Origin of the sequence: Streptomyces gilvus (assembly GCF_022513565.1) — a bacterium.
Lineage (GTDB): Bacteria > Actinomycetota > Actinomycetes > Streptomycetales > Streptomycetaceae > Streptomyces > Streptomyces gilvus.
In genome coordinates this window covers 1-56,936 of record NZ_JAKWBE010000012.1, presented here as the reverse complement: position 1 = coordinate 56,936, position 56,936 = coordinate 1, and the positions used below count along the sequence as shown (strand labels likewise).

The 56,936-nt window shown below is 72.2% G+C and carries 52 protein-coding genes, 1 rRNA gene and 2 pseudogenes; 17 read left to right on the top strand and 38 right to left on the bottom strand.

The genetic code is table 11. The features are described from left to right. Positions 1–254: 254 nt before the first annotated feature. On the top strand, positions 255–1,532 hold the full coding sequence (locus tag MKW14_RS19840) for a mannosyltransferase family protein (RefSeq protein WP_240864071.1): 1,278 nt from the start codon (positions 255–257) through the stop codon (positions 1,530–1,532). Between the two features lie 237 nt (positions 1,533–1,769). Continuing rightward, a complete protein-coding gene (locus MKW14_RS19835) occupies positions 1,770–2,789 on the top strand; it encodes a phosphatase PAP2 family protein (protein ID WP_240864070.1) in 1,020 nt (339 codons plus the stop codon). 97 nt (positions 2,790–2,886) lie between these two features. On the opposite strand, the gene MKW14_RS19830 is transcribed toward MKW14_RS19835, so the two are convergent. After that, complete coding sequence (locus tag MKW14_RS19830) at positions 2,887–3,102, bottom strand: I78 family peptidase inhibitor (RefSeq protein WP_240864068.1); 216 nt, start codon at positions 3,100–3,102, stop codon at positions 2,887–2,889. Positions 3,103–3,540: 438 nt separating this feature from the next. On the opposite strand from MKW14_RS19830, the gene ctaD reads away from it, so the two are divergent. Then, positions 3,541–5,235: an aa3-type cytochrome oxidase subunit I gene (gene ctaD / locus MKW14_RS19825; protein ID WP_240864066.1), complete on the top strand. Its 1,695-nt coding sequence runs from the start codon at positions 3,541–3,543 to the stop codon at positions 5,233–5,235. Here the strand turns inward: ctaD and MKW14_RS41285 are convergent. The 3 genes and pseudogenes from MKW14_RS41285 to MKW14_RS19815 all read right to left on the bottom strand — a co-directional run. Beyond that, positions 5,117–5,417 (bottom strand): annotated as a pseudogene (locus tag MKW14_RS41285) (WCX domain-containing protein); the annotation flags it as partial. The gene ctaD and the pseudogene MKW14_RS41285 sit on opposite strands and share 119 nt — an antisense overlap. A gap of 59 nt (positions 5,418–5,476) precedes the next feature. Beyond that, on the bottom strand, positions 5,477–6,778 hold the full coding sequence (locus MKW14_RS19820) for an ABC transporter substrate-binding protein (protein WP_240864064.1): 1,302 nt from the start codon (positions 6,776–6,778) through the stop codon (positions 5,477–5,479). Then, a complete protein-coding gene (locus tag MKW14_RS19815; protein ID WP_240864062.1) occupies positions 6,747–7,325 on the bottom strand; it encodes an MTB12 C-terminal domain-containing protein in 579 nt (192 codons plus the stop codon). The genes MKW14_RS19820 and MKW14_RS19815 overlap by 32 nt, the downstream gene beginning before the upstream one ends. A 131-nt stretch (positions 7,326–7,456) precedes the next feature. Here MKW14_RS19815 and MKW14_RS19810 point away from each other — a divergent pair, with 131 nt between their 5' ends. From MKW14_RS19810 to MKW14_RS19800, 3 genes are read left to right on the top strand one after another with little or no spacing between them, the layout of a single operon-like run. Further along, positions 7,457–7,936 (top strand): hypothetical protein, encoded by a 480-nt coding sequence (locus MKW14_RS19810; RefSeq protein WP_240864060.1) that lies wholly within the window; start codon positions 7,457–7,459, stop codon positions 7,934–7,936. Continuing rightward, entirely contained in the window at positions 7,936–10,893 is a 2,958-nt protein-coding gene (locus MKW14_RS19805) for an ABC transporter permease subunit (RefSeq protein ID WP_240864058.1), read from the top strand. The genes MKW14_RS19810 and MKW14_RS19805 overlap by 1 nt, the downstream gene beginning before the upstream one ends. Continuing rightward, entirely contained in the window at positions 10,890–11,537 is a 648-nt protein-coding gene (locus MKW14_RS19800) for an ABC transporter ATP-binding protein (RefSeq protein ID WP_240864055.1), read from the top strand. The genes MKW14_RS19805 and MKW14_RS19800 overlap by 4 nt, the downstream gene beginning before the upstream one ends. A 91-nt stretch (positions 11,538–11,628) precedes the next feature. Here the strand turns inward: MKW14_RS19800 and MKW14_RS19795 are convergent, their stop codons facing one another. Then, entirely contained in the window at positions 11,629–12,294 is a 666-nt protein-coding gene (locus MKW14_RS19795; protein ID WP_240864053.1) for a transglycosylase family protein, read from the bottom strand. A 510-nt stretch (positions 12,295–12,804) separates the two neighbouring features. Between MKW14_RS19795 and MKW14_RS19790 the strand changes: the two genes are divergently transcribed. Together MKW14_RS19790 and MKW14_RS19785 are read left to right on the top strand one after the other, a co-directional pair. Continuing rightward, the gene (locus MKW14_RS19790; RefSeq protein WP_240864051.1) at positions 12,805–13,587 is read left to right on the top strand and encodes a DUF8842 C-terminal domain-containing protein; all 783 of its coding nucleotides are present in this window, start codon (positions 12,805–12,807) and stop codon (positions 13,585–13,587) included. Positions 13,588–13,641: 54 nt separating this feature from the next. Continuing rightward, a complete protein-coding gene (locus MKW14_RS19785; protein ID WP_240864050.1) occupies positions 13,642–14,031 on the top strand; it encodes a hypothetical protein in 390 nt (129 codons plus the stop codon). Positions 14,032–14,098: 67 nt separating this feature from the next. Here MKW14_RS19785 and der read toward each other — a convergent pair whose 3' ends face one another. From der to aroH, 5 genes are all read right to left on the bottom strand, one after another. After that, positions 14,099–15,577, bottom strand: coding sequence for a ribosome biogenesis GTPase Der (der, locus tag MKW14_RS19780; RefSeq protein WP_208782878.1), 1,479 nt, complete (start codon positions 15,575–15,577; stop codon positions 14,099–14,101). 77 nt (positions 15,578–15,654) lie between these two features. After that, positions 15,655–16,308 (bottom strand): lysophospholipid acyltransferase family protein, encoded by a 654-nt coding sequence (locus MKW14_RS19775; protein WP_240864049.1) that lies wholly within the window; start codon positions 16,306–16,308, stop codon positions 15,655–15,657. Continuing rightward, positions 16,305–16,991, bottom strand: coding sequence for a (d)CMP kinase (gene cmk, locus MKW14_RS19770; protein WP_240864047.1), 687 nt, complete (start codon positions 16,989–16,991; stop codon positions 16,305–16,307). Before cmk ends, MKW14_RS19775 begins: the two co-directional genes overlap by 4 nt. 111 nt (positions 16,992–17,102) lie before the next feature. Further along, positions 17,103–18,188, bottom strand: coding sequence for a prephenate dehydrogenase (locus MKW14_RS19765; protein WP_240864045.1), 1,086 nt, complete (start codon positions 18,186–18,188; stop codon positions 17,103–17,105). Next, a complete protein-coding gene (gene aroH / locus MKW14_RS19760; protein ID WP_240864043.1) occupies positions 18,185–18,547 on the bottom strand; it encodes a chorismate mutase in 363 nt (120 codons plus the stop codon). The genes MKW14_RS19765 and aroH overlap by 4 nt, the downstream gene beginning before the upstream one ends. Positions 18,548–18,772: 225 nt before the next feature. Here aroH and MKW14_RS19755 point away from each other — a divergent pair, with 225 nt between their 5' ends. The 4 genes from MKW14_RS19755 to MKW14_RS19740 are packed head-to-tail and all read left to right on the top strand — an operon-like array spanning position 18,773 to position 21,216. After that, the gene (locus tag MKW14_RS19755; protein ID WP_240864041.1) at positions 18,773–19,432 is read left to right on the top strand and encodes a hypothetical protein; all 660 of its coding nucleotides are present in this window, start codon (positions 18,773–18,775) and stop codon (positions 19,430–19,432) included. A gap of 23 nt (positions 19,433–19,455) precedes the next feature. After that, positions 19,456–20,040, top strand: a complete 585-nt coding sequence (locus MKW14_RS19750; protein WP_240864039.1) for a DUF6529 family protein — start codon at positions 19,456–19,458, stop codon at positions 20,038–20,040. Then, positions 20,037–20,450 carry a Rieske (2Fe-2S) protein gene (locus MKW14_RS19745; RefSeq protein ID WP_240864037.1) on the top strand — a complete coding sequence of 138 codons (414 nt, stop codon included), beginning with the start codon at positions 20,037–20,039 and terminating at the stop codon, positions 20,448–20,450. The genes MKW14_RS19750 and MKW14_RS19745 overlap by 4 nt, the downstream gene beginning before the upstream one ends. A 22-nt stretch (positions 20,451–20,472) precedes the next feature. Next, a complete protein-coding gene (locus MKW14_RS19740; protein WP_240864035.1) occupies positions 20,473–21,216 on the top strand; it encodes a nucleotidyltransferase domain-containing protein in 744 nt (247 codons plus the stop codon). On the opposite strand, the gene MKW14_RS19735 is transcribed toward MKW14_RS19740, so the two are convergent. Genes MKW14_RS19735 through MKW14_RS19725 form a run of 3 tightly spaced genes read right to left on the bottom strand, consistent with a single transcriptional unit; the run spans position 21,142 to position 23,648 of the window. Further along, positions 21,142–21,894 carry a nucleotidyltransferase domain-containing protein gene (locus MKW14_RS19735; protein WP_240864033.1) on the bottom strand — a complete coding sequence of 251 codons (753 nt, stop codon included), beginning with the start codon at positions 21,892–21,894 and terminating at the stop codon, positions 21,142–21,144. The two genes, MKW14_RS19740 and MKW14_RS19735, sit on opposite strands and share 75 nt — an antisense overlap. A gap of 3 nt (positions 21,895–21,897) precedes the next feature. Continuing rightward, a complete protein-coding gene (locus MKW14_RS19730) occupies positions 21,898–22,920 on the bottom strand; it encodes an ADP-ribosylglycohydrolase family protein (RefSeq protein WP_240864031.1) in 1,023 nt (340 codons plus the stop codon). Beyond that, the gene (locus tag MKW14_RS19725; protein ID WP_240864379.1) at positions 22,917–23,648 is read right to left on the bottom strand and encodes an NUDIX hydrolase; all 732 of its coding nucleotides are present in this window, start codon (positions 23,646–23,648) and stop codon (positions 22,917–22,919) included. The genes MKW14_RS19730 and MKW14_RS19725 overlap by 4 nt, the downstream gene beginning before the upstream one ends. Before the next feature lie 110 nt (positions 23,649–23,758). Here MKW14_RS19725 and MKW14_RS19720 point away from each other — a divergent pair, with 110 nt between their 5' ends. Continuing rightward, positions 23,759–24,730, top strand: a complete 972-nt coding sequence (locus tag MKW14_RS19720) for a DUF72 domain-containing protein (protein ID WP_240864029.1) — start codon at positions 23,759–23,761, stop codon at positions 24,728–24,730. Here MKW14_RS19720 and MKW14_RS19715 read toward each other — a convergent pair. The 13 genes and pseudogenes from MKW14_RS19715 to pyrG form a co-directional block, all read right to left on the bottom strand. Next, a complete protein-coding gene (locus tag MKW14_RS19715) occupies positions 24,613–26,064 on the bottom strand; it encodes an MFS transporter (RefSeq protein ID WP_240864026.1) in 1,452 nt (483 codons plus the stop codon). The genes MKW14_RS19720 and MKW14_RS19715 overlap by 118 nt on opposite strands. A 54-nt stretch (positions 26,065–26,118) precedes the next feature. Further along, positions 26,119–26,667, bottom strand: coding sequence for a TIGR03086 family metal-binding protein (locus MKW14_RS19710; RefSeq protein ID WP_240864016.1), 549 nt, complete (start codon positions 26,665–26,667; stop codon positions 26,119–26,121). Beyond that, positions 26,664–27,146 (bottom strand): nuclear transport factor 2 family protein, encoded by a 483-nt coding sequence (locus MKW14_RS41565; RefSeq protein WP_374116577.1) that lies wholly within the window; start codon positions 27,144–27,146, stop codon positions 26,664–26,666. The genes MKW14_RS19710 and MKW14_RS41565 overlap by 4 nt, the downstream gene beginning before the upstream one ends. An 85-nt stretch (positions 27,147–27,231) precedes the next feature. Next, positions 27,232–27,660 (bottom strand): annotated as a pseudogene (locus tag MKW14_RS41560) (sigma-70 family RNA polymerase sigma factor); the annotation flags it as partial. A 72-nt stretch (positions 27,661–27,732) separates the two neighbouring features. Further along, positions 27,733–28,854, bottom strand: coding sequence for a pseudouridine synthase (locus MKW14_RS19700; protein ID WP_240864014.1), 1,122 nt, complete (start codon positions 28,852–28,854; stop codon positions 27,733–27,735). Beyond that, entirely contained in the window at positions 28,854–29,507 is a 654-nt protein-coding gene (gene scpB, locus MKW14_RS19695) for an SMC-Scp complex subunit ScpB (protein ID WP_240864012.1), read from the bottom strand. Before scpB ends, MKW14_RS19700 begins: the two co-directional genes overlap by 1 nt. Further along, complete coding sequence (locus tag MKW14_RS19690) at positions 29,504–30,553, bottom strand: segregation and condensation protein A (RefSeq protein ID WP_441349311.1); 1,050 nt, start codon at positions 30,551–30,553, stop codon at positions 29,504–29,506. The genes scpB and MKW14_RS19690 overlap by 4 nt, the downstream gene beginning before the upstream one ends. Before the next feature lie 592 nt (positions 30,554–31,145). Further along, on the bottom strand, positions 31,146–31,709 hold the full coding sequence (locus MKW14_RS19685) for a hypothetical protein (RefSeq protein ID WP_240864010.1): 564 nt from the start codon (positions 31,707–31,709) through the stop codon (positions 31,146–31,148). Next, positions 31,694–32,830, bottom strand: coding sequence for a ParA family protein (locus tag MKW14_RS19680; protein WP_240864008.1), 1,137 nt, complete (start codon positions 32,828–32,830; stop codon positions 31,694–31,696). Before MKW14_RS19680 ends, MKW14_RS19685 begins: the two co-directional genes overlap by 16 nt. Before the next feature lie 411 nt (positions 32,831–33,241). Next, entirely contained in the window at positions 33,242–34,357 is a 1,116-nt protein-coding gene (gene ald / locus MKW14_RS19675) for an alanine dehydrogenase (protein ID WP_240864006.1), read from the bottom strand. Positions 34,358–34,501: 144 nt separating this feature from the next. Further along, the gene (locus MKW14_RS19670) at positions 34,502–36,544 is read right to left on the bottom strand and encodes a tetratricopeptide repeat protein (protein ID WP_240864003.1); all 2,043 of its coding nucleotides are present in this window, start codon (positions 36,542–36,544) and stop codon (positions 34,502–34,504) included. Between the two features lie 160 nt (positions 36,545–36,704). Continuing rightward, positions 36,705–37,331: an NUDIX domain-containing protein gene (locus tag MKW14_RS19665; protein ID WP_240864002.1), complete on the bottom strand. Its 627-nt coding sequence runs from the start codon at positions 37,329–37,331 to the stop codon at positions 36,705–36,707. 88 nt (positions 37,332–37,419) lie between these two features. Next, the gene (pyrG, locus tag MKW14_RS19660; protein ID WP_240864376.1) at positions 37,420–39,087 is read right to left on the bottom strand and encodes a CTP synthase; all 1,668 of its coding nucleotides are present in this window, start codon (positions 39,085–39,087) and stop codon (positions 37,420–37,422) included. 463 nt (positions 39,088–39,550) lie between these two features. Between pyrG and MKW14_RS19655 the strand changes: the two genes are divergently transcribed. Both MKW14_RS19655 and MKW14_RS19650 read left to right on the top strand, forming a co-directional pair. Further along, positions 39,551–41,353 carry a glycoside hydrolase family 15 protein gene (locus MKW14_RS19655; RefSeq protein ID WP_240864374.1) on the top strand — a complete coding sequence of 601 codons (1,803 nt, stop codon included), beginning with the start codon at positions 39,551–39,553 and terminating at the stop codon, positions 41,351–41,353. A gap of 641 nt (positions 41,354–41,994) precedes the next feature. Next, positions 41,995–43,635, top strand: coding sequence for a PucR family transcriptional regulator (locus MKW14_RS19650; protein ID WP_240864000.1), 1,641 nt, complete (start codon positions 41,995–41,997; stop codon positions 43,633–43,635). Here the strand turns inward: MKW14_RS19650 and MKW14_RS19645 are convergent. The 5 genes from MKW14_RS19645 to MKW14_RS19625 form a co-directional block, all read right to left on the bottom strand. Next, the gene (locus MKW14_RS19645) at positions 43,632–44,768 is read right to left on the bottom strand and encodes a glycosyltransferase family 4 protein (RefSeq protein WP_240863998.1); all 1,137 of its coding nucleotides are present in this window, start codon (positions 44,766–44,768) and stop codon (positions 43,632–43,634) included. The two genes, MKW14_RS19650 and MKW14_RS19645, sit on opposite strands and share 4 nt — an antisense overlap. Positions 44,769–45,092: 324 nt before the next feature. Beyond that, positions 45,093–46,811 (bottom strand): DNA repair protein RecN, encoded by a 1,719-nt coding sequence (recN, locus tag MKW14_RS19640; protein ID WP_240864372.1) that lies wholly within the window; start codon positions 46,809–46,811, stop codon positions 45,093–45,095. 87 nt (positions 46,812–46,898) lie between these two features. Next, the gene (locus tag MKW14_RS19635) at positions 46,899–47,804 is read right to left on the bottom strand and encodes an NAD kinase (protein WP_133047303.1); all 906 of its coding nucleotides are present in this window, start codon (positions 47,802–47,804) and stop codon (positions 46,899–46,901) included. After that, positions 47,801–48,616 carry a TlyA family RNA methyltransferase gene (locus tag MKW14_RS19630; protein ID WP_240863996.1) on the bottom strand — a complete coding sequence of 272 codons (816 nt, stop codon included), beginning with the start codon at positions 48,614–48,616 and terminating at the stop codon, positions 47,801–47,803. The genes MKW14_RS19635 and MKW14_RS19630 overlap by 4 nt, the downstream gene beginning before the upstream one ends. Positions 48,617–48,623: 7 nt before the next feature. Then, positions 48,624–48,941 (bottom strand): hypothetical protein, encoded by a 318-nt coding sequence (locus MKW14_RS19625; RefSeq protein WP_240863994.1) that lies wholly within the window; start codon positions 48,939–48,941, stop codon positions 48,624–48,626. Between the two features lie 42 nt (positions 48,942–48,983). On the opposite strand from MKW14_RS19625, the gene MKW14_RS19620 reads away from it, so the two are divergent. After that, positions 48,984–49,331: an SCP2 sterol-binding domain-containing protein gene (locus tag MKW14_RS19620; protein ID WP_240863992.1), complete on the top strand. Its 348-nt coding sequence runs from the start codon at positions 48,984–48,986 to the stop codon at positions 49,329–49,331. Here the strand turns inward: MKW14_RS19620 and MKW14_RS19615 are convergent. The 4 genes from MKW14_RS19615 to MKW14_RS19600 all read right to left on the bottom strand — a co-directional run bounded on the left by MKW14_RS19615 (position 49,315) and on the right by MKW14_RS19600 (position 53,359). After that, on the bottom strand, positions 49,315–50,169 hold the full coding sequence (locus tag MKW14_RS19615; RefSeq protein WP_240863990.1) for an ABC transporter ATP-binding protein: 855 nt from the start codon (positions 50,167–50,169) through the stop codon (positions 49,315–49,317). The genes MKW14_RS19620 and MKW14_RS19615 overlap by 17 nt on opposite strands. Next, on the bottom strand, positions 50,166–51,203 hold the full coding sequence (locus tag MKW14_RS19610) for a FecCD family ABC transporter permease (RefSeq protein ID WP_240863988.1): 1,038 nt from the start codon (positions 51,201–51,203) through the stop codon (positions 50,166–50,168). Before MKW14_RS19610 ends, MKW14_RS19615 begins: the two co-directional genes overlap by 4 nt. After that, positions 51,200–52,243: a FecCD family ABC transporter permease gene (locus MKW14_RS19605; protein ID WP_240863986.1), complete on the bottom strand. Its 1,044-nt coding sequence runs from the start codon at positions 52,241–52,243 to the stop codon at positions 51,200–51,202. The genes MKW14_RS19610 and MKW14_RS19605 overlap by 4 nt, the downstream gene beginning before the upstream one ends. A gap of 87 nt (positions 52,244–52,330) precedes the next feature. Next, the gene (locus tag MKW14_RS19600) at positions 52,331–53,359 is read right to left on the bottom strand and encodes an HAD hydrolase-like protein (RefSeq protein WP_240863983.1); all 1,029 of its coding nucleotides are present in this window, start codon (positions 53,357–53,359) and stop codon (positions 52,331–52,333) included. Positions 53,360–53,431: 72 nt separating this feature from the next. Here MKW14_RS19600 and MKW14_RS19595 point away from each other — a divergent pair, with 72 nt between their 5' ends. Continuing rightward, complete coding sequence (locus tag MKW14_RS19595) at positions 53,432–54,724, top strand: DUF1015 domain-containing protein (protein ID WP_240863982.1); 1,293 nt, start codon at positions 53,432–53,434, stop codon at positions 54,722–54,724. A gap of 67 nt (positions 54,725–54,791) precedes the next feature. Here MKW14_RS19595 and MKW14_RS19590 read toward each other — a convergent pair whose 3' ends face one another. The 3 genes from MKW14_RS19590 to rrf all read right to left on the bottom strand — a co-directional run bounded on the left by MKW14_RS19590 (position 54,792) and on the right by rrf (position 56,855). After that, on the bottom strand, positions 54,792–55,586 hold the full coding sequence (locus MKW14_RS19590; protein WP_240864370.1) for a tetratricopeptide repeat protein: 795 nt from the start codon (positions 55,584–55,586) through the stop codon (positions 54,792–54,794). Beyond that, positions 55,478–56,587, bottom strand: coding sequence for a hypothetical protein (locus MKW14_RS19585; RefSeq protein WP_240864368.1), 1,110 nt, complete (start codon positions 56,585–56,587; stop codon positions 55,478–55,480). Before MKW14_RS19585 ends, MKW14_RS19590 begins: the two co-directional genes overlap by 109 nt. Before the next feature lie 151 nt (positions 56,588–56,738). Further along, positions 56,739–56,855: ribosomal RNA gene (gene rrf, locus MKW14_RS19580) — 5S ribosomal RNA — on the bottom strand. Between the last annotated feature and the right edge of the window lie 81 nt (positions 56,856–56,936).

Genomic DNA, 56,936 nt, shown 5'->3' with positions numbered 1-56,936 from the left:
ACCTCCCAGATGCTTCCTCGCTTCCGGCGGGCATCACGGGGTGGGGACTCCCCGTGATCTCGGCCGGGGAGGAGCGGCTGTCCCCGGCCCGCGCAACGAAGGCGAGTGACTCGTCAGCGTACGCGAGTTCCCGCCACGTTCACGTGGCGGACCTCTCAGAGGCGTGCGGAACTGGTGTGGCGTACGCCACTCCCCTCCCCTGGGAGCACGCGGCGCCGGGTCCGCCGGTTCCGGCCGCGTCGATAATCGAGCCCGTGACGGATCTTGCGACGCGCCCCGCGCCACCCGCCGGCCGGGTCCTGCGCCGCGCGGCCCCGGCCCTCCTCGGGTACGCGGCCGTGCGCGCGCTGGGCCTGCTCGTGCTGACCGTGTGGAGCGGGGCGCGCGGCAAGAGCGCGTACACACTGCTGACGGCCCGCTGGGACTCGCTGTGGTACACGCGGGTCGCCGAGCTCGGTTACGGCTACGAGGTGCGGCTGCCGAACGGCGACGTGCACTCCAACCTGGCCTTCTTCCCGCTGCTGCCCTGGCTGGAGCGGCTGCTGCACGCGTTCACGCCCCTGTCGTACGCCGGCGCGGGTTTCGCCGTCAGCCTGCTCGCCTCTCTCGCGGCGGCCTGGGGGATCTTCGAGATCGCGGAGCTGGTGCACGGCCGCAGGGCCGCGGTGTGCGCCGTGCTGCTGTGGGCCGTGCTGCCCGTGGGGATCGTGCAGTCGATGGCGTACAGCGAGTCGCTGTTCACGGCGCTCGCCGCGTGGGCGCTGTACGCGGTGCTGACCGGCCGCTGGCTGACGGCGGGCGCGCTGGCCGCGCTGGCGGGGCTGACCCGGCCGGTCGGGCTGGCCGTCGTGGCGGCGGTGTGGGTCGCCGGCATTGCCTCTGTCGCGGGCATTACCTCTTTCAGGCGAGACCGGAGCGCGCCGGACGCGGACGGCGCCCGCGCGGACGCTCATGCCCCTGTGCCGCCCGCAGAGGGGTCCAGGGAGCGCGTCCCGCCCCTGGGGGGCGCCGGAACGCTTCCGCGCGCCCCTACGGCCGTACGGCGCGTCCTGGCGCTTCTCCTCGCCCCGCTGGGCGCCGCCGGCTACGTCCTGTGGGTCGGCCACCGCACCGGCAGGGGTCCGCTGGGCTATCTGGACGTCCAGGCGGGCTGGCGCAACGGCTTCGACGGGGGCGTCGCCTTCGCCCGCTTCGTCGCCGGCAGGTTCACGTCGTTCCCGTCGGCCCTCGCGGGCATCGGGATCGTCGTCGGGGTCGGGCTCGTGGTGTGGCTGTACGTCGTCTGCGTGCGGCAGCGCCAGCCGCTTCCGCTGCTGGTGTACGCGGGCGTGGTGACCGCGCTCGCGCTGTGCGCCTCGAGCTACTTCGGCTCGAAGCCGCGCCTGCTGCTGCCCGCCTTCCCGCTGCTGCTGCCGCTCGCCGTCGCCCTGGCCCGGGCGCGTACGTCCAGGTCGGCGCTGGTGGTGGGCGGTGTCGCGGTGGCGTCGGCCGTGTACGGAGCGTTCTGGCTGAACGGCTCCGGTCCGCCCTGATCGACCCTGGCGGCGCGTGAGCGTCCAGGTAAATCCCGGCCAGCATTCGGTAAACGAATTCATACGCCGCAGAAAACCGGTTCGCGGCATGATCAAAGGAAATGAAGGACCCGCCGGGCAGCCATTGCGGATTCGTTGGAAATAAACCCCCCGTTGAGAGGAATCCCACATCACATCGTCATCACAAAGCCGCTGACGAGACGGAGAACTTACCTCACTCGCTGTAACGTCGATTGGGTGCGTACCGAACGAAACCTCACCCGTCGTCTGGACCGGGTGTTCGCCAGACTGGACCGGGAGCCGGAACGACCGGCGAACCTCGATGTCCCGAGGATGAGCCGGCACCGGGTGGCGCTGCTGACCGGCACCCTGGCGTTCTACCTGGCGATCGTGTGGGCCGTGGTGACCACCTCCTGGCTGGTCCGCCTGGACTGGCAGGTCATGTTCTTCCGGCCGTACCAGCAGTGGCAGGGGATCCACTGGTTCGTGGACTACTACGTGGTCCTCGGCCAGCGCGGCCCGACCGCCGTGATGGTCGCGGCCTGGCTGGGCTGGCGCTCCTGGCGGCAGCACACGCTGCGTCCGCTGCTGACGCTGGGCACCGTGCTGCTGCTGCTGAACATCTCCGTGGGCGCCGCCAAGCTCGGCATGGGCCGCCTGGGACCGCACTACGCGACCACGATCGGCTCGAACGAGATGGGTCTGGGCGGCGATATATTTCCCAGCGGTCACACCGCGAACGCCGTGGTGACCTGGGGAATCCTGGCCTACCTCGCCTCCACGCCGAGGGCCCGCCGCTGGCTGTCGGCGATCTCCGCCGTGACCTCGCTGGGCGTCGGGATGGCCACCGTCTACCTGGGTACGCACTGGCTGAGCGACGTCCTGCTGGGCTGGGCGGCCGGTCTGCTGGTCCTGCTCGCCCTGCCCTGGTGCGAACCGCTCATCGCCCGCGCCGAGGTCGAGCTGTTCGACCTGCGCGACCGCTGGCGGGCCCGCAAGGCCGCCACGGCCCCCGCACCCACCCCGGCCCCGGCGGGCTCGCCGGTGCTGCTCACGCCGCGTACGACGGCTCAGGACGAGGCCTCGCACGAGCCGGCGGCCCGCTCGCCCCGGGCGCCCGTCTATCTCGCCCCCGGCCCGCACACGGCCCGCTCCGAGCGCACTCCGGTGACCCCGGTGGGCAGCCGGCGGCCACCGCACCCCGACCGCGTCTCCCGCGGCGCACCCGCCTCGGCCCGCCCCGTGGCGGGCGGCTGAGCGGCCCCAGGACAGCGGGGTCCGGTACGCACAACCCACACCCCGCACGACGAAGGCTCCGGCCCCCTCATCGAGGGACCGGGGCCTTCGTGCCGTGTCAGCCCTTCCAGGCCCGTACCACCAGGCCGTCCTTCACCTCGAAGTTCAGCCGGCCCTGGCGGTACTCCATCGTGATGATCGCCCCCGGCGGCAGGGAGCGGACCGTGGACCAGCCGCGCTCCCGCGCGCGCCGCTCGGCGCCTGCCTGGTCGAGGCCGACATACGCGTCCGGACTGTCCTCGGGCTCCGCCTGCGGAGTGGGAATCGGTGCCATGCCGCCACGCTAGGGCCTGCCCCCGGCCCGCGGAACCCCGGACCGTCACGACGGGTCCCACGTGCCCCTCGGGTCACACTTCTGTCACAGGATCACGACGCGTGTTTCGGCGGCGCCGAGTCACCCGTACGGGCGGTTCCGTACGCCTTCCGCAGTCAATCGAACGTAATTCCCGCGTGTCGCCCGGACTGGTCCAATAGCCCGGCGGAAAGTGCCGTGAGAACGGCCCCCGGTCGCCGCCGGATTCGATTCCGGGCCGATTCCGGGGACCGGTCGCGGGAGCTGACACCGCATAGGAAATACACGGATCCGGCACACAACCCCCGCACCCCCCTGTCGTGGCGCACGCCGAGGCGCGCATCATGGCGTGAGCTCGCGAGCGAGCGCACGCGGGCTGCAGCGGACCCGGTGCGCGACGAGCGAAGGGGCGAGCGAACGATGGGGACCCAGACCGTGCAGGCGGCGGCGCGACCCGTGCCTTTCAAGCAGCGCGGCCGGCTGGTCGTCGACTGGCTGACCACCACCGACCACAAGAAGATCGGGCACCTCTACCTGATCACCTCGTTCGTGTTCTTCCTGGTCGGCGGGGTGATGGCACTCCTGATGCGGGCCGAACTCGCCCGTCCCGGGCTGCAGATCCTGAGCAACCAGGAGTACAACCAGCTGTTCACGCTGCACGGCACGATCATGCTGCTGCTGTTCGCCACCCCGTCCTTCGCGGGCTTCGCCAACGAGCTGATGCCGCTGCAGATCGGCGCCCCCGACGTGGCGTTCCCCCGGCTGAACATGTTCTCGTACTGGCTGTTCCTGTTCGGCGGTCTGATCGTGCTCGGTTCGCTGCTCACGCCCGACGGGGCCGCCGCCTTCGGCTGGTTCGCCTACGCGCCGCTCAACGACTCCGTGCACTCCCCCGGCCTCGGCCCCGACCTGTGGATCATGGGGCTGGCGCTGGCCGGCTTCGGGACGATCCTCGGCGCGGTCAACTTCATCACGACGATCATCGGGATGCGCGCGCCCGGCATGACGATGTTCCGGATGCCGATCTTCACCTGGAACACGCTGTTCACGTCGATCCTGATCCTGCTGGCGTTCCCGGTGCTCGCGGCGGCGCTGCTGGTGCTGGAGGCGGACCGGCGCTTCGGCGCACAGGTCTTCGAACCGGCCAACGGCGGGGCGCTGCTGTGGCAGCACCTGTTCTGGTTCTTCGGGCATCCCGAGGTGTACATCATCGCGCTGCCGTTCTTCGGGATCATCACGGAGATCATCCCGGTCTTCGCCCGCAAGCCGATCTTCGGCTATCTGACGCTGGTCGGCGCGACGATGTCGATCACCGGGCTCTCGGTGGTGGTGTGGGCGCACCACATGTTCGTCACCGGCGCCGTGCTGCTGCCGTTCTTCTCCTTCATGAGCTTCCTGATCGCCGTGCCCACGGGGGTGAAGTTCTTCAACTGGACCGGGACGATGATCAAGGGCTCGCTGTCCTTCGAGACCCCGATGCTGTGGGCGGCCGGGTTCCTGGTGACGTTCCTGTTCGGCGGTCTGACCGGGGTGCTGCTGGCGTCGCCGCCGCTGGACTTCCACGTCTCGGACACCTACTTCGTCGTGGCCCACTTCCACTACGTGGTGTTCGGCACGGTCGTCTTCGCGATCTTCGGCGGGCTGTACTTCTGGTGGCCGAAGTTCACCGGGAAGATGCTGGACGAGCGGCTCGGGAAGATCCACTTCTGGACGCTGTTCGTCGGCTTCCACACCACCTTCCTGGTGCAGCACTGGCTGGGCGCGGAGGGCATGCCCCGCCGGTACGCCGACTACCTGGCCGCGGACGGCTTCACCGCCCTCAACACGGTGTCGACGATCGGCGCGTTCCTGCTCGGCATGTCGACGCTGCCGTTCCTCTACAACGTCTGGAAGACCTCGAAGTACGGCGTGCGCGTCGAGACCGACGACCCCTGGGGCTACGGCCGCTCCCTGGAGTGGGCGACCTCCTGCCCGCCGCCCCGGCACAACTTCAGCAAGCTGCCGAGGATCCGCTCCGAGTCCCCGGCGTTCGACCTGCACCATCCGGAGTACGCGGCGACCGAGGACGAGCCGCTCGGAGAAGCGCGCGCGACAGCCGGTCCCGAGCCGTCCTGATCGCCTCGGTCGGCTCGGCGGGCTCCAGCACCTCGAACTCGAAGCCCGTCATCATCACGTGAATCACCATCACCTCAAGGCTCACCGCCCCCGTGCGCAGGACACAGGTCCGGCCCGTCCGCCTCCAGCGTCCCGGCGCTCGGCGAGATCCGCTCGGCGGCCTCCTCCAGCGGCACGAGCAGTCCTCGCGCTCCAGGTCCCAGGCGACGAGGTACCAGCGCCGCTCGCGTCGACGTCTCTGTCAGGGGGAGTACGGAAATTGCGGCACGTCGAAACAGGTGTGGTCCATGTCCCCTTGGGAGACCCAGCCCTTGCCGTCCCTCCAGCGCGCCACCGACAGACACGTCCGGCGGGTCCTCGGCGGCGCGGCCAGCCGCTCGAAGGACACCGGCAGCAGCAGCCCGCCCGCGGTGTAGCCGTCGCTGCGGTTCATGAAGCCGTCCACGCACGCGCGCGTGATGCCGGTCCGCGCGCAGGACCTGGCCGCGTCCGTGAACCACATCGCGGCCGCCCAGCCCTCCAGTTGCCACTGGGAGTGCGTCTTCAGGCCCTTCGTCGCGTCCCGGAACTCCCGCACGGCCGCGTTCGCGGTGTCGTCGTAGTTGCGGCTGGCCCCGGTCGCCCACAGGGCGTTGCGGCAGCGCGGCGAGTCCTTGTAGTCGTCCGGGACGGTGGAGGTCCAGTTCTGGACGTTGGTGACCTTGGCGATGACCCTGGCGCCGACCTCGTCCATCGCCTTGCACAGCTGGGCGTTGCCATGGGTGTCGATGGCGTCGAAGACCAGGTCGGCGCCCTGCTCCTTCAGGTCGGCCGCGGCGGCACGGAAGTTCGGCAGCGCGAAGTCGACCTGCTCGCTGACGACCTTGTAGCCCTCGGCCTTCAACCCCTGCTCGACGAGACGGGCGTAGGCGGCGGAGGAGGCCTGGTTGTACGACACGACGGCCGCCGTGCGGGCGCCCTGCTTCTGCTTGAAGTACCGGTAGACCTCCGTGCCGCCGTACAGCTTCCCGTCCCAGCCCGGGGTGCCGTTCCTGGGCGCGAGACTGCCGTAGATGCCGTAGAGGTGGGGCCAGGTGTCGTAGGCGGCGCCGATGGGCTGGCCGCCGATGTCGGGTACGCGCGCGTGGGAGACGCGGGGGGCGCCCGCGTACTCGAGGGCGGTGGTGGCGACCAGGGCGACGACCTTGTCCTCGTCGACCAGCTGGTGGACGCAGGTGTTGTCGCCGACGCCGCTGCCGCCGTCGTCGCACTCGCGTACCTGGACGGGGTGGCCGTCGATGCCCCCGCGCGCGTTGAGGCGGTCGAAGTAGGCCTTGGCGCCGTCGCGCGGGCCGGTGAAGGCGGCGCCGCCGACCGGGCTGGTGACGCTGGTGATGATGCCGACGGGGATCGGTGTGCCGCCGCTCGGCGCGGGCGCGGGCGTGCGGGTGTCGTGCTCGAAGTCGCTCTCCGGCAGCCGGCTGCCGCAGGCCGTGCCCAGCAGGAGCAGCAGCACGGCGGCGACCGCGCGCTCAGCAGCCCGCGGCCGGCGAACCCGACGCATCGCCGCTCAGCTGGACCAGCGAGCACAGGGTGTTGACGGACACCTTCCAGGTGCCGCCCTGCAGGACCGAGGTCCCGGAGGCGTTCGGCAGCGCGGTGGCACCTTGCAGGGTCAGCGCGTACGTCACGGTCGCCCTGGTCGGTGACGTGAACTCGATCTTCTGGACCTGAGCCTGCACCTGGCCGCCGCGCTTGTCACCGCTGAAGGCCTTCAGCACCGGCGCCATCCGGTCGCCGTTCTCCAGCACCTTCTGCTTCTCGGCCAGCGACGTCTTCGGGTCGAAGAACTTCTGCCAGTCGCGGGTGATCTCCTGCTTGGCGGCCGCGGGGTCGGCGGGCGCGGTGGCGGGCGCGCTCGTCGCCGAGGTCGCCACGGACGGAGTGGGGGGCGCGCTCTGGCTGCCGCCGCCGCTCTTGTCGCTGCACGCCGCGAGGACGGGGGCGAGGATGAGAACGAGGGCGGCGAGCGCCGCCGTACCCCGTCCCGCCGCCCGCGGGCCGCGCCCCCCTCGTGCCTTCCCCCGCCTGAGGTCGCTCCCGAGAACCATCTGGCTCACCACCGGGTGTCGTTCCGGGCAAGGTGCGCCCGGTGCTTTCAGGGTCAGCTTCCAGAAGGCATAGTGCAAGCGATCGGCAGACCTGGGAAGACAGTCAGACACGTGACGTGTGGGAGCCAGAGATGCGGACAGCCAGACTGCGGACCGTGCACCCCGTCCTGTGGGCCGGCTGGGCCGCGCTCGCCGCGGGCGCGGTGCTGTGCGTCATCGGCTGGTACGGCGTCTCGGGTGAGCGCTACGCCGAGCGGCAGCTGCCCTATCTGGCCTCCTGCTCGATCCCGGGCGCGGCCCTGATCATCGCGGGGGCGGTGCTGCTCACGCACGGCCGGGGCGCGCTCGCCGCCTCGCGCGTGGAGGAGCTGTACGGCCTCCTGGTCGCCGCCGAGCCCCCGGACGCGGACGACGAGTCGGGGCAGCCGGCCGGTGCGCCCCTCGCGGTCAGCGGGGACCTGCTGATGGTGCCCGGGGGCACGCTCTGGCACCGGGCGGACTGTCCACTGGTGGCCGGGAAGGCGGAGGCGGTCCCGGTGGACGCCAAGCTCCTGGCCGGCGGTGAACTGGGCCCGTGCCCCATCTGTGAGCCCGTCGAAGAAACCGACTGATGTCGTCACTGACGTACGACCTCACGCTCGCCGGCCTCTCGGTGGGCAGCGCGGCCGCGCTCACCGGGATCGGCCTGATCGTGACGTACCGCGCGACCGGCGTGCTGAACTTCGCGCACGGCGCGATCGCGATGGTGTGCGCGTACGTGCTGCGGCAGTGCGTGGTCGGGTGGGGGTGGCCGCTGTGGCTGGCGGCGACGGCGACCCTCGTCGTCCTCGCGCCGGCGATCGGCGTCACGCTTGAGCGGTTCGTCTTCCGCCCGCTGGCGGTGCGGGGCAGTGACCCGGCGCAGACCCTGGTCGCCTCGATCGGGGTCTTCGTGCTGCTGGTCGGCGGGGCGGCGCTGCTGTGGGGGCAGGGGGCGAGGGACGACGCACCCGAGCTGGTGTCGGCGGACCCCTGGGGACAGCTGGCGGTCGCGCTGGTGCTGGCGGCCGGGGTCGGTGCGGTGATCCGCTGGACCCGGTTCGGACGGGAGCTGCGGGCCGTGGTGGACGACCGGCAGCTCGCGGTGCTCGGCGGGATCGACGCGGACCGGGTGGCGGCGGCCGGCTGGGCGTTCGGGTCCTTCACGGCGGGACTGACGGGCGCGCTGCTCGCGCCGTACGTCCGCCTTGACCCGTACGGGCTGCCGCTGCTGGTCATGGAGGTCGTGGCGGTGGCGGTGGCCGCGCGGATGCGCAGTCTGCCGGTCGCCGTCGTGGTGGCGCTCGGCATCGGGGTGGCGCAGAGCCAGTTGACCCGGCTGCATCCGTCGGGCTGGGGCGGGCCGCTGCTGCAGGCGGCCGACGCGAACCTGTTCGTCGTCGCCCTGCTGGTCACGTCCCTGGCGATGCCCCGCGTGGGCACGCGTGACGCCCTGCCCCGCACGGCCACCGCGCGCGTGCCGACACCGCCGGGCGCGTGGATCGTGGCGGTCGTGCTGTTCCTGCTGCCGCTGGGCTTCGCGGGCTCGGACCTGCACACGTCGGTCCAGGTGCCGGCGCTGGGCGTGGTCCTGCTCTCCCTGGTCGTCGTCACGGGCCGCGGCGGGCAGATCTCCCTCGGCCAGGCGGCGTACGCGGGCCTGGGCGCCCTCTTCACGGCCCTTCTCTCCGCCGGCCGCTTCCCGGGCCTGCCCCGCCTCCCGGAACTGGCCGCCCTCGCGGTCGCGGTCGCCCTGGTGGCTCCCCTGGGCCTGCTGACGGGCTGGCCCGCGATCAGCCGCCGGGGCCTCGCGCTCGCCCTGGCGACCTTCGCCGTGGGCGTCGGGGTGAGCCGCTTCGTCTTCGCCCAGCCGTACGCGACCTCCGACCTGTCCCTGGACCGCCCGGCGGGCTTCGACGGCGACCGCGCGTACTACGTCCTCGAACTGCTGCTGCTGGCGGCCGCGTTGCTGGCGACCCACGCCCTGCGCAGGGGCCGTACGGGCCGGGCACTGGCGGCGATGCGGGACGACGAGTCGGGGGCGTCGGCGACCGGCGTGCAGGTGCCCTCGCTCAAGCTGCTGGCCTTCGTCTCGGGCGCCGCGCTGGCCGCCCTCGGCGGCGGCATGCTGGGCATGGGGGTGCGCGCCTTCGATCCCGCCGCCTACGACCCCGTGCGCGGTCTGCTCTGGTTCGCCGCGGTGGTGGTCCTGGGCGCCGACAGCACCCTGGGCGCCCTGGCCGCGGCGGCCCTCCTGGTCGGCCTCGACGCGGGCGCCCGGGGCGGGGTGGCGGCGGCCCTGATCGGCGTCCTGGCAGCCCTGGTGGGCCGCTTCCCGGGCGGCCCGTACGAGGCCCTGCGCACCGCGTCGAGTCGCCTGCGGGGCCACCGGACGGCGAAACTCACGCCGCTGGGGACACGCGTACGAGCACAAGTACACCCCGCAGCCCAACCTGCCACCGGGCGACGGGCGCTGGAGGGGGTGACGGGAGCCGGCACGCCGGAGGGGGCAGGGGTGACGGGAGCCGGCACGCCGGAGGGGGCGGGCGTTACGGGTGTCGGCACGACGCAGCGGGCGAGCGAGTCAGACGTCGAGCCGCCCCCACATCGAGGTGTCTCAGGAAGCACCGACAAGGAGCCTCCGCGAGAGCCCACACCCCGGCCCTCGACCGCAGCCCCACCACGGCCCCCTTCCCGGCCCCCGACCGCGGCCCCACCACGGCCGCCTTCCCGGCCGCGAGCCGCAGCCGCCGACGGCGCTCAGCCCCCACCAGGGCCACCCCCTCCCGACCACGAGAGCCGCACGGGCGGTGCGGGTGGGAACACAGACCCGGCCGGAGGCCGGGTGCACGGCCCACACCCACCCGCACCGACCCTCAAGGCCCGCTCCCTCCACGCCCGCTACGGCCGCTTCACCGCCCTCGACGAAGTCGACATCGACGTACCCCCCGGCCGGATCACCGCCGTGGTCGGCCCCAACGGCGCCGGCAAGAGCACCCTGTTCCACTGCCTCGCCGGCACCCTCCGCCCCACCCACGGCCAGGTCCACCTCGGCGACCGCGACATCACCGGGCTCCCGCCCCACACCCGCACCCGCCTCGGCATCGCCCGCACCTTCCAGCAGCTCTCCGTCTTCCCCTCCCTCACCGTCGCCGAGAACGTCCGCATCGGCGCGGAACAAGGGCGTCCCACCGCCCCGGAAGCGGTCGAACGCGCCCTCAGACTCTTCGGCCTGGACGGCCCGGCGCGAGCCCTCCCCGCCGCCGCCCTCCCCACCGGCACCCTCCGCCGCGTGGAACTGGCCAGAGCCTTCGCCGGCAACCCCCGCGTCCTGCTCCTGGACGAACCCGCGGCCGGCCTGGACAGCGCCGAGGTCGCCGCCATGACCCGCGTGCTGAAGGCCCTCGCGGCCGACGGCGCCGCCCTCCTCGTCGTGGAGCACGATCTCGACCTGGTCGCGGACCTCGCCGATGTCGTGCACGTCATGACGGCCGGTCACATCGTCGCCTCCGGCCCCCCGGACCACGTACTGGACGAGGTCGTCCCATGACCGGCATCTCCCTCCGCGACGCCCGGGTGCGCTACGGCCCCCTGGAGGCCCTGCACGGCGTCACCCTCGCCGCCCCCTCCCCCGGCCTCACGGTCCTGCTCGGCCGCAATGGCTCCGGCCGTACGACCGCCCTGCGCGCGCTGGCCGGTACCGTGCCGCTGTCCGCCGGAACGGTGGTCTGGGACGGGACCGACGTGACCCGGCTGCCGGCGTACGAGCGTGCGCGGCGCGGACTGTGCCTGGTCCCGGAGCGCCAGGCCGTGTTCGGCTCCCTCACCGTCCACGAGAACCTCGAACTCGCCGGCCGGCGGTACGACTTCGCCCTCGACGCCTACCCGCAGCTCAGGCCCCTGCTCCAGCACCGGGCCGGCACGCTCTCCGGCGGCGAGCAGCGCATGCTCGCCCTCTGCCGCGCCCTGCTGGCACGCGCGCGCGTGGTCCTCGTCGACGAGCCGGCGCAGGGCATGTCACCGCCGGTCGCGGCCCGGACGTACGAACTGCTCGCCGGTCTGGACGCGTGTGTGATCGTCGCCGAGCAGCGGCTGCCGCCCGGTCTTCGCCACCGAACCCCGGTCCTGGTGTACGAACTGCGGCGCGGGACGGTCGTGTTCGGCGGCGAGGCGGACGAGCGGGCGCGGCGCTGACAGGGCGCGGCCTCGGTGACCGTACGGACGCCGAAGGGCCTCGTCCGTCTCGGCGGACGAGGCCCCGCGGTACCCGGTGAGGGGGTGTGCCTCAGAGGTCGAGCTGCTGCCCGGGCACGATGAGGTTCGGATCCCCGCCGATGACGGCCTTGTTGGCGGCGTACAGGCGCTGCCAGGTGGTCCCGTGCCGCGCGGCGATCATGCTGAGCGTGTCGCCCTCGCGGACCGTGTAGTCGCCGCGGGAGGAGCTGCGGTTGGTGTGCCCGGTCGAGCGGGCCGGCGCCTTCGACGGCTGCTTCGAAACGTTCTTCGGCACCTTCTTGGAGGCGACCTCCTCGGGGGCCGCCTTCGTGGTGGCCGCGCCGGACGAGGCGGGCGCGCTGCCGTACGCCCCGGCCCGGGCCGAACAGACCGGCCAGGCGCCCCAGCCCTGGGCGTGCTGGACCTTGGTGGCGACGGCGATCTGCGCTTCCCTGGAGGCCTTGTCGGCGGTGGAGGCGTAGGCCGAGCCGCCGTACGCGCGCCAGGTGCCGGCGGAGAACTGGAGTCCGCCGTAGTAGCCGTTGCCGGTGTTGATGTGCCAGTTGCCGCCGCTCTCGCACTGGGCGATGCGGTCCCACACTCCGCCGTCCGCCGCGACCGCGTTGCCGGTGGCGGCCAGCAGTCCGAGGGGGGCGAGCAGTGCGGCCCCGGCGAGGACCGCCGTCGTACGCGTCTTACGAACGTTGTCGCGGGTGGTATCGGCACACTCGGACATGTAATTCCCTCTCGAAACACCCGGGCTCCCCCAAGGCGGGGCGCGCTCGCGGCACTTGGGCCGGTCGCGACGCTCCGCCCCGTCCGCCGCGGCCGCGCCGGCCGGTGGTGCGGGCCGGGTGCGGTGGACGGACGTTTCCCGAGCGGTGCTCGTTGCACACGGCCGAGGAATCTAAGGAGCGGCGGGGCGGGACGACAACCATCGAGGCGTCATGCCAGGTCAGCCGGGTGTTACCAGGGGTAGTGCGATTTTCCGGAGACCTGCTTCGCTCCGTGATTTCCTGATATGTCGACCACCCGCACCATCTAACTGTGACTCACTTCACGCAACCAACTCCCTTGACCTTACAAGGACTTGACCGGGAGTGACTGATTCCGAACTCGTCGTGACCATCCGCGTTGGATGGATTGATTCCGTTCGCCCAGGAGCGTGACTCTCGCCACAGGTCCCCCGTTGTCTTCTTCATGAGTCCGGGACCCGCCCGGTTCACACTTCCCGAGGGGAGCCACCGTGCCGCGCATGCTCGACGTCAGCGACGAGGTACGCGCCGAGATCGGCGACGAAGAAGCCGACCGGCTGCTCGCCGGACAGAACGCCCCCGGCAGCTACGACTGCACGTCCTGCCGCACCCCGGGCGACTCCGAACAGGAGCGCACCAGCACCGTCCTGTTCATCGGCGACGAGACCGCCGTCCTCGCCTTCGCCCACGCCACCTGCCTGCCCTCGCAGGTCGTTCAGGTGACCGAGGAGCAGCTGAGGGGGGCCGTGCGGTCCATCTCCGGCGACACGGTGGACCTGGACCCGGACAAGGTCGTACCGGAGCAGGCCGTGCTCGGGGTGACCAGCGGACTCGTGCTGATCGCCGGGGAGTTGCACCCGGCGCTGGTCGTCGAGCCGACGGGACCCATCGTACGGCCGGGCGCCACGGGTCTCGGCGACGACTTCCTGCCGCTGCTCATCGAGCAGGGGTTCATGCCGCTGACGGCGATCAACGAGGTGCCGCCGGTGCTGCACGGCTGGTCGGTGCTGCTCGCGGTCGGCCAGCTGCACGCGGTGCTGCAGCCGAACGCGTCCGGCGGTCAGCCGGTGGCCTGGTGGCAGGCGCACCAGCCGCTGCAGGTGACGGAGGGCTGGCGGGCCGCCGCGAACAAGCGCCGGCAGGTCCTGATGTTCGCCGCGCCGGTCGGCTCGATCGGCCGCCAGCCGCGTGAGGACCTGCTGCGGGACGCGCTCGACAAGGCCGCCGCCAACGGCAAGCTGGTCGCCGCGGCCATGCCCCTCGCCGGCACCTGAGGGCCCCGTCGTGTGAACCCGCATCCCAAGCGAGGCCAGGTCGTTTGGACATACGTGCACGCATACGACGTTCCGCGCCGCCAGTCGTTCCAGTCGATCCCTTCGTCGAGGTCGGCTCCGGACCTTCTGGGCGGCCCATCGGCCACGCCGATCTACGACGCGCTCTACGCCGAGTACGTCAAGTCCTTCCGCGCGCTGCCGGGGGACCGCAGCGGCGAGGAGGATCTGGGCTTCATCGCCTTCGGGGACATCTCGTACAGCACGGGGTCGTACGGCGGGCACCGCCCGGGGTCGTTCAGCAGCTCCTACGGCGCCTACAGCGCGGGGGCGTCCGTCGCGCGTCAGCAGTCGCAGTGGCAGCGGGTCGGGCACATCGGGCCCCAGGCCTCGGCGATGCGGCACGTACCGGCGGCCCTGCCGCCGGGTTCGCGCGGAGGCGGCTGAGCGGACACGAGAAGGAGGGCGGTCCCGACGGGGGCCGCCCTCCTTGTCGTTGGCGTGTTGTTCGCGCCTACTTCTTCTTCCCACGCTTCTCGCGCACCCGCACCGAGATATGGATCGGCGTCCCCTCGAAGCCGAACTCCTCCCGCAGCCGGCGCTCGATGAAGCGCCGGTAGCCCGCCTCGATGAAGCCGGAGGCGAAGAAGACGAACCGCGGCGGCTTGGTGCCGGCCTGGGTGCCGAAGAGGATGCGCGGCTGCTTGCCGCCCCGGATCGGATGCGGGTGGGCGGCGACCAGCTCGCCGAGGAAGGCGTTCAGGCGGCCGGTGGGGATACGGGTCTCCCAGCCGGCGAGAGCGGTCTCGATCGCCGGGACCAGCTTCTCCATGTGCCGCCCGGTGCGCGCCGAGACGTTGACCCGGGGCGCCCACGCCACCTGGCCGAACTCGGTCTCGATCTCCCGCTCCAGGTAGTAGCGGCGCTCCTCGTCGAGGGTGTCCCACTTGTTGTAGGCGATGACCATGGCACGGCCCGCCTCGACGGCCATGGTGACGATCCGCTGGTCCTGCACCGAGATGGACTCGGACGCGTCGATCAGGATGACCGCCACCTCGGCCTTCTCGACGGCGGCCGCGGTGCGCAGCGAGGCGTAGTAGTCGGCGCCCTGCTGGAGGTGGACGCGCTTGCGGATACCGGCCGTGTCGACGAACTTCCAGGTGACTCCGCCGAGTTCGATCAGCTCGTCGACCGGGTCGCGGGTGGTGCCCGCGATTTCGTTGACGACGACGCGCTCCTCGCCCGCGACCTTGTTCAGCAGGGAGGACTTGCCGACGTTCGGGCGGCCGATGAGGGCGATCCGGCGGGGGCCGCCGATGCCGGTGCCGCCGAAGGTCTGCGCGGGCGCGTCCGGGAGCGCCTCCAGGACGGCGTCGAGCATGTCGCCGGTGCCGCGGCCGTGCAGCGCGGAGACCGGGTGCGGCTCGCCGAGGCCGAGGGACCACAGGTAGGCGGCGTCCGCCTCGCCGCTGGGGCCGTCGACCTTGTTGGCCGCCAGCACGACGGGCTTGCCGGCCTTGCGCAGCAGTCGTACGACCGCCTCGTCGGTGTCGGTCGCGCCGACCTTGGCGTCGACGACGAACACCACCGCGTCGGCGGCCTCGATCGCGTACTCGGCCTGGGCGGCCACGGAGGCGTCGATGCCGAGGACGTCCTGCTCCCAGCCGCCGGTGTCGACGACCTTGAAGCGGCGGCCCGCCCACTCGGCCTCGTAGGTCACCCGGTCGCGGGTGACACCGGGCTTGTCCTCGACGACCGCCTCACGGCGGCCGATGATGCGGTTGACGAGGGTCGACTTGCCGACGTTCGGCCGCCCGACCACCGCCAGCACCGGCAGCGGCCCGTGCCCCGCGGCCTCGATGGCCCCCTCGACGTCCTCGAGGTCGAAGCCCTCTTCCGCGGCGAGCTCCATGAACTCCGCGTACTCGGCATCGCCAAGCTCTCCGTGGTCATGCTCTTCGAAAGAGCCCTCGGAGTGGATGTCGTCGTTCATGAAGTCCGTACCTCGTTCATCGTGGTGATCGGTGGACCCCCCGGTGTCATCCGGTGTGATCCACTACTCAGTGTTGCCTAACGCCCGGTCAGGCGCCTGGCGTTTTCCAGGTGGGTGCCGAGCTGTTTCTGGATGCGTTCGGTGGCCGCGTCCAGGGCCGCTCGGGTGCGTCGTCCGGTGCCGTCGCCCGCCTCGAAGGGGTCGCCGAAGACGACGTCGACGCGGCTGCGCAGCGGAGGCAGCCCCTTTATCAACCGTCCGGGCCGGTCGGAACTTCCCAGGACGGCGACCGGGACGATCGGGGCGCCGCTGCGGACGGCGAAGTAGGCGAGCCCGGCGCGCAGGGAGGCGAAGTCGCCCTCTCCGCGGGTGCCCTCCGGGAAGATGCCCAGGACTCCCCCGGCCGCAAGGACGTCGAGCGCGCGCGTTATGGCCCCGCGGTCGGCGACCGAGCGGTCCACCTTCAGCTGGCCGATGGCCGTCAGGAACGGGTCGAGCGGGCCGACGAACGCCTCCTTCTTGATCAGGAAGTGCGTCGGCCGGGGCGCCACCCCCATGACCATCGGGCCGTCGATGTTGTGGGAGTGGTTCACCGCGAGGATCACCGGGCCGCTCGCGGGCACCCTCCAGGCGCCGAGCACCCGCGGCTTCCACAGCCCGTACATCAGGCCGACGCCGATGCGCCGCCCGACCTCGGCGCCCCGCTCGGAGGCAACGGGAGCAGCAGTCACTTCCCGGCCCGCTTCTCCTCGACGAGGGTGACGACGCACTCTATGACCTGCGCGAGGGTGAGTTCGGTGGTGTCCACCTCGACCGCGTCGTCCGCCTTGGCGAGCGGCGAGGTCTTGCGGGAGGAGTCGGCCGCGTCCCGCTTGATCAGGGCCTCGCGGGTCGCGTTGACGTCGGCGCCCTTCAGCTCACCGCTGCGGCGGGCCGCGCGGGCCTCCGCGGAGGCGGTGAGGAAGATCTTCAGATCGGCGTCGGGCAGCACCGTCGTACCGATGTCCCGGCCCTCGACGACGATGCCGCTCTCCGCGGAGGCGGCCAGCGAACGCTGCAGCTCGGTGATCCGGGCGCGCACCTCGGGCACCGCGCTGACCGCGCTGACCTGGGCGGTGACCTCATGGGTGCGGATCGGCCCGGCCACGTCGGTGCCGTCGACGCTGATCGTCGGGTTCGCCGGGTCCGTACCGGAGACGATCTCGGGCTTGCCGGCCACGGCGGCGATCGCGGAGGGGTCCTCGAGGTCGATCCCGTTGGTCACCATCCACCAGGTGATCGCCCGGTACTGGGCGCCGGTGTCCAGGTAGCTCAGGCCGAGCTGCGCGGCGACGGCCTTCGACGTGCTCGACTTGCCCGTGCCGGAGGGACCGTCGATGGCGACGATCACGGGCTTGGCGGCGCCGTTTTCCACGAGGGGACACCTTCCTGGTGCGGTGCGGTGGGTGGTGTACGGGCGCGAGCGCGCCCCGCACAAGGTTACTGGCTTCCCGGGTCCCCTCTTACAGGCGGATGATCGGGAGGATCACTGCCGGATGGACCAGCCCCGCTCCCGCAGCGCGGCACTGAGCACCGGCGCCGCCTGCGGCTCCACCATCAGCTGGATCAGACCCGCCTGCTGCCCGGTCGCGTGCTCGATGCGCACGTCCTCGATGTTGACCCCGGCCCGGCCGGCGTCGGCGAAGATACGGGCCAGCTGGCCGGGTTCGTCGCTGATCAGGACGGTGACGGCCTCGTACACCCGCGGAGCGGAGCCGTGCTTGCCGGGGACGCGGACCTGCCCCGCGTTGCCGCGGCGCAGCACGTCCTCGATGCCGGCCGTGCCCTCGCGCCGCTTGGCGTCGTCCGAGGACTGCAGGGAGCGCAGCGCCTCGACGGTCTCCTCCAGATCGGCGGCGACGTCCGAGAGCAGGTCGGCGACCGGCCCGGGGTTGGCGGAGAGGATGTCGATCCACATCCGGGGGTCGGAGGCGGCGATCCGGGTCACGTCCCGGATGCCCTGCCCGCACAGCCGTACGGCCGCCTCCTCGGCGTTCTCCAGACGCGCGGCGACCATGCTGGAGACCAGGTGGGGCATGTGAGAGACGAGCGCGACGGCGCGGTCGTGGGCGTCGGCGTCCATCACCACCGGCACGGCACGGCAGTGCGAGACCAGCTCCAGCGCGAGGTTCAGCACCTCGGTGTCGGTGTCCCGGGTCGGCGTCAGCACCCAGGGGCGGCCCTCGAAGAGGTCGCCGGTGGCGGCCAGCGGGCCGGACTTCTCCCGGCCGGACATGGGGTGCGTGCCGATGTACGACGCCAGGTCCAGGCCCAGCGCCTCCAGCTCGCGGCGCGGACCGCCCTTGACGCTGGCCACGTCGATGTAGCCACGGGCGACGCCCCGGCGCATGGCGTCGGCGAGCACGGCGGCGACATGGGCCGGCGGGGCGGCGACGATCGCGAGGTCGACGGGTCCCTCGGGAATCTCGTCCGTGCCGGCGCCCAGCGCGGCCGCGGTGCGGGCCTGCTCCGGGTCGTGGTCGGTGAGGTGGACGACGACGCCCCGCTGGGACAGGGCGAGGGCCGCGGACGTACCGATGAGGCCGGTGCCGATGACGAGTGCGGTTCTCACTGGGCGATGTCCTTGCGCAGGGCGGCCGCAGCGCCGAGGTAGACGTGGTTGATCTCGGCGCGGGGCCGGTCGGTCTCGATGTGCGCGAGGATCCGCACGACCCGGGGCATGGCGCCCTCGATGTCGAGCTCCTGCGCGCAGATCAGGGGGACGTCGACGATGCCGAGCTTGCGGGCGGCGGCCGCCGGGAAGTCGCTGTGCAGGTCGGGGGTGGCCGTGAACCAGACGCTGATCAGGTCGTCGATGGTCAGGCCGTTCCGCTCCAGGACGGCGGTGAGCAGGGCTCCGACCTGCTCGTCCATGTGTCCGGCCTCGTCCCGTTCCAGTTGGACGGCTCCCCGGACCGCTCGTACCGCCACGGCGCTGCTCCTCGCTCATGCATCGGCTCTGTGACCGTCCAGCCTAGTCAGCCCGCGCGGCGGCGGCCGTCGGCGCCCGCCCGCTGAGACGGCCCGACGATCTCCGGCGATGTCACCCGAATGTCTCTATTCCGATACTTGGGGGCGGAACACCCCGTGCGCCTCTTTACGCCGTGGCCGCCGGTCCGCTCTCATGACAGGAAACTCGCCTCGGGGGAGGCCTTCATGAAGCGTCCTGGACCGCTGCTGACCTTGCTCGCGGGACTGCTGTTCGGCCTGTTCATGCTCACGCTCAACTCGACGACGGGCACGAAGAACGCCTCGTCCACGTACAAGGAGGAGTCGCCGGCCGCGTCTCCCGCCCCCACGAGGACCAGCGCGCCGCCGAGTTCCAGTCCGACCCCGACGCGCACGGCGGCGGCCACCGGCGTCTACACCGGGCGCACCGACGACGACTCCTCCGCCGTCGCCGTCTCGCTGCGCGGCGGCAAGGCGATCGCGTACTTCTGCGACGGCCACAACATCGAGTCGTGGCTGAAGGGCGATGTGCGCGACGACGGCAGCATGGCGCTGACCGGCGAGAACGGCGCGCGGCTGAACGGCACCCTGAAGGGAGGCGCGCGGCTGAGCGGCACCGCCGACCTCGGTGGCGGCCACTACACCTTCACCCTGGCCAAGGCCAACAAGCCCTCCGGGCTGTACCGGGCCAACAGCCAGGTGCGCGGCGCCCGGATCGTCGGCGGCTGGATCGTCCTGCCCGACGGCCGCCAGGTCGGTCTCCTCACCCGTGACGGCAAGCGCACGGCCGCGCCCGCCATCGACCCGGCCACGGGCGCGGTGACGGTCGACGGGGAGCAGCTCACGGCACGTCCCGTAACTCCTTGATCCTTCTGCCCGGGGAGCCGACCATGACCGTCGATCCGAACGCCGCCACGCAGGGTTTTCCGCCTCCGGGGCCGGCCCACCGGGCGCCGAGCCCGGCCCGCTATCTGGTCCCGGCCCTGGTCGCCGCCGCGGTGGCCGTCGGCCTCGGCGTCTACGGGAAGGCCCACCACCCGGCCGGCACCGCCTTCAACCTCGCCGGGTTCAGCAGCACGGGGGCGGTGAAGTCGTGGCTCGCGACGACCGCCTTCCTCTTCGCACTCGTCCAGCTGGTGTCCGCGTTCATGGTGTACGGCAGGCTCCGGGGTCCGAGCTGGGCGCCCGCGCTGCACCGCTGGTCGGGGCGGATCGCGTTCCTGGTGGCGGTCCCGGTGGCCGTGCACTGCCTGTACGCGCTGGGCTACCAGACGTACAGCACGCGCGTCATGTGGCACTCCGTCCTGGGGTGCTTCTTCTTCGGCGCCTTCAGCGCCAAGATGCTGCTGCTCCGCTCGGAGCGGCTGCCGGGCTGGCTGCTGCCGTTCGTCGGCGGGCTGGTCTTCAGTGTTCTCACCCTCATCTGGCTGACGTCCGCCCTCTGGTTCTTCCGTACGTTCGGAGTGACGACATGACCCACCGTTCGACGCGGCGCACGGTTCTCCTCGCGACAGGCGCGGTGCCGCTGGCCGCGGGCTGCAGCAAGTACGGCGACGGCGGGGGCGGTTCGGGCTCCTCGTCCGTGAAGGCCTCGGCCGGGCAGGCGCTCGCGAAGACCTCCGAGATCCCGGTCGGCGGGGGCAAGATCTTCAAGGACGAGAAGGTCGTCGTCACCCAGCCGGCGAAGGGCGAGTTCAAGGCCTTCTCGGCGATCTGCACCCACCAGGGCTGCACGGTGAGCACGGTCGCCGACGGCACCATCGACTGCCCGTGCCACGGCAGCAGGTACCGCATCGCCGACGGTACGGTGGCGGGCGGACCGGCGCCGAAGCCGTTGCCGCCGGAGCAGATCAAGGTGGAGGGAAATTCGATCCACCTGGCGTGAGGCGCCGCGTACGCTCGCGGACATGCAGCCCGAGGCCCTGGTGCGCGACCACACGATCTACTCCTGCGTCATGGGGTCGCGCGCGTTCGGTCTGGCGACGGAGGGCAGCGACACCGACCGCCGAGGCGTGTACCTCGCCCCCACGCCCCTGTTCTGGCGTTTCGAGAAGCCGCCGACGCATGTCGAGGGCCCGGCGGACGAACAGTTCAGCTGGGAACTGGAACGCTTCTGCGAACTCGCCCTGCGCGCGAACCCGAACATCCTGGAGTGCCTGCACTCGCCCCTCGTGGAGCACGTGGACGAGACGGGCCGCGAACTCCTCTCCCTGCGCGAGGCGTTCCTCTCCCGCCGGGCCCACGAGACCTTCACCCGCTACGCGCTCGGCCAGCGCAGGAAACTGGAGGCGGACGTCCGTGTCCACGGCGCCCCGCGCTGGAAGCACGCGATGCACCTGCTGCGCCTGCTGATCAGCTCCCGCGACCTGCTCCGCACGGGCGCCCTCACCATCGACGTGGGCGACCAGCGCGAGCCCCTGCTCGCCGTGAAACGCGGCGAACTCCCCTGGCCGGAGGTCGAGTCCTGGATGAACCGCCTGGCGACGCAGGCGGACGAGGCGTCCCGGCGCACCCCCCTCCCCGAAACCCCCGACCACCGCCGTGTGGAGGACTTCCTCCTGCGCGTCCGCCGCGCGTCAGCCCTCCAGCCGGACCCGTACGACGAAGTCGTGCAAGGCGTCGTAGGCACGCGGGACGTCGGCCAGCGCTGACTCCTCCTGCGCCACGTCGAGCACCCCGTGCAGCCGCTCGACGTCGGCCTCCACGCGCGCGTGGTCGACCTCGGCGCCCCCGTGCTCCCGCTCCGCCTTCGCCGCGACGAGAGCCGGCAGGTAGGCGGGCGCCTCGGACACCTCGCCGAGCAGGGTGGGCAGATGGGCCTGCACTTCACCCGCGCGCATCAGATGTATGCCGGTGAGCAGCACCCTGAAGGTGTAGAGCAGCGGCTTCAGCTCACCGGTCTTCTCGAAGAGCCGCCACTGGGTGGTGGCGAATCCGCGGTAGTGGTGGGCGTGATGCGAGGTGAGCACACCGGGTGCGAGCCCGGACAGTTCCCGGTGCGCGTCCGTGGTGTGGACGACCAGCGGTGAGAGCAGCTGTTCCAGCACATAGCCGTTGCGGCGCAGCATCAGCCGGACGAACTTGCGTACGTCGTGGGTGACGAGGTCCATCTCGACGCCGTCCCGGTCCCACATCCGCGACCGGGTCTCCTCCGGCTCACGGAGCCCGACGAGATCGGCGGCCGGCAACAGGTGCACGCCCCGCAGGTCCACGTCCGAGTCGCGGGACGGGAAGCCGTAGAGGTGTGCGCCGGAGACGGTCGCGAACAGCACGGGGTCGGGCTGTTCGGCGATCACCGGGGTCAGGTCGAGGTCCAGGGCGTCGGTCACGGCTCAAGCGTCCCAGAGGGCGCCGAGTGTCATCAGGTCGCCCCGGTACTCGACGCGGTCCGCCCAGTCGGTCGGCCAGGCGTCCGCGCCCCGGTACGCGCCCGCGAACGCGCCGGTCAGGCAGGCGATGGAGTCCGAGTCGCCGGAGGTGCAGGCGGCGCGGCGGATGGCGGTGACCGGTTCGTCGGGGAAGTGGAGGAAGCACAACAGGCCGGTCGCCAGGGCCTCTTCGGCGATCCAGCCCGCGCCGGTGGCCACACAAGGGTCGGCCTCGGGGTCGGCGGTGCGCACGGCCTCGTCGAGACGGTCGAGCACCGCCAGACACTCGTCCCAGCCGCGGGCGACGAACTCCTCGGGCGTGGAGTCGTCGGCCCGGGTCCACAGGTCGCCCAGCCAGGTGTGGTGGTAGCGGCTGCGGTTGTCACGGGCGTACGTCCGCAGCAGCCCGACCAGGGCCGCCGGTTCGGTGCCCTGGGCGAGCAGCCGTACCGCCCTCGCCGTCAGGTCGGACGCGGCGAGCGCCGTGGGGTGGCCGTGGGTGAGCGCCGCCTGCAACTGTGCCGCCCCGGCGCGCTGTTCGTCGCTCAGCCCCGGCGCGAGCCCGACGGGCGCCACGCGCATGTTGGCGCCGCACCCCTTGGAGCCGATCTGGCTGGCGTCCTGCCAGGGCCGGTTCTCGTCCTTGAGGAGATCGCACGCCCGCAGACAGGTGTTTCCGGGAGCCCGGTTGTTGTCCGGCGACTGGTACCAGTTCACGAACTCCTCGCGCAGCGGCCGCTCCAGCCGCTTGGGCGCGAGCACCCCGCGGTCCATCGCCGTGCGCATGCCGTGCGCGACGGCCAGCGTCATCTGCGTGTCGTCGGAGACGAAGGCATGCCGGGACAGCGGCAGTTGCCGCCAGGGACCGTGCTTGGCGATGATCGTCGGAACGTCGTTGAACTCGGTCGGGAAGCCGAGCGCGTCCCCGAGGGCGAGCCCGATCAACGCCCCGGTGGCGGCGCGCTTGTCGACGATGGTTGCGGTCATACGGGGCGTCCTTCCCGGGACGGTCGGAGGAGGGGCGGGTGCAGGGCGGTGGCCTCACCCGCGCGGTAGAGGGCGGCGGGTTTGCCGCGCCCCCCGGTCAGTCGGGCGCCGCCCGGCACCGGTTCGACGAACCCGGGTGTGGCGAGCACCTTGCGGCGGAAGTTGGGCCGGTCGAGGGGCGTGCCCCAGACCGTCTCGTAGACCTGCCGCAGCTCGCCGAGGGTGAACTCGGGCGGGCAGAAGGCGGTGGCGAGGCAGCTGTACTCGAGCTGGGCGCCGACGCGTTCGTGGGCGTCGGCCAGGATCCGGTCGTGGTCGAAGGCGAGCGGCCGGTCCGCGTGGTACGGCAGCCAGCTCGCCCTGGCCGCGTCGCTCCCGGCGTGCGGTTCGGGCGCGTCGGGCAGCAGTGCGGTGAAGGCGACGGACACGACCCGCATCCGGGGGTCCCGGTCGGGCTCGCTGTAGGTGCGCAGCTGCTCCAGATGGAGTCCGGTGACGTCCGACAGGCCTGTCTCCTCGGCGAGTTCACGCCCGGCGGCCGTCTCCGCCGACTCGTCCGGCTCGACGAAGCCGCCGGGCAGCGCCCAGTGCCCGGCGTACGGCTCCTGCCCGCGCTCGACCAGCAGCACCTGGAGCACGCCGTCCCGGATGGTGAGGACGGCGAGGTCGACGGTGACGGCGAAAGGCTCGTAGGCGTACTTGTCGTAACTCGCCTTGTCGAACGCCACGTTCACCACCCTCTCGGCGAGCGTCTTTGATCGTCCTTCTTTAATAGTCACTACGACTATAAACAGCATCGGCGTGCTTCCACAACCCCCGCGCGGGTAACCGGCCCCGCATGGGCGAGATCCTGGTGGGCACGTGTTCGTGGACGGACCGCGCGCTGGTCGGCAGCGGCTGGTTTCCGGCGGGAAGCCGGGACGCCGAGGGGCGGTTGCGGTACTACGCGTCCCGGTTCCCGGTGGTCGAGGTCGACTCGGCGTACTACGCCCTGCCCAGCGCCCGCAACTCCCAGCTGTGGGCGGACCGCACGCCCGAGGGCTTCGTCTTCGACGTCAAGGCGTTCTCGCTGCTCACCGGCCACCCGACCCGCGGGTCCGTGATGCCCGACGGGCTGCCCGCCGACCCCCTGGACGCGAAGGTGCTCGACGCGGTGTGGGCGCGGTTCGCCGAGGGCGTCGAGCCGCTGCGGGCGGCCGGGCGGCTCGGCGGTGTGCTGTTCCAGTTCCCGCCGTGGTTCCGGCCCGGACGGCGGGCCGGGCGGTTCCTCGGGGAGTGCGCCGAACGGACGGCGGGATGGCCCCTCTCGGTGGAGTTCCGGCATCCCGGCTGGTGGAGCGAGGAGTGGGCGGACGCGACACGCGCCCTGCTGGCCCGGTACGGCATGGCCGCCGTGGCCGTCGACACGGCACAGAGGCTTCCCTCGTCCATCCCGCCCGTCACACCGGTCACTTCACCGGACCTGTCCGTCGTCCGCTTCCACGGCCGCAGCCCCGCCTGGGGCTCGGGGAGCAAGGAGGACCGCTTCCGCTACGACTACGAGGAGGCCGAACTCGCCGAGTGGCTGCCCCGGTTGCGCGGGCTCGCCGACCGGGCCGGCCGGCTGCACGTGCTGTTCAACAACTGCTGCGGCGCGGCCGCGGTCGGTGCCGCCGAGCGCATGCGTGCGCTGCTCGACGGCACGGACTGGGCTCACGCGCGCGTACGTGACGGCGCGAACGCCGCCACCAGCGCGCCCGCTCCCGCGGCGCCCGCCGACACCCACAGGGCCGGCGCGCAGCCGTCCAGGAAGGACGCCGGGGAGCCGTAGCCGCCGTACCGGGTGAAGACCAGGGCGGCGACGGCGACGCCGAAGACTCCGCCCAGTTCCCGCAGGGCGTTGTTGACGCCGGCCGCGACACCGGCCTCGCCGAGCGGGACGGAGGACGTCACGGCGTTGGCGACGCTCGGGAAGACCATGGAGATGCCGATGCCGGCGATGATCAGCGGCAGGACCAACTGTCCGTAGTGGACGCCCGGTTCGACCTGCCAGGCCAGCAGGGCGAGGCCGACTGCCTGGAGCAGCAGGCCGATCAGCAGGAAGGGCCGGGTGCCGAAGCGGTCCGCGAGGGCGCCCGCGACCGGGGCGATGAGCAGCGGCATGGCGTTCCAGACGAGGATGCGCACGCCCGCCTGGAGCGGGGAGTAGCCGAGTCCGGTCTGGAAGAGCTGCGTGATCATGAACAGGGCGCCCAGGAGCGAACCGAAGACCAGGAAGCCGGCCGCGTTGGCGGTGGCGAAGCCGCGGTTGCGGAAGTGCGCGAGCGGAAGCATCGGGTAACGGGCTCCCTTGCGCTCCCACACGAGGAAGGCCGTGCCGAACGCGACACCCGCGGCGAGCGCGGACAGCACCTCGGCGCTCCCCCACCCGGCTTGCGGCGCCCGGACCGGCGCCCAGGCCAGCCCGGTCAGCCCGACGGCCGCCAGCACCAGCCCCACCAGGTCGAGTTGGGGCCGGGTGCCGTAGCTCTCCCGGAGTTTGGTGGCGGCGAAGGGCAGCATCACCAGGCCGATCGGCACGTTCAGCCAGAAGATCCACTGCCAGGACAGCCCCTCGGTGACGGCCCCGCCCAGCACCGGCCCGGCGGCCACCCCGAGCCCGGTCACCCCGCCCCACACCCCGATGGCGACCCCCCGCTTCTCGGCCGGGAACGCCTCGCTGATCAGGGTCAGGGTGAGCGGAAGCAGGACGGCCGCCCCGGCGCCCTGCACGATCCGGGCGCCGATGAGCTGTCCGGGGCCGTTCGACAGGGCGGCGGTGGCGGAGGCGAGGGTGAAGACGGCGAGCCCGACGACGTACATCCGCCGGCGTCCGAAGCGGTCGCCGAGCGCGGCGCCGGTCAGGGTGAGGCAGGCGAAGACCAGGTTGTAGGCGTTGATCGTCCACTCCAGGTCCGACAGGCTCGCCCCGAAACCGGCCCGCAGCGCGGGCAGCGCGGTGGCGACGACCACGACGTCCAGGGAGCACAGCAACGCGCCGAGCCCGGCCAGCAGGACGGTCCAGCCGCGGCGGGACGGGCCCGCCTCGACGGGTCGCCCGGCCGCTCGGGTCGCTCCGGTCGCTCCGGTCGCTCCGGTTGTGGAGACACTCAGTGTGTCGGTCATGACAGGGGTTCCTTCCGTGAGCTCATGAGGTCGCTCACGGAAGGCAGACCACCCTCACCCCGCAAAGGAATCGCGCCGCCCCAGGAAGGCCAGCAGCCGTCCGTCGGGCCCCGCGCCCAGCGGCACGGCGACCGGCGTGCCGAACCGCACACCCCGGTCCTCCGCCGCGACCACGCACCGCGCGACGGGCAGCAGTTCGGCGGCGAGCGCGGCCGGTATGGGCCGCCGGCGCCCGCTGGCCTGCGCCACGTCCCAGCCGTGCACGGCGATCTCCACGGCCCCCACGGCGGCCATCACCCGCACGTCCAGCGGCAGTTCGCCGACCAGCACCCGCTCCCCGGGCCCGGCGGCCCAGGCGCCGAGCACCGCGCACGCGCGCGTACGGAACGCGCAGGCCGGGTCGGCGGTCCCCGGCGTCAGCCCGACGCGCCCGCCCGTCAGCCCCTCGTGCAGGGCGTCGAGCGAGTCGTCGAGATGCCCGAGCAGCTCCCCCAGGTCCCACTCCGCGCACGGAGTTCCCCGCTCCAGCCGCCCGGCCCCCACCCCGGCGACGCACCCCAGCGCGTAGGCGAGCGAACGTTCCAGCAGCTCACCGGCGTTCACGACAGCACCCGCGGGAACCCGAAGCGGACGACCTGTTCCACGTCGAGGAAGGCGGTGACCCGGGCCACCGTCCCGTCCACCACGGTGAGGACCTGCACCGAGTGCGCCCGCAGCACGCCGTCCACCCCGCGCGCGTACATGACGAGGGCCGGCTGCCCGTTCGCGCGCGTGGGCAGCATCCGCAGTCCGCCCTCCTCGTGGACGCGCGCGTGCAGGAAGCGCAGCACGTCCTTCCGGCCGCGGAACCACTCCAGGTTGGGCGGCATCTCCAGCTCCACGCCGTCCTGCAGGAGGTCGACCAGCGCGTCCAGGTCGGCGTGCTCGAAGGCGGCCATGTAGCGGTCGAGCACCTCCCGGTCGGCCGCGCCCCCGGGTTCGACGACGAGGTCCTCCTCGGGGGCCACCTCGTCGAGCCGGGCACGCGCGCGTTGCAGTGTGCTCTTGACGGCCGCGGTCGACGTCCCGAGCAGCGCGGCCACCTCCGGCGCCCGCCGGTGCTGGCCTGGCGGCCACCTCCGGCGCCCGCCAGGCCAGCACGTCCCGCAGGATGAGCACCGCCCGCTGCCGGGCGGGCAGCTGCTGCAGCGCGGCGACCAGGGCGAGCCGCAGGCTGCCCCGGGCGGCCACCACGGTCGCCGGGTCGACGAGGGCGTCCGGCAGCGGCTGCAGCCACGGCACGTCCGTCGCGGCGCCCCTCAGCGGCTCCTCGGGCGCCTGTGACGGCCCGCCGAGCCCGGAGGGCAGCGGACGCCTCGCACGGCTCTCCAGGGCCGTCAGACACGTGTTGGTGGCGATCCGGTGCAGCCAGGTCCGCAGGCTCGCCCGGCCCTCGTAACCGTCGTAGGACCGCCAGGCCCGCAGATACGTCTCCTGCACCAGGTCCTCGGCCTCGTCGACCGAGCCCAGCATCCGGTAGCAGTGCGCGAGCAGCTCCCGCCGGTACGGGTCCGTCAGCCGGACGAACTCCTCGCGGTCCGTCGTCGTAGCAGGCATCCCTGCACACTCCTCTCGCCGGTCACGCAGTACAGACCGGCGAGAGGGCGAAAAGGCATCGGTACCCGAGGCTCAGAGGTCGACTTCCTTCATCAGCATGCCGACCTCGGTGTTGGACAGCCGCCGCAGCCAGCCCGACTTCTGGTCGCCCAGGGTGATCGGGCCGAAGGAGGTGCGCACCAGCTTCTCCACCGGGAAGCCGGCCTCCGCGAGCATGCGGCGCACGATGTGCTTGCGGCCCTCGTGCAGGGTCACCTCGACCAGGTAGTTCTTGCCGGTCTGCTCGACGACCCGGAAGTGGTCCGCGCGCGCGTAGCCGTCCTCCAGCTGGATGCCGTCCTTGAGCTTCTTGCCCAGGTCGCGCGGGATGGGGCCGACGATGGCGGCGAGGTAGGTCTTCTTCACGCCGTACTTGGGGTGGGTCAGCCGGTGCGCCAGCTCGCCGTGGTTGGTGAGCAGGATGACACCCTCGGTCTCGGTGTCGAGCCGGCCGACGTGGAAGAGCCGGGTCTCGCGGTTGGTGACGTAGTCCCCGAGGCACTGGCGCCCCTCCGGGTCCTCCATCGTCGAGACGACACCGGCGGGCTTGTTGAGCGAGAAGAACTGGTACGACTGCGTGGCGACGGTCAGGCCGTCGACCTTGACCTCGTCCTTCTCCGGGTCGACCCGCTTGCCCTGCTCCAGCACGATCTCGCCGTTGACCTCGACCCGGGCCTGCTCGATCAGCTCCTCGCAGGCGCGACGGGAGCCGTAGCCCGCGCGCGCGAGGACCTTCTGCAGCCGCTCGCCCTCCTGCTCGGCGCCCGGGAAGGTCTTGGGCAGTTTGACGTCCTTCTTGCCCGCGTACCGGTCCCGGTTGCGCTCCTCGGTCCGCGCCTCGTACTCACGGGAGCGGGCGGGAGCCGTCCGGCCGCCGCGCTGCTGTCCCTGCCTGGGGCCGCCCTTGGCGCCGCCGCGGGCCGCGCCGCCGCGCCCGGACTTGGGGCCCTCCTGGGTGGCGCCGGGGCCCACGTCGTAGCGGCGCTCCTCGGGGCGGGGCTTCTTCGGCCGGCCGCCCCCCTGCTTGTCGTCACGGGAGTTGCCGGCGCCGCGGTGGTTACCGCGGCCACCGCCGCTCCCGCCGCGGCCGCCGCTGTTGCCACCACGGCTCCCGCCGTTGTTTCCGCTGCTGTTTTTGCCGCTGCTGCTTCGCATCAAAGTTCCGTCTTGTCGTCTGCGTCCTCGGAATCCGGAGCGTCCGGATCGAACGACGGCACGCCCTCCTGGGTCTCGGCCTCGATCGCCTCCGCCTCCGGGAGGAAGGGCGCGAGCTCCGGGAGCTCGTCCAGACCGCGCAGGCCCATCCGCTCCAGGAAGTAGTTCGTCGTCCTGTACAGGATCGCACCTGTTTCGGGTTCCGCGCCCGCCTCCTCGACCAGACCCCGTTGCAGCAGCGTGCGCATGACCCCGTCGCAGTTGACCCCGCGGACGGCCGAGACGCGGCTGCGGCTGACCGGCTGGCGGTAGGCGACGACCGCGAGCGTCTCCAGCGCGGCCTGGGTGAGCCGGGCGGTCTGGCCCTCCAGGACCAGGCGCTCCACGGCCGGGGCGTACTCGGCGCGGCTGTAGAAACGCCAGCCGCCCGCGACGAAGCGCAGCTCGAAGCCACGGCCCTGCACGGTGTAGTCGTCGGCCAGCGCCCGCAGCGCGTCGCCGATCTGCCGCCTGGGCCGCTCCAGGATCTTCGCGAGGTGCTCCTCGGTGGCGGGCTCGTCCACGACCATCAGGACCGCCTCCAGGGCGGGCTTGAGGTCGAGATCGGCGACGGCGCGCAGGCCGGCCGGCAGCTCGGTCGTCTCCTCGCTCACGGCTTGTCCTCCTTGGGCGGCTCGGGCGGCCGGTCGAACTCGTCGGTCACCATCGGCTGGGTCTCCCCCTCGCCGCCGGTCCACCGCACGATCAGCTCCCCGAGCGCGGTCTCCTGGTCCAGCGCCACGGCCTTCTCCCGGTACAACTCCAGAAGCGCCAGGAACCGGGCGACGACGGTGAGGGTGTCGTCGGTGTCCTCTACGAGGGAGCGGAAGCTGGCCTCGCCCAGCTCCCGGAGCCGGTCGACCACGATCCGGGCCTGCTCCTGGACGCTGACCAACGGGGCGTGGATGTGGTCGACGTACACCTGCGGCTTGGGCTTCGGCTGCATCGCCTTGACCGCGAGCCGGGCGAACCCCTCCGGGCCGATGCTGATGACGACCTCGGGCAGCAGCTCGGCGTGGTGCGGCTCCAGTCCGACGGTGCGGGGGTAGCGGCGGGCCTCGTCCTGCAGGCGCCGGCTGAAGATGTCGGCGATCTGTTTGTACGCGCGGTACTGCAGCAGCCGGGCGAAGAGCAGGTCCCGGGCTTCGAGGAGGGCGAGATCGGCCTCGTCCTCGACCTCCGCGGACGGCAGCAGCCGGGCGGCCTTGAGGTCGAGCAACGTGGCCGCGACGACCAGGAACTCGGTCGTCTGATCGAGGTCCCAGTCCGGCCCCATGGCGCGGATGTGCGCCATGAACTCGTCGGTCACCTTGGACAGCGCGACCTCGGTGACGTCCAGCTTGTGCTTGGAGATCAGCTGCAGGAGGAGATCGAAGGGACCCTCGAAGTTGGAGAGCCGGACTTTGAAGACACCGTCGGGGGGTTTGTCCGGATCGGCGGACAGATCGGAGGGTGCACCCTCGGCGAGAGGCTCTGCCTCCTGGCGGGTGTCTCCACACCCGGCCGACTTGCCCCCCAACTCGGCGAACGGCTCCACGACCGACGGGGCGGCCTCGAGCTCAGCCGACTTGCCCTCCAACTCGGCAAACGGCTCCCCCACCCACGGGGCGTTTCCGGACTCGACCGACTTGCCCCCCAACTCGGCAAGCGGCTCCCCCACCGGCGAGGCGGCCCCGAGCTCAGCCCGCTTGCCCCCCAACTCGGCAAACGGCTCCGCCACCCACGGGGCGTTTCCGGACTCGACCGACTTGCCCCCCAACTCGGCAAACGGCTCCCCCACCAGCGGGGCGGCCCCGGGCTCGGCCCGCTTGTCCGCCGGCTCGGCGAGCACTTCAGCGGCGCCGGCCGCCCGCTCGGGCTCCCCGGCTCCGTCACCCGTGAGGTGCCCGGTCGTTTCCGGCTCAACGACCTCCGGTCCAGCCTCCCCGGGCCCAGCAGGCCCCGGCCCAGCCGCGCCGGATGCGGCAGTCGCGGGATCGATGGCCTCGGCCGCACCCCGCTCGCGCGCCTTCGGCTCGACCGGCCCGGGCCCCGTCGCCGCGGACGTGGATGGCTCCCGGGTGACTCCGTCGCCCAGGGCGGTCGCGGCTTCCGGTGCCGCAGGCTCCGGCGCCGCTGCCCGCTCCTCCGGCGTCGGGGCTGTCGGCTCGACCCGCGGAGCGCCCGCGCCCCGTCCCAGCGCACGACGACGGCCGGCGCCGGGGCCGGGGCTGGGAACGTCGTTCGAGGTCATGGCCCCCGCAGGCTACCGTCTACCGCCCGCGCAGTCGGCGTACGAGGATGCTCGCGTCCCCGCGGGACTCCAGGTCGGCCAGGACCACGGCGACCGCCTCGCGCACGATGCGCCCCCGGTCGACGGCCAGCCCGTGCTCGCCCCGGAGCACGAGACGCGCGTGCTCCAGATCCATCAGCTCCTCGGCGGAGACGTACACGGTGATCTTCTCGTCGTGCCGTTCCCGCCCGCTGGGCCGCCGGTTGGCGGCCCGTCCGCGCTTGCGCGGCTGGGCGTTCGCACCGGCCGGGGCAGAACCTTCCTGCGCCGTCTGGCCTCGCGCGGGCCGGTCCCGGGACTCGCCCTCGTCGGACGGCTCCGGCTCCGCAGCCACATGCTCCGCGCCCTCGCCGTCGCCGCCCTGCGCGGGCACCGACTGCGGCGCGTCCTCCGGCCCGGCCGCGGCCGGGTCGCTCTCCCCGGCGGGCGCGGGCACACGGGCTTCGCCGTTGGCCCCCCGCCGCGGAGTGGACGGCTGGAGCGCCATTCCCCCTGTCGTACGGAAGAGTTCGTCGGCCCCCGGCAGACTCACTCGGCGTGACACCGGGCGAGCACCTCCCTGGCGAGCTGGCGGTAGGCGGCGGCGCCGACGGAGTTGGAGGCGTAGGTGGTGATCGGCTCACCGGCGACGGTGGTCTCCGGGAAGCGGACCGTGCGGCCGATGACCGTGTGGTAGACGTGGTCGTCGAAGGCCTCGACCACACGGGCCAGCACCTCGCGGCTGTGGACCGTGCGCGAGTCGTACATCGTGGCGAGGATCCCGTCGAGCTCCAGCTCCGGGTTGAGCCGCTCCTGGACCTTCTCGATGGTCTCGGTGAGCAGCGCGACACCGCGCAGCGCGAAGAACTCGCACTCGAGGGGCACTATCACCTTGTGCGCGGCCGTCAGCGCGTTCACGGTGAGCAGACCCAGCGAGGGCTGACAGTCGATCACGATGTAGTCGTAGTCGGCCATGAGCGGCTTCAGGGCGCGCTGCAGCGTGGACTCGCGCGCGACCTCGGAGACCAGCTGGACCTCCGCCGCCGACAGGTCGATGTTGCTGGGCAGCAGGTCCATGTTCGGAACCGCCGTCTTCAGGAGCACCTCGTCGGCCGCCATGCCCCGCTCCATGAGCAGGTTGTAGACGGTGAGGTCGAGCTCCATCGGGTTGACACCGAGGCCCACCGACAGCGCGCCCTGCGGGTCGAAGTCCACGAGCAGCACGCGCCGGCCGTACTCCGCGAGCGCGGCACCCAGGTTGATGGTCGACGTCGTCTTGCCCACGCCGCCCTTCTGGTTGCACATCGCGATGATCTTCGCGGGGCCGTGGTCGGTCAGCGGGCCCGGGATCGGGAAGTACGGCAGCGGGCGCCCGGTCGGGCCGATGCGCTCCCGGCGCTGGCGGGCAGCGTCGGGCGCGAGCGTGGCCGCGTACTCGGGATCCGGCTCGTACTCCGCGTCGGGGTCGTAGAAGTGCCCTTCGGGCAGTTCGTCGTAGTCGGCGAAGTGGTTGTGGGGCGCGCCACTTCCCTCGCCGGCCATGGCGTTCACGTGATGGCCATCCATGCTCTGGGGTGCTGACAGAACCATGCGGGGGACGGTCTGGCTCTGTTGGGCTGCGAAGGTTCGGACAGCGACGGAGCCGACAGCCTCGAGCCCCGCGGGACCCGGGCCCCGCGTAGGCATTCCTGGTTGACCACCCCCGGGAGCAAATGTCGACTCATTCACAAGTCGTCTTACCTCCTTGGTGACCAGGAAACTTCTAGACAAGGTCAGCGTGGCACCATGCCGACGGTTGGCGACTCTATGGCGTGTCGGGCGTCCGCAGCAACACAATCCGCCGGACCCGGCCCGATGTGTCGGCAATGAAACATCCCGCTGTCAAGGGCGTACGGCCGTCGCACGGCAGGTTTCACCGGTGTACGAATCGGTCGAAGGGTTATGTTCGAGGCGAGTTGACCGAGAGTCGCAAAGTGACCATACACACATCCGGCCGGACCTTGTGGGGCAAGGTCCGGCCGGGTGCGCACGGTTGACGCGCCTTGTTGACGTATCGCCTTTACGAAAAGGTGACTTACGTTTTCGGCTCGATCGCGCTCAGCCGAGCAGCGCCTCCAGCTCCACGTGCTCCAGTCCGTGCGCCTCCGCGACCTCGCGGTAAACGACCTTGCCGTCATGGGTGTTGAGCCCCTTGGCCAGCGCGGGGTCGCGGCGCAGCGCCTCCACCCAGCCGTGGTCGGCGAGTTCGACGATGTAGGGCAGCGTGGCGTTGGTGAGCGCGTAGGTGGAGGTGTTGGGCACCGCGCCGGGCATGTTGGCGACGCAGTAGAAGACCGAGTCGTGGACCGTGAAGGTCGGCTCGGCGTGCGTGGTCGGACGGGAGTCCTCGAAGCAGCCGCCCTGGTCGATCGCGATGTCGACAAGGACACTTCCGGGCTTCATCCGGGCGACCAGCTCGTTGGTGACCAGCTTCGGGGCCTTGGCGCCCGGGATGAGCACCGCGCCGATGACCAGGTCGGCGTCCAGGACGGCCTTCTCCAGCTCGAAGGCGTTGGACATGATCGCCCGGACCTTGGTGCCGAAGACCTTGTCGGCCTCGCGGAGCTTGTTGATGTCGCGGTCGAGCAGGGTCACGTGGAAGCCCATGCCGACGGCGATCTGGGTGGCGTTCCAGCCGGAGACCCCGCCGCCGATGACGACGGCACGCGCGGGCTGGGTGCCGGGGACGCCGCCGGGCAGCACACCGCGGCCGCCGACCGAGCGCATCAGGTGGTAGGCGCCGACCTGCGGGGCCAGCCGGCCCGCGACCTCGGACATGGGCGCGAGCAGCGGCAGAGCGCGGCTGGGCAGCTCGACGGTCTCGTAGGCGATCGCCGTGGTGCCGGACTCGATGAGCGCGTCGGTGCACTCCTTGGAGGCGGCCAGGTGCAGGTAGGTGAAGAGCGTCTGGTCCTTGCGGAGGCGGTGGTACTCCTCGGCGATCGGCTCCTTGACCTTCAGCAGCAGGTCGGCGGCGGCCCAGACCTCGTCGGCGGTGTCCAGGATCCGGGCACCCTCGGCGGTGTACTCCTCGTCCGGGATCGACGAGCCGAGGCCGGCGCCCCGCTCGATGACGACCTGGTGGCCGTGGCGCACGAGCTCGTGCACCCCGGCAGGGGTGATGGCCACCCGGAACTCGTTGTTCTTGACCTCGCGGGGGATGCCGACCTTCACGTGGATCACGGTCCTTGGCTCAGTGGATGTGGGGCAATACAACACGTACCCAGGCATGACGGAACACACCGGGAGACACCGCAGGAGAAGGTGCGGCAGAGCCAGTTTAATGAAGGTGTTCCCGCTGTCTAGCCTTTCATTGCATCAATCTTCAGCGGATGCACTACGGATTTCGCAGGCATCAGCGGCTTGTTTCGTGTCGTCGGCCTGTTCCGGCTCGTCACCGAGGAGCCGCTCGGCCTGTCCCCGGTGCAGTCCGGCGGCCGCCGGATCCCCGAGGTGCTCCAGCGTGTCGGCGAGCCGCAGCTGCAGCGCGGCCTGCAGCCGCTCGTCCTCGGCCCGGCGCGCCCACTCCAGCGCCTCGTGGCAGGTGCGCAGCGACTCCTCGGGCCGCCCCGCGTACTCCTGGACGCGCGCGAGCTCGCTCAACGCCCGCGCGTGGGCCGCCACATCGCCCGCCTTGCGGTATCCGGCGGCAGCGGCCCGCCAGTTGCGCTGCGCCTCGCCGTAGCGGCCCGCGTAGGTGTGGGCGGCGGCGATACGGCCGTACAGCCGGGCGGCCTCGGCGCGCTCGTCCCGGGCCAGCCGCTGGGCCAGGGCCCGGCCGAACCAGTCGGCGGCCCGGTCGTAGTCCCCGAGCTCCAGATGCGCGCCACCTACGGATTCCATCGCGCGCCCGGTCGCGTACGGGTCGTTCGCCTCGCGTCCGGCGTCCAGCGCGGCCCGGTAGCGAACCAGAGCCTGCGCCGTCCGGCCGGTCTGGCCGTCCAGGTCGCCCAGGTTCAGCAGCGCGGCGGCCTTCTCGCGGGGCAGCTTCCGGCGCTCGGCGACGTCGAGGACGAGCGCGTGGACGCCGTACAGGTCGGACGCGGCGGCCTGGGTCCCGAAGTGCGCCACCATCGCCCTGACCAGCTGCGACAGCAGACGCCTGGCGAGGGTGTCCAGCTCCCCGTCGGCCACTGCGGCCCGAGCCGAGGCCAGCACAGCGGGCCGCCGGATGCGCAGCCACTCCTCCGCGGCCCGCGGGCTCGGGAAGCGCAGCGAGCGGGGCATGGCCTGGAGCTTCTCGCGGGCCTCGGGGTCGTCGGTCTCGGTGATGGCCCGGCAGGACTGCAGCAGCCGTACCGTCCGCTCCAGCATCCGGGCACGGGCCAGCTGGAGCTCGCCGGGGCGGTCCTGGGTCGCGGCCAGCTTTGTGAGCAGGGGGTGCAGACAGCCGGGCACCTCGTACTGGGGCAGCGGCGAGTCCACGGTGCGCAGCAGGCCGAGGGCGACGAAGTCGTCCAGGGCGGCCCGCGCGCCGTCGACGGAGCAGCCGGCCAGCGCGGCGGCTGTGTGCGGGTCGACGAGGCCGGCCGGGGCCAGCGAGAGCAGTCGCAGTATCCGGGCGGAGGCCGGGGGCAGCGAGGCGTGGACGAGCCGGAGGACCCGGCTGAGCGGGGTGCCCTCGCCGTCCTCGCTGTGCAGCTGTTTGGCCAGGTCGGCGACGGCCGCCTTGGGGCGGGCGGCGAGCCAGCCGCCGGCCAGCCTCAGCACGGCGGGCTGCCCCTGGCACTCCTCGACCAGGCCCTCGGCGGCACGGGGGTCGACGGTGATGCGCACCGAGCCGGTGTGGCGGGTGAGCAGCTCCAGGCCGGACTTGGTGTCGAGGCCGCCCAGGGTGCAGGGGCGGACGTCGGAGATACCGGTAAGGGGGCCGCAGGAGACGGCGACGACCAGGCAGTCGGGGGCGTCCGGGAGGAGGGCGTCGACCTGTTCGGCGTCGGCCGCGTCGTCGAGCAGCAGCAGGACCCGCCGGTCGGCGAGGGCGGTACGCAGGGCCTCGGCCAGGTCGTCGGCGGCGGCTCCGGCGGGGGCGGGCAGGCCCAGGGCGGCGAGCAGCTCACGGGCGGCGCGCTCGACGGGGACGGGGGTGCCGTCGGGCTCGCTCAGCCGGGCGCGCAGCACCCCGTCGTCGTAACGGTCCGCGACCTGTCGTACGAGTTCCTCGGCGAGCGCGGTGCGTCCGGAGCCGGGCTTTCCGGCGATGAGCAGGACACGCGCGCGTGGGGGTTTGCGCCCGGACAGGGTGTCCAGGCCGGCGCGCTCGATGTCGGCGCGCAGCTCCTTCAACTCCCTTGTACGGCCCAGGAACTGACTTTCCGACAGCCGTGCGCCGCCTTCCGTGTCCACCGCCTGGTCCGTCACGGGCCACACTCCCGTCCCACCGCACGCGCAAGCCCGCCGGGACTCCGGTCCGGGCATGCGTCAGAGCCTAGTTCACGCTCTGCAACGTTCCTGGTGGAGCGCGGCGGACACGTCCCTCGATCGGATCAGCCGATGGTCACACCGACACGCCCGGAAGTGTTCAGGACTCGAACGGACGCGCGGGCCACGGCGCCTCGGCCGGACGCAGCGCGTCGAGCCCGTCGCCGTTCCGCGCGGCGAGGAGCGCGAGGACTCCCACCACGAGGCAGTTGTTGTGCAGTTCCCCCGCGAGGACGCCCCGGGCCAGCTCGTCGAGCGGCACACGGTCGTACTCCAGGTCGATCTCCTCGTGCTCGACCGCGAAGCGCTCGCCCTCCGCCTCGGACAGATCCCGGGCCAGGAAGATCCGCACGGCCTCGTCCGAGCCGCCGGGGGTGGTGTAGACGTCGGCCAGCACCCGCCAGTCCTCGGCCTTGACGTGCGCCTCCTCGTACAGCTCGCGCTGGGCCGCGTGCAGCGGGTTCTCGCCGGGCACGTCGAGCAGGCCGGCCGGGATCTCCCAGAGCTTGTGGCGCACGGGATGGCGGTACTGGCGGATCACCAGGACACGTCCCTCGTCGTCCAGGGCGAGGACGCCGACCGAGCCCGGGTGGACCTGGTAGTCGCGGTGGACGACCGTGCCGTCGGGCATGACCACGTCGTCCGTGCGGACGGAGGTCTTGTTGCCCACGAAGGGGGTCTCCGTCGCCCGGATCTCCCACTCCACGGGGGTGTCCTTGATCGTCATGCCCTGTCCTTCCCCATGTGCAAAAAAGAAGCAGCCGGGGCGCTCGCCTTTTGAATGCGCGCGCCCCGGCCACCGTACAACTGTTGTGTCAGTCGGAGTTCTTCCGCTCGACGGCGGCCTTCACCAGGCCCGCGAACAGCGGGTGCGGCCTGGTCGGACGCGAGCGCAGTTCGGGGTGCGCCTGCGTGGCGACCAGGTAGGGGTGCACCTCGCGGGGGTACTCCACGTACTCCACGAGCTTGCCGTCGGGCGACGTGCCGGAGAACAGGATGCCCGCCTTCTTCTCCAGCTCCGCGCGGTAGGCGTTGTTGACCTCGTAGCGGTGGCGGTGCCGCTCCTCGACGTACTCCTTGCCGTCGTACACCTCGCGCACGATGGAGCCCTCGGCCAGCTTGGCCGGGTACATGCCCAGGCGCATCGTTCCGCCCATGTCGCCCTCGCCGGCGACGATGTCCAGCTGCTCGGCCATGGTGGAGATCACCGGGTGGGCGGTGCCCGGGTCGAACTCGGTGGAGTTGGCGTCGCCGATGTCGGCCAGGTTGCGCGCGGCCTCGATCACGATGCACTGCAGGCCCAGGCAGAGGCCGAGCAGCGGGATCCTGTTCTCGCGGGCGTACCTGATCGCGCCGACCTTGCCGAGCACACCGCGGTCGCCGAAGCCGCCGGGGATGCAGATGCCGTCGACGTCCGCCAGCTGCGCCTTGGCGCCGGCCGGGGTCTTGCAGTCGTCGGAGGTGACCCACTTGATCTTCACGCGGGCCCGGTTGGCGAAGCCGCCGGCGCGCAGGGCCTCGGTGACCGAGAGGTAGGCGTCGGGCAGGTCGATGTACTTGCCGACCAGGGCGAGGGTGATCTCGTGGTCGGGGTTGTGGACGCGGTCGAGCAGGTCGTCCCAGGTCGTCCAGTCCACGTCGCGGAAGGGCAGGTCCAGCTTGCGGACGACATAGGCGTCCAGGCCCTCGCCGTGCACGGTCTTCGGGATGTCGTAGATCGAGCGGGCGTCGGGACAGGCGACCACGGCGGCCTCGTCGACGTCGCACATCAGGGAGATCTTGCGCTTGATCGCGGTCGGCACCTCGCGGTCGCAGCGCAGCACGATGGCGTCCGGCTGGATACCGATGTTGCGCAGGGCCGCAACCGAGTGCTGGGTCGGCTTCGTCTTCAGCTCTCCCGACGGGCCGATGTAGGGCAGGAGGGAGATGTGGACCACGAAGACGTTGTCACGGCCGACCTCGTGCCGCACCTGGCGCACCGTCTCCAGGAACGGCAGCGACTCGATGTCGCCGACCGTGCCGCCGACCTCCGTGATGACGACGTCGACCTCGTCGGTCGCCATCCGGCGGATCCGGTGCTTGATCTCGTTGGTGATGTGCGGGATGACCTGCACGGTGTCGCCCAGGTACTCGCCGCGCCGCTCCTTGGCGATCACCGTCGAGTAGACCTGTCCCGTAGTGACATTGGCGGAGCCGTCCAAGTCACGGTCGAGGAAGCGCTCGTAGTGTCCGATGTCCAGGTCGGTCTCCGCCCCGTCGTTCGTGACGAAGACCTCACCGTGCTGGAAGGGGTTCATCGTGCCCGGGTCCACGTTCAGATACGGGTCGAGCTTCTGCATCACGACCCGGAGGCCGCGCGCCTTGAGCAGCATGCCGAGGCTGGAGGCCGTCAGGCCCTTGCCCAGGGAGGAGGCGACACCCCCGGTGACGAAGATGTGCTTGGTCGTCGTGGCTGTGCTGTTTCGAAAAACATGCGGCGGCATGGCCAAGAGGGGGCTCCCGTGGTCGCGGTCTGGGTTGCGGTTCCGGGGTTTTCTCGCCCACCGGTCCACGGGCTACCAGGGTATCAGCGACCGCGGCCGACGGCTTCCGGCCACGCTCCGCACACGGACCGCCACGGACGTGCACGCCTTCCACTGTTTCCCGACGGTTGCTCACCCGTTCGGCGGATCCCGGTTGCCGGGAGCGGCACACAGATCATCTACGTGCGTCGTATCCTGCTCGGACACTCGCTGCCGAGCCCGGCCGGATACACGTCACCACCCCCGCACGTGATGACCGGAACAACGAGAGCTCGTCAGTTCGTTGAGCATCAATCGTCGTTTTGCCACACGGCAGGCACGACTGCTTTGCTTCACCGCTCAACGACGCAATACAACGACCCCTTGACCGCAATAGCGACAGCCCCCTGCTGGGGGTGACGTGGCCGTTCGACTGGAGTTGCACGTGGCCGGGCGCATCGAAGACTACGCACTCATCGGAGACATGCAGACCGCTGCCCTGGTCTGCCGGGACGGCACGGTGGACTGGCTGTGCCTGCCCCGCTTCGACTCGCATGCCATCTTCGCCGGTCTGCTGGGCACCGAGGAGCACGGCTTCTGGCGGCTGGGCCCCGCCCACGCCTCCGACGCCCAGCCCCCGCGGGCGGCCCGGCGAAGCTACCGCGGCGACTCGCTGATCCTGGAATCCGAGTGGGACACCCCGCGCGGCACGGTCCGAGTGACGGATTTCATGCCGCCGCGTGACGGCGCCCCGCAGCTGATCCGGATCGTCGAGGGCGTCTCGGGCCGCGTCCCCATGCGCTCGGCCCTGCGCATGCGTTTCTCGTACGGCCGTGTCGTGCCCTGGGTCCACAAGCACGACGGCCGCACGGTCGCCGTCGCGGGCCCCGACTCGGTCTGGTACGACACCGAGTGCGAGACCTACGGCAAGTCGCTGACGACGTACTCGGACTTCACGGTCGCCCCCGGTGACCGGATCGCCTTCACCATCTCCTGGCAGCCCTCGCACAAGGAGCCCCCGCCGCTGCCGGAGCCGGAGGCCTCGCTGGAGGCGACGGAGGACTTCTGGCGGGAGTGGGTCGAGCACTGTACGTACCACGGCCCCTACCGCGAGGCGGTGATCCGCTCGCTGATCACCCTGAAGGCGCTGACGTACGCCCCGACCGGCGGCATCGTCGCCGCGCCGACGACCTCCCTGCCGGAGGACATCGGCGGCGTCCGCAACTGGGACTACCGCTACACCTGGCTCCGTGACGCGGCCATCACCCTGTCCTCGCTGCTGCGCACCGGTTACCGCGAGGAGGCCCGCGCCTGGCGCGAGTGGCTCCTGCGGGCGGTGGCCGGCGACCCCGAGAACCTGCAGATCATGTACGGCATCGCGGGCGAGCGCGAACTGGGCGAGGCGGAGCTGGACTGGCTGCCCGGCTACGAGAACTCGGCGCCGGTGCGCGTCGGCAACGGCGCCGCCCACCAGCTCCAGCTCGACGTGTACGGCGAGGTCACCGAGGCCCTGCACCTCGGCCACATGACGGGTCTGGCCCGCAGCGACTACGCCTCCCTCCTGCAGCTGAAGCTGATCCGCTACCTGGAGCAGCACTGGGACGAGCCGGACGAGGGCATCTGGGAGGTGCGCGGCCCGCGCCGGCACTTCGTGCACTCCAAGGTCATGGCCTGGGTCGCCGTCGACCGCACCATCAAGCTCATCGAGTCCGGCGACGCGGACGGTCCGCTGGAGCGCTGGAGGGAGCTGCGCGACGAGATCCACCGGGACGTGTGCGAAAAGGGTTACGACAAGGAGCGCAACACCTTCACGCAGTCGTACGGCTCCAAGGAGCTGGACGCCTCGCTGCTGCTGATCCCGCAGATGGGCTTCCTGCCGCCCGACGACAAGCGCGTCATCGGCACCATCGAGGCCATCCAGCGCGAGCTGTCGACCCCGGACGGCTTCATCCTGCGCTACCCGACGGAGGGCGACAGCGAGGGCGTCGACGGTCTGCCCGGCGACGAGGGGGCCTTCCTGGCCTGCTCGTTCTGGATGGCCGACGACCTGGCGATGATCGGCCGCGTGGACGAGGCGAGGAAGCTGTTCGAAAAGCTCCTCTCGCTCCGCAACGACCTCGGGCTGCTCGCCGAGGAGTGGGACCCGCGTCTCAAGCGCCAGGTGGGCAACTTCCCCCAGGCCTTCAGCCACGTCCCCCTCATCGACACGGCCCTGCGCCTGACGGCGTCGGGCGCGTACGGCGGCTGAACGCTCCGCTGGAAGTCCCACGCTGTGCCGCCGGTCGTCCGCGGCGCCGTCGTGACCGGTGGCATCGGTGAGGCGCAGCCGCATATCGACGCAGCCCTGGTCGGTCGGCGGCCGCTGCCGCAGCCGCTCCGCCGAGGAACTCGCGGAGGACATCGCCCTCCGCGGCGCCGCCCTCGCCGGTCGCACCTCACGACGGAGCCGCATATCGACGCAGCCCCGCCGACCGGCGGCCGCTGCCGCAGCCGCTGCGCAGGAGAAGCCGCGCAGGACATCGCCCTCCGCGGTGCCGCCCTCGCCGGTCGCACCTCACGGCCGAGCCGCATATCGACGCAGCCCCGCCGACCGGCGGCCGCTGCCGCAGCCGCTGCGCAGGAGAAGCCGCGCAGGACATCGCCCTCCGCGGCGCCGCCCTCGCCGGTCGCACCTCACGGCCGAGCCGCACATCGACACAGCCCCGCGCCCCGGGTCGCTGCCGTAGCCGCTCCGCCGGAGAAGCCGCGGAGAACATCGCCCTCCGCGGCACCGCCCTCACCGGTCGCGCCCGCGGCCTAGCCGCACATCGACACAGCCCCGCGCCGACCGGGGGCGCTCGTGTCGGCCCTGAGCTGTCCTGGCGGCATCCGCGCAGGTAGCGTCCGGCTATGGACAGCGGTACGGACAGCGGAATCGCCACGCAGGGCGCCGGCATCACCGTTCAGCGGGCGCTGGAGCTGCCCGGGCTGCGCAGCGGGCTGCCCGAGGTGCTGGCGGGCGCCGACCGGCTGCAGCGCACCGTGCGCTGGGTGCACGCGGGCGAGGTGCCCAACATCGCCTCGCTGCTCAAGGGCGGCGAGCTGCTGCTGACCACCGGCTACGGGCTCGGCACCCGCCCGGCCTACCAGCGCGTGTTCGTCCGCACCCTGGCCGAACGCGGCATCGCCGCCCTCGTCGTCGAGCTGGGCCCGCGCTTCACCCGGCTGCCCGCGGCCCTCGTCGACACGGCACGCGCGGCCGGTCTCCCGCTGGTCCAGCTGCACCGTGAGGTGCCCTTCGTGGCGGTGACCGAGGAGATCCACACCGAGATCGTCAACGGCCACTACGCGCTGCTCCAGCGGGCCGAGGAGGTGCACCGCCGCTGTACGGAGGCCCTGCTGGGCGGCGGCGGGGTGCCGCAGGTGCTCGGCATCCTGGCCGGCTTCGGCGGCAACCCGGTCTTCCTGGAGACACCCGACGGCCAGCTCCTGTACGCCGCCGGGGAGGGCCCCGAGGGCGCTGACCCGCTCCAGGTGTGGGAGGGGCTGCGGGGCCAGCACAAGGACGCTCCGCCGGCCGGCTCCGTGCTGGTGGACGTGCCGGGGGGCGGCGCGGGCACCGGTTCGGTGCGGGCACGGCTGGTGCTGCTGCCCGTACGGGCCCCGCTGGGCCCGGTGCACCGGATGGCGGCCGAGCGGGCCGCGGGCATCCTCGCCGTGGTGCTGATGCAGGCCCGGCAGGAGGAGGAGCTGGCGGCCCGCGGGCGCGGCGACTTCCTGACCGACCTCGCCGAGGGCCGTATCACCGCCGAGGACGCGCCCGCGCAGGCGCGCGTGCTGGGCTTCAAACCCGGAAAGAGCCCGCTGCTGCCGGTCGTCATGCGGCTCGGGGACGCCCTGTCGCCCGGGGGCGGCTGGGCGGTGCTGGCGCGTGCCGTCTCCGAGGAGCTGGCCTCGGTGGGGGTGCCGGTGCTGCTGGGTGTACGGCCCGTCGAGGGCCGGGTCCTCGTCCTGCTGGGCCTGCGGTCGGAGTCGGAGCGGCCGGCGGTCGCGGACCGGGTGGCGGCGGCGCTGCGGGCCGGGGTGGAGCGGGCCGGCATGCAACGGCCGGGGGCGCAGCCGCCGGTGGTGGTCGTGGGCGTCGCCGGCGGGTGGGCGGCGGCGTCGGCGGGGCTGCGGCACGCGGCGGAGACGGCGACGGCGGCGCAGGGCCTGACGGACCGCCCCTGGTACGACGCCCGCCGCCTCGACATCGACCTTCTGCTGTGGCGACTGCGGGACCACCCCGACCTGGCGGCGTTCGTCGACCGCGCGATCGGCCCCCTGCGCGACCACGACGACCGCTCCCGCCCGCCCCTGCTGCCCACCCTGCAGACGTACCTGGCGCACGCGGGCCGCAAGGCGGAGACGGCCCGCGAGCTCCACCTCAACCGGCAGACGCTCTACAACCGTCTCGCCCGCATCGGCGAGTTGCTGGGCACGGACCTCGAAGACCCGCAGACCGTGCTGGCGCTGAGCCTGGCACTGAGAGCCCGTCGGCACGTGTCCTAGATCAGGGGCCGGGGCTGGGTCAACTCGTCGTAGACGCTCAGTACTTGGGCGACCGTCTCGTCCTCGGTCGGCCAGGTGGCGGCCTGCCGGGTGCCCCGGTCCTTCAGGAACTCGCGTCGGGCTGGGTCGGTGAGGAGCCGGGTGACGGCGTCGGCGAGGGCCTTCGCGTCGCCGTACGGGACGAGTTCCGCGGCGTCGCCGACGAGTTCGGGGACGCCTCCCACGCGGGTCGCGACGAGCGGCACACGCGCGTGCAGGGCTTCCTGCGCGAGCACGGAGCGGGACTCCCAACTGCTGGGCAGAAGCGCGACATCGGCGGCGGTGAGCAGTTCGCTCGCGTCGTCGCGCCGCCCGAGGAGCCGTACGGGCAGCTCCTCGTCCTCGATACGGCGCTGCAGCACGCCCCGCAGCGGGCCTTCGCCGGCGATGACGACGAGCGGCACGGGGTCGAGGCGGCACCAGGCGCGGGTGGCGTCCAGGAGGGTGTCGTAACCGCGGTGCCGGTCGAGCGAACCGACGGCCATCAGCAACGGACGTCCGGTGGCGCCGAGTTCGGCCCGGATCTTGGAGCCGAGCCGCTCCGGGTCGTCGTACTCGGCGGTGCCGCGCCGACCGGGCAGCGCCACGGCCGCGAGTCGTGCGTCGCGCGCTCCGGTCCGGCGGGCGCGGTCCACGAGGTCCGAGCTCGTGCCGAGCACCACGGTGGCCGCCTTCACCACCCGCCGCTCCAGCAGGCGCAGCAGATGGGCCCGGGCGCCCTCGGCCCGCGCATGGTTGTGCCAGGTGACGACCAGCGGGGTGCGCCGTCCACTGAGCGCGAGGGCGGCCCGGAAGGAGGCGTGCAGGCCATGGGCGTGCACCAGATCGGCGTCCCTGCAGGCCTCCCGCAGCACGGCCACGGACCCCGGGTCGCTGCTGCGGGGCACGTGCACGTGTTCGGCGCCGACGTTCGTGAAGTCGTAGAGGTGATCGGCCTCGACGGGGGCGCACACCGTCACCCGCACGCCCCTCGCGACGAGCCCGGAGGCCAGCGAGCGCACATGCGCGCTGCTTCCGGCGTTGCCCCCGCCCAGCACCTGCACGGTGCGCAGCGACGACTGACCGTGCGGCGTAGGGGTGCTGACGGGGCTCACGTGGCCGGGGCTCCTGGTTCGGCGTCGGGCGGTCACGAAGAAGGTACAGAAGGACCGGGCGGTGGGGGTGTACCGCGCTGTTTCCTCCACGTACCAACTCAAGGATGCCAGCACGTACGGGTGTTCCGGCACCGCGGAGGCTCCGGGGAGCGGGGCCGGGTCACTCACACGAGTGAGAAGGGGGCGGTTGGGCGACGGTCCGGTGGAGGGTTGGTGCGGACGGACGGCACAGGCGCCCCTGGCGTACCACCGGCCTCACCGGCCACTCGCCCCGCCCCAACGGCCGCCGCCGGACCGCGTGATGAGACTCACCCCGGTCGGTGGCTACACGTCCGCGCGAGCCGTGGCCAGCAGTTCCTCCGCGTGGGCCCGGGCCGTCTCGGAGTCCTCCTGCCCGGCGAGCATCCGGGACAGCTCCCGGACCCGCTCCTCGCCCTCCAGCACCTTCACGCCGGAGCGGGTCACGGACCCGTCGTCGGTCTTCTCGACCAGCAACTGCCGGTCGGCGAAGGCGGCGACCTGCGGGAGGTGGGTCACGACGACGACCTGCGCGGTCCTGGCGAGCTTGGCGAGCCGCCGCCCGATCTCGACGGCCGCCTTGCCGCCGACACCGGCGTCGACCTCGTCGAAGAGGTACGTCGGCACCGGATCCGTCCCCGCGAAGACGACCTCGACGGCGAGCATCACGCGCGAGAGCTCACCACCGGACGCCCCCTTGGCGATGGGCCGCGGCGGCGCCCCCGGATGCGGGGCGAGCAGCAGCTCGACCTCGTCGGCACCGGAGGGCCCGTAGGCGACCGCGCGCCCGCCGACCTCCACGCCCTCGGGATCCTCGGTCTGCCGGATCTCGAACGACACGCGTGCGTGCGGCATGGCGAGCGAGGCCAGCTCCGCGGTGACGGCCGCGGCGAACCGCTCGGCGGCCTCCGTCCGCGCGTCCGTCAAAGCCTGCGCCAGCCCGCCCAGTTCGGAGCGCAGCGCGTCCCGCTCCGCGGTGAGCTCGTCGATCCGCTCGTCGTCACCGTCCAGTTCGGTCAGCCGTGCCGCGCTCCGCTCGGCCCACGCCAGCACGGCGTTGACGTCCTCGCCGTACTTCCGGGTCAACCCCGTGAGCGCGGCCCGCCGTTCCTCAACGGCCGCCAGCCGCAGGGGATCCGCGTCCAGGTCGTCGGCGTACCCGGCCAACTCCCCGGCCACGTCGCCCAGGAGGATCCCGATCTCCCCGATCCGGTCGGCGAGCGCGGCCAGCGCGGGATCGTGCGACCGCACGGCGTCCAGTGCCCGCTGGGCCCCCGCGACGAGTGTGGCGGCGTCGATGCCCTCGGGGTCCTCGGGGTTCCCGGCGAGGGCGGCGTGCGCGGCCGTTGCGGCGGACGACAGCGCCTCCGCGTGCCCGAGCCGCTCGGCCTCCTCGGCCAGCTCGACGTCCTCCCCGGCCCGCGGCTCGACCCCGGCGATCTCCTCGAGGCCGTAGCGCAGCATGTCGGCCTCCTGGACCCGCTCACGCGCGCGCGTGACGATCTCCTCCAGCTCGACGGAGACGGCCCGCAGCCGGCGGTAGGCCTCGCCGTACTTGGCGAGCGGCCCGGCCACGGCCTCACCGGCGTACCGGTCGAGCGCCTGCCGCTGCCGGGACAGCTTCAGCAGTCCCTGCTGGTCGGTCTGGCCGTGCACGGCCACCAGGTCGTCGGCGAGGTCGGCGAGCAGCCCCACCGGCACGCTCCGCCCGCCCACGTGCGCCCGCGACCGCCCCTCGGCGGAAACGGTACGGCTGATCAACAGGGCCCCGTCGTCGAGCTCGGCCCCGGCATCCTCGGCCCGCACCACGGCGGAGGCGTCCGCGGGCACGGTGATCCGCCCCTCGACGACGGCCTTCTCGGCCCCGATCCGCACCAGCGCCGCGTCCGCCCGGCCGCCGAGCAGCAGCCCGAGACTGGTGACGACCATGGTCTTGCCCGCACCCGTCTCACCGGTGACGGCGGTGAACCCGGGCGACAGCTCGACGACCGCGTCGTCGATGACGCCGAGCGACCGTATCCGCATCTCTTCCAGCACGGCTACGACCTTACGAGGTAGGGGCGGAGATACGCGAGGCACCCTGTCACTCGGGCGAGTGGATGTCCCCGGGGGTCAGTGCGGCGCTCCTCGCCATCCGGAAACCGGCAGGGCGAACTTCGCCACCAGCCGGTCGGTGAAGGACGCGTGATGCAGCCGGGCCAGCCGCACCGGCACCGCGCCCCGCCGCACCTCCACCCGTGCCCCCGGCGGCAGCTCGAAGGTCCGCCGCCCGTCGCACCACAGCACACCCGGCGGAATGTGGGGCAGCAGCTCGACGGCGAGCACGGAGTTGGGCGAGGTCACCAGCGGCTTCGCGAACAGCGCGTGCGCGGAGATCGGCACCATCAGCAGCGCCTCGACCTCGGGCCACACCACGGGCCCGCCCGCCGAGAACGCGTAGGCCGTCGAGCCGGTGGGCGTGGACAGCACGATCCCGTCGCAGCCGAACCCCGTGACCGGCCGCCCGTCGATCTCGAGGACGACCTCCAGCAGCTTCTCGGCCCCGGCCTTCTGCACGGCCGCCTCGTTCAGCGCCCAGTCGGTGTGGACGATGTCCCCGTTGCGGTGCACGACGACGTCGACGGTCATCCGCTCCTCGACCTCGTACGACTTGGACACCACCCGGTCGACGACCTTGTCGAGGTCGTCCCGCTCGGCCTCCGCGAGGAACCCCACGCTCCCGAGGTTGACGCCCAGCATCGGCACCCCGGACGCGCGAGCGAACTCGGCACCCCGCAGCAGCGTCCCGTCGCCGCCGAGCACGATCAGCAGCTCACACCCCTCCAGGCACTGGGCGGTGGCCTCCTTGACCAGCTCCACCTCCTCCGGCAGCGGCAGGTCGGCGGCCTCGTACTCCAGGACCCGTACCCCGATCCCCTCGCGCAGCAGCCCCTTCACGACCAGCTCGGCGCTGCGGATGGCCGCCGGCCGTCCCGTGTGGGCGAGCAGGAAAACCGTACGAGCTCGGTTCTGTGTCAACGCGGCCCCTCCGCAACTGCACGATCGACGTCGGCCGGGTCCAGTTCGGGTGCTCCGGCCCGCAGCCACAGAAAGTACTCGACGTTCCCGGAGGGTCCGGGCAGCGGACTGGCCGTGACACCCTTCACCCCGAGCCCGAGTTCCCACGCCCTGTGGGCCACACCCCGTACCGCCTCCGCCCGCAACTGCGGACTGCGGACCACTCCCCCACTACCCAGCCGTTCCTTCCCCACCTCGAACTGCGGCTTGACCATCATCACCAGATCGGCATCCGGCTTCACACACCGCACCAGGGCGGGCAGTACCAGGCCGAGCGGGATGAAGGACAGATCCCCCACGACAAGATCCACAGGCTCCCCATCGATCGCTTCGAGCGTCAACTCGCGTACGTTCGTACGGTCCTTGACGGTGACGCGTTCATCGCTCCGCAGAGTCCACGCGAGTTGTCCGTAGCCGACGTCGACGGCGACGACGTGCGCGGCCCCCGAGCGCAGCAGCACATCCGTGAAGCCGCCGGTGGAGGCGCCGGCGTCCAGCGCCCGCCGCCCCTCGACGGCGAGCCCCCGCGGCACGAACGCCCGCAGGGCGCCCGCGAGCTTGTGCCCGCCGCGCGAGACGTAGTCGGGGTCGTTGTCGTCGGCCTGGACGACGATCGCCGCGGCGGTCTCCACCTGGGTGGCCGGCTTGGTCGCGACGGTCTTGCCGACGATGACCCGCCCGGCCGCGATCAGCTGCCCGGCGTGCTCGCGCGAGCGCGCGAGCTTGCGGCGCACCAGTTCGGCGTCCAGACGGCGACGTGCGACTCCTGCCACGTTCGGTTCAGCTCCTGTTGCCATACGAGGGTGAAGGCCCCCTCGTGCCGTACGACGGTGGGGGCGCCGGAGGTCCCGGGCGGGCGTCGAGCGCGGTCAGCGCGTCGCGCAGCCCCCGGTGTACATCCTCGTACACCTCGAGATGTCCGTCGGTGGCGAGGTGGTCGGCGTCGCCGAGCCGCTCCAGCTGAGCGTCGACCTCGGCGTCGCCGGTCGGGATGCGGGGGATGTTCAGCGGGGCGGGAGCGGCGGGATCGTACGCGGGTTCGACCGCCGGCTCGGTTGGTTCCTGCGGGCCGGCGCCCTCCGGCACTGTGTCGCTCATGCCCAGACGCTACCCCGAAGCGCTGGGGTACCGTCGATCCCGATGGCCACGATCGAGGAGTGCCGCGCCGCACTCGAGAAGCTCTCGGACAACATGCAGCAGGCCGAGGGGGACGTCCGCACCGCGGCGTCCCTGGACCGCTCGGTGAGCTGCCGGATCACCGACCTCGACATCACCTTCGTCGGCCGGATGACCGGCGGCCGGATCGTCGTCCAGGACACCATCCAGGGCCCGCCGACGGAGAGGGCCCAGATCAGACTCACCATGAAGGGCGACGACCTGGTGGCCCTGGTCGACGGCGAGCTGAACTTCGCCAAGGCGTGGGGCTCGGGCCGGGTGAGACTGGAGGCGGGCCTGCGCGACCTGTTCCAGCTCAGGAAGCTTCTGTAGCCGCCACGCGCGCGCGTGCCGTGCGCGCCGCCGGGACCACCAGCGGCGTGCCCGTCTCCGGATCGTCGATCACCTGGCAGCGCAGCCCGAAGACCTCCTCCACCAGCTCGGCCGTGACGATGTCCTTCGGCGCGCCCTCGGCGACGACCCTCCCCTCCCGCAGCGCGATCAGATGCGTGGCGTACCGGGCGGCGTGGTTGAGGTCGTGCAGCACGGCGACCAGCGTCCGCCCCTGCTCCTCGTGCAGTTCGGCGCACAGGTCGAGGACGTCGATCTGGTGCTGGATGTCGAGGTAGGTCGTCGGCTCGTCGAGCAGCAGCAGCGGGGTCTGCTGGGCGAGCGCCATGGCGATCCACACCCGCTGCCGCTGCCCGCCGGACAGCTCGTCCACGTACCGCTCGGCGAGTCCCGCGACCCCGGTCCGCGCCATGGACTCCTGTACGACCCGCTCGTCCTCGGCGGACCACTGGCGCAGCAGGCCCTGGTGCGGGTAGCGGCCGCGGCCGACCAGGTCGGCGACGGTGATCCCGTCGGGCGCGATCGACGACTGCGGCAGCAGACCCAGCGTGCGGGCGACCTTCTTCGCCGGCATCGACTGGATGACCTGCCCGTCGAGGAGCACCCGTCCCTGACTGGGCCTGAGCATCCGCGACAGCGCCCGCAGCAGCGTGGACTTGCCGCAGGCGTTCGGGCCGACGATCACCGTGAAGGAGTTGTCGGGGATCTCCACCGAGAGCTGCTCGGCGATGACCCGCTGGTCGTAGGCGAGGGTGACGTTCTCGGCGGACAGGCGGTTCACGGTGCTCCTTGAGGTGTACGGGTTCGCCGAGCCGCTCATATCCGGCCCGCCTTGCGCTCGGTGACCAGCAGCCACAACAGATAGACGCCGCCGAGGACGCCGGTGACCACGCCCACGGGCAGCTGGTCGGCGCCGAAGAGACGCTGGGAGGCCCAGTCGGCGGTGACCAGGAGGGCGGCGCCCATGCACAGGGACGGCAGCAGGTTGGGGCCGGGCGACCGGGTCAGCCGGCGGGCGAGCTGCGGGGCGGTGAGGGCGACGAAGCTGACGGGGCCGGCCGCGGCGGTGGCCGTGGCGACGAGCAGCACGGCCGCCACCATCAGCAGCGCCCGCACCCGCTCGACGCGCACGCCGAGGGCATCGGAGACGTCGTCACCCATCTCCATCATCCGCAGCCCGCGCGCGTTGGCGAGGACCAGCGGCACGAGCACCGCGCACAGCGCGAGCAGCGGCCAGACCTGGTCCCAGTCACGGCCGTTGAGCGAACCGGTCATCCACACGACCGCGCGGGCCGCGTCGACCAGGTCGGAGATGGTGAGCAGATAGCCGTTGACCGCCGTGACCACCGCGGAGACCCCGATACCGACCAGAACCAGCCGGTATCCGTGCACACCCCGCTTCCAGGCGAGCAGATAGATGGCCAGCCCGGTCACCAGCCCGCCCACGAGCGCGCCCACCGTGACCTGGGCCGCGCTCCCGGAGAACAGCACGATCATGGTGAGGGCCCCGGCGGTCGCCCCCTGTCCGAGACCGAGCACGTCCGGGCTGCCCAGCGGATTGCGGGTGACGGCCTGGAACAGCGCCCCGCCCAGCCCGAGGGAGGCGCCGACCAGCAGACCCACCAGGACCCGGGGCAGCCGCAGCTCCCTGACGATGAACTCCTGACCCGCGTTGCCGTCGCCGAGCAGCGTCCTCACCACGTCGCCGGCCGGGATCGGGAAGTCTCCGGTGCCGATCAGCACGACGCTCGCGGCGAGCGCGGCGAGCAGCAGCAGGACGACGACGGTGACGGCACGCACGTCCAGGCGCAGCGAGAGCCCGCCGGGGGTCCGCAGGACTCGGGTGGTCTTCACAACTGCGCCGTCCTCCGCCGTCGTACCAGATAGATGAAGACCGGCCCGCCGATGAGCGCGGTGATGACGCCGACCTGCAGCTCCGAGGGGCGGGCGACGACCCGGCCGATGACGTCGGCGCCGAGCAGCAGCACGGGCGACAGGACGGTGGCGTACGGCAGGATCCAGCGCAGGTCGGGGCCGGTGAAGGACCGCACGGCGTGCGGAACCATCAGCCCCACGAAGGCGATCGGCCCGCAGGCGGCGGTCGCCGCGCCGCACAGCACGGTCGCGGCCAGCATGGACAGCGCCCGGGTGCGGTTGAGGTCGGCGCCGAGGGCCTTGGCCGTGTCGTCGCCCATGGCCACGGCGTTGAGCGGCCGGGCCAGTCCGAGGGCCAGGAGCGTGCCGGCCGCGAGGAACGGCAGCACCTGGAGGATCGTCGAGTCGGTCGCCGAGGCCAGCGAACCGACCGTCCAGAAGCGCATCTTGCCGAGCGCGGCGTCGTCGGTGATCATCACGGCCTGCAGATAGCCGTACAGGGCCGCGCTGATGGCGGTACCGGCAAGCGCGAGGCGCACCGGGGTCGCGCCCCGGCTGCCGCCGAGGAACCACACCAGCGCGCCGACCGCGGCCGCGCCGACGAAGGCGAACCAGACGTAGCCGCTCAGGCTGGTGACCCCGAAGTACGTGATCGCCGTGACGACTGCTGCCGAGGCGCCCGCGTTGATGCCGAGCAGCCCCGGATCGGCCAGCGGATTGCGGGTCAGCGCCTGGAGCACCGCGCCGGAGAGGCCGAGCGCGGCGCCGGCGAGCAGCCCGAGAACGGTCCGCGACAGCCGCTCGTCGACCACGACGTCGCCGTAGGTGCCCGTGTCCTGGAACAGACCGTGCCAGACCTGTTCCGGGGACAGCCCCTTCGCGCCGATCGCGATGCTCGCCAGCGCGACGAGCACCAGGACCGCGACGGACACGAGCAGCCCGAAGGCGCGTACCGCCCGGCGGGTCGGGGGCGCGGGGGCGGTCTCCGCGCGCTGTTCGGGAGGACTGTCGACCAACACGAGGTTAGGTTAGCCTACCCTCGCTCAACGCTCGATCCCTGGTGCAGGAATGTCGATCCCCGGCGCAGGGATTTCGATGCCCGCTGCTCAAAAACCCAGCCGTGCCAGCGCCTTCCCCGTCTCCAACTCGCACACACCCTCACCGGCCACCGTCCAGGCGGCGGCACACAGCGCCCGCAGCCCGTCCAACGGCTCTCCGTCGCCGTCCAGTTCCAGCCGCTCGGCACCCGCCGTCGCGGTCCAGCCGCCGCACCGGAAGCCCTCTCCCGCGTCGACGACCTCCGGCTGCCCCGTGAGGAGCCCGCGCAGGTCGGCGTCGACGTACGTCGGCCGGTGCCGCGGGGGCGCGGCGAGCAGCTGGGCGCCGTCCGTGACGCCGGTGAGGACGAGCAGCGAGTCGACCTCGCCGTTGAACGCCCCCTCGATGTCCGTGTCCAGCCGGTCCCCGACCACCAACGGCCGCTCGGCGCCGGTGCGGAGGATGGTTTCGCGGTGCATCGGGGGCAACGGCTTGCCCGCGACCTGGGGTTCGGCACCGGTCGCTATCCGCACGACCTCCACGGCCGCGCCGTTGCCCGGCGCGATCCCGCGGGCGCTCGGAATCGTCAGGTCGGTGTTGGAGGCGTACCAGGGCACCCCGCGCGCGATGGCGTAACAGGCCTCGGCGAACCGCCCCCACGGCAACTCGGGCCCGCCGTACCCCTGCACGACCGCCCCCGGCTCGTCCTCCGCCGACTCAACGGGCTGAAGCCCCCGCTCGCGCAACGCGACCCGCAGCCCCTCACCGCCGATCACCAGGACCCGGCTCCCCTCCGGCACCTGCTCGCTGATCAGCCGCGCGACCGCCTGCGCCGAGGTGATGACGTCGTCGGCGCCCGTCGGGATCCCCAGCTCGGTCAGGTGCCCGGCCACGGTGTCCGGGGTCCGCAGCGCGTTGTTGGTGACGTACGCGAGATGCATCCCGCCCTCGCGCGCCGTGGCCAGCGACTCGACCGCGTGGGCGATGGCGAGGCCCCCGGCGTACACCACCCCGTCGAGGTCGAGCAGCGCGGTGTCGTACGCCTTGCTCAGGGCCTGCCCACTGCCCTCGGGCCTCGTCCTGACGCTCTGGCTCATTCCGCATCGCTCCTCGTTCGACGGCTTTCCCCCGATCATCCCGCACGCCACTGACACACGTACGATGCCGGGATGAACACTGCAGGTCACCCGGAAGCAACGGCGCGCCGAGGCCTGGAACTCACCCCGTTCCGAGGCCTGCGGTACGACCCCGACCGGGTCGGCAGCCTGGCCGCCGTGACATCCCCGCCCTACGACGTCGTCGTACGCCCCGACGGCCTGCACCGCCTGCAGGATTCCGACCCGCACAACATCGTCCGCCTGATCCTCCCGCAGGCCCCCACCCCGCACGCCCGCAACGAACAGGCCTCGGACACCCTGCGCCGCTGGCTCGACGAGGGCGTCCTGACCGCCGACCCCGAACCGGGCCTGTACATCTACGAACAGCGCCACGACGACGGCATGCTGCAACGCGGCATCATCGGCGCCCTGCGCGTCTCCGACCCGTCGGACGGTGTGGTCCTGCCCCATGAGGACGTCATGCCGCATGTGGTCGCCGACCGTGCGGCCCTGATGCGCGCCACCTCCGCGAACCTGGAACCCCTCCTCCTGACCTACCGCGGCAACGGCTCGTCGGCCGCCACCAGCGAGATCGTGGAACGCGCGGCCGACCGCCCGCCACTCCTGTCCACCACCACGGAGGACGGCTACAGTCACCGCCTCTGGTCGGTCACCGACCCCTCCGACCTGACCCGCGTACAGACCGAACTGGCCGGGCACCAGGCCCTGATCGCCGACGGCCACCACCGCTGGGCGACCTACCGCCGCCTCCGCACCGAGCACCCCTCCCCCAGCCCCTGGGACTACGGCCTGGTCCTCCTCGTCGACACCGCCCGCTACCCCCTCCGCGTCCGCGCCATCCACCGCCTCCTGCACGGCCTGCCGGTCGCGGACGCACTGGCCGCCGTGGAAGGCCTGTTCCGGGTACGACGCCTCGGCGTCTCCCTGTCACAAGCCCTGGAGACCCTGGCCGACGCGGCCTGCGCGGGCAACGCCTTCCTCCTGGCGGGAGACGGCGCCTTCCACCTGCTGGACCGCCCCGACCCGGCCCTGCTGGCCCGCACGATCCCGGCCGGCCGCCCGACGGCCTGGCGCACCCTGGACGCCACCGTCCTGCACGCCACCCTCCTCGACCACGTCTGGCACATCCCCGAGGACTCCCCGGCCCACATCGCCTACATCCACGACACGGCCGCCACGGTCGCGAAGGCGGAACGCGACGGCGGTACGGCGGTACTGCTGCACCCGGTCCGCGAGGAGGTCGTCCGCGACCTGGCCCGCCAGGGCGTGACGATGCCCCGGAAGTCGACGTCCTTCGGCCCGAAGCCGGCCTCGGGTCTGGTGCTGCGGGCACTGGACCTCTGACCGGACCGACACAGCAGAAAGGGCGGGACCGTATGGCCCCGCCCTTCGTCGTCACAGACCGACGCGATCAGTCCTTGTCGTCCTCGTCGTCCTCGTCGTCCTCGACGTGCTGGTCCTTGACCTCGATGTCGACGGCTTCGACGGCTTCGACGTCCACGTCGTCACCGTTGGTGTCGTCGCTCTCGTCGAAGGCGTCGACGAACTCGACCCCGTCCATCTCGGCGAGCCGGTCCGAGGCGTCCGTGCTGCCGTCCCGGTCGGCCTCGACGGCCTTGGCGAACCACTCCCGCGCCTCGCCCTCACGACCGGCGGTGAGCAGCGCGTCGGCGTAGGCGTAACGCAGCCGCGCGGTCCACGGCTGAACGGAGTTGGAGGCCAGCTCGGGGCTCTGCAGCGTCACGATCGCCGCGTCCAGCTGCCCCATGTCACGCCGGGCGCCGGCCGCGACCAGCCGCATCTCGACCTGCCCGGCCTTGTCGAGCTTGTGCACCTCGGGCGCCCCGGCCATGTCCAGCGCCTTCTCGGGCCGCCCGAGGCCACGCTCGCAGTCCGCCATCAGCGGCCACAGTTCCGCACTGCCGGTCATCCGCCGCGCGGCCCGGAACTCGGCGAGCGCCTCGGCGTACTTCTGGTTCGCGTACGCGGCAAACCCGGCCGCCTCCCGTACGGCGGCCACGCGCGAGGCGAGCCGCAGGGCGACCTTGGAGTAGCCGTACGCGCCCTCGGGGTCCTCGTCGATGAGCCGGGCGACCATCACCAGGTTCTTGGCGACGTCCTCGGCGAGTGTCTTGGGCAGACTCTGCAGCTCCTGCCGTACGTCCTTGTCGATCTCCTCGCCGGTGACGTCCTCGGGGATCGGCAGCCGCTTGATCGGCTCCCGGTCGCCGCGGTCCCGGTCGCGGTCGTCGCGGAAACGCCCGCCACCCTGCCGGTCGTCGCGCCCGCGGAAACCTCCGGGGCGCCCACCGCGGTCGTCACGGCGGGGGCCGCCACGTCCACCGCGGTCATCGCGCTGGTACGCCGGGCGGGGACCACGGTCACCCTCTCGCCGGTCGTCACGGCGACCGTAACCGCCACCGCGGTTGTCGTCGCGCCTGAACCCACCGCGGTCGCTGTCACGCCGCTCGCCCCGGTCGTCACGCCGGAAGGGGGGACGGTCGCCCCGGTCACCGCGGTCGTCACGCCGGAAGGGGGGACGGTCGCCCCGGTCACCGCGGTCGTCACGCCGGAAAGAGGGACGGTCGCCCCGGTCACCGCGGTCGTCACGCCGGAACGAGGGACGGTCGCCCCGGTCACCGCGGTCGTCACGCCGGAACGAGGGACGATCGCCCCGGTCACCGCGGTCGTCACGCCGGAAAGAGGGACGGTCACCTCGGTCACCGCGGTCGTCACGCCGGAAGCCGCCGCGGTCACGGTCGCGGTCGTCGCGACGCGGGCCGCGGTCACGATCGTCACGCTGGAAGGCCGGACGGGGACCACGGTCACCCTCACGCCGGTCGTCCCGACGACCGTACCCACCGCCCCGGTTGTCGTCACGGCGGAACCCACCGCGGTCGCTGTCACGCCGCTCCCCCCGGTCGTCACGGCGGAAGGAGGGACGGTCACTGCGGTCTCCGCGGTCGTCACGGCGGAAGCCGCCGCGGTCACGGTCGCGGTCGTCGCGACGCGGGCCGCGGTCACGATCGTCACGCTGGAAGGCCGGACGGGGACCACGGTCACCCTCACGCCGGTCGTCCCGACGACCGTACCCACCACCGCGATTGTCGTCCCGCCGGCCATCACGACGGTCGTCACGACGGAAACCGCCACGGTCACCCTGACCACCGCGGTTGCCGCGGTAACCGCCACGGTCACCGCGATCACCACTGTCCCGTCGGCGCTGGTCGCGCTCCGGTCGGTCGTCGGGAGAGTTGGTGGACATGGTGACTCCTGTCTTCGGTACCGCAAGCATTGTAAAAACGAAAGGACCCCTGGTCCCAGCTGAACGCTGGGACCAGGGGTCCTTCCAAAGATTGTTCGGCGGCGTCCTACTCTCCCACAGGGTCCCCCCTGCAGTACCATCGGCGCTGTAAGGCTTAGCTTCCGGGTTCGGAATGTAACCGGGCGTTTCCCTCACGCTATAACCACCGAAACCCTAATGGTTTCGAGCGAACAAGCACACTTTTCTGTTATGCGTTCTGCTCTAACCGGCAACGGTCGTTGCCTCAGAACT

Coding starts and splice junctions, on each gene's coding strand:
- MKW14_RS19755 (WP_240864041.1), top strand. CDS start 18,773: ATGAAGCGTCCTGGACCGCTGCTGACCTTGCTCGCGGGACTGCTGTTC.
- MKW14_RS19665 (WP_240864002.1), bottom strand. CDS start 37,331: ATGACGATCAAGGACACCCCCGTGGAGTGGGAGATCCGGGCGACGGAG.
- MKW14_RS19750 (WP_240864039.1), top strand. CDS start 19,456: ATGACCGTCGATCCGAACGCCGCCACGCAGGGTTTTCCGCCTCCGGGG.
- MKW14_RS19745 (WP_240864037.1), top strand. CDS start 20,037: ATGACCCACCGTTCGACGCGGCGCACGGTTCTCCTCGCGACAGGCGCG.
- MKW14_RS19650 (WP_240864000.1), top strand. CDS start 41,995: ATGGACAGCGGTACGGACAGCGGAATCGCCACGCAGGGCGCCGGCATC.
- MKW14_RS19740 (WP_240864035.1), top strand. CDS start 20,473: ATGCAGCCCGAGGCCCTGGTGCGCGACCACACGATCTACTCCTGCGTC.
- MKW14_RS19805 (WP_240864058.1), top strand. CDS start 7,936: ATGTCGTCACTGACGTACGACCTCACGCTCGCCGGCCTCTCGGTGGGC.
- recN (WP_240864372.1), bottom strand. CDS start 46,811: ATGCGGATACGGTCGCTCGGCGTCATCGACGACGCGGTCGTCGAGCTG.
- MKW14_RS19595 (WP_240863982.1), top strand. CDS start 53,432: ATGAACACTGCAGGTCACCCGGAAGCAACGGCGCGCCGAGGCCTGGAA.
- MKW14_RS19625 (WP_240863994.1), bottom strand. CDS start 48,941: ATGAGCGACACAGTGCCGGAGGGCGCCGGCCCGCAGGAACCAACCGAG.
- der (WP_208782878.1), bottom strand. CDS start 15,577: ATGAACGACGACATCCACTCCGAGGGCTCTTTCGAAGAGCATGACCAC.
- MKW14_RS19700 (WP_240864014.1), bottom strand. CDS start 28,854: ATGCGAAGCAGCAGCGGCAAAAACAGCAGCGGAAACAACGGCGGGAGC.
- MKW14_RS19715 (WP_240864026.1), bottom strand. CDS start 26,064: ATGACCGACACACTGAGTGTCTCCACAACCGGAGCGACCGGAGCGACC.
- pyrG (WP_240864376.1), bottom strand. CDS start 39,087: ATGCCGCCGCATGTTTTTCGAAACAGCACAGCCACGACGACCAAGCAC.
- MKW14_RS19730 (WP_240864031.1), bottom strand. CDS start 22,920: ATGACCGCAACCATCGTCGACAAGCGCGCCGCCACCGGGGCGTTGATC.
- MKW14_RS19600 (WP_240863983.1), bottom strand. CDS start 53,359: ATGAGCCAGAGCGTCAGGACGAGGCCCGAGGGCAGTGGGCAGGCCCTG.
- MKW14_RS19800 (WP_240864055.1), top strand. CDS start 10,890: ATGACCGGCATCTCCCTCCGCGACGCCCGGGTGCGCTACGGCCCCCTG.
- MKW14_RS19680 (WP_240864008.1), bottom strand. CDS start 32,830: ATGCCTACGCGGGGCCCGGGTCCCGCGGGGCTCGAGGCTGTCGGCTCC.
- MKW14_RS19615 (WP_240863990.1), bottom strand. CDS start 50,169: ATGAGCGGCTCGGCGAACCCGTACACCTCAAGGAGCACCGTGAACCGC.
- ctaD (WP_240864066.1), top strand. CDS start 3,541: ATGGGGACCCAGACCGTGCAGGCGGCGGCGCGACCCGTGCCTTTCAAG.
- MKW14_RS19620 (WP_240863992.1), top strand. CDS start 48,984: ATGGCCACGATCGAGGAGTGCCGCGCCGCACTCGAGAAGCTCTCGGAC.
- MKW14_RS19820 (WP_240864064.1), bottom strand. CDS start 6,778: ATGCGTCGGGTTCGCCGGCCGCGGGCTGCTGAGCGCGCGGTCGCCGCC.
- MKW14_RS19720 (WP_240864029.1), top strand. CDS start 23,759: ATGGGCGAGATCCTGGTGGGCACGTGTTCGTGGACGGACCGCGCGCTG.
- MKW14_RS19810 (WP_240864060.1), top strand. CDS start 7,457: ATGCGGACAGCCAGACTGCGGACCGTGCACCCCGTCCTGTGGGCCGGC.
- MKW14_RS19795 (WP_240864053.1), bottom strand. CDS start 12,294: ATGTCCGAGTGTGCCGATACCACCCGCGACAACGTTCGTAAGACGCGT.
- MKW14_RS19830 (WP_240864068.1), bottom strand. CDS start 3,102: ATGGCACCGATTCCCACTCCGCAGGCGGAGCCCGAGGACAGTCCGGAC.
- MKW14_RS19815 (WP_240864062.1), bottom strand. CDS start 7,325: ATGGTTCTCGGGAGCGACCTCAGGCGGGGGAAGGCACGAGGGGGGCGC.